Here is a 57,671-nt window from a genome sequence, read left to right on the forward strand (position 1 = left end):
GCGCCTTCCTTGTGCATGTCGATGAAGATCTCGCCCAGTTCGCCATCCTCGAACTCGCCAGTGTGCAGATAGACCTTGTGGCCGCCCACGGTGGATTTCTGGATATAGCCCTTGCGTCGGTCGGGCAGCTTGCGGCGCTCGGCGGCTCGCTCGACATATTTCTCCACCACACGTTCGACGACGCGCTCCTCGGCGATCACCGAGCGGCGCACGGAGTCGCCCGTTTCGTATTCGATGGTGTTCAGAAGATCGTAGAGCGCATCACCCTCACGGCGGATGGAAAGGCCTGTCAGACCGCGACGGGCGCTGGAGGCGATCAGGGCGCCCAGCTCCTCAATCGAGCTCGATCCTGGAAGCGCCAGCTCAAGGCTCGCCGTGCCTTCCAGCACATCCTCGCACGCTTCCGCCATGGCGAGACGCGCTTCGGGCGCCGGGTCGGCGAAGACCGCCCGCAGCTCGGGGCTCAGGATTTCACAATCATCCAGGCGTCCAGCGCCGTGCACATAGCGTTCGGCCGCAACGACTTCGAGCGGGTCCACACCCAGCTTTTCCAGAAGACGCGGGCCGGCTTCGTCAAAATGCTCGGGACTCAACCCGCACCGTCGCGCAACTTCCGGGCCCAGGCTCCAGCGGTTGATCGCAAAGCGCAACGGCACGCCGTCGCTCAGGGCGGCGTCAATGCGCGCAAACCCGGCCTGATCCACGCCGGCGTTTTCAAGTTGGGTGATCCAGTTGGCGCTGTGACCAGCTAGGGCGCCTGCGCCAAGCGCGTGCCTGCGGGCGCCAATCTGCTCGTCTTGCGTCAGCGCGCTCAGAGCGGCGTTCACGCAAGCGGCGAACTGCCGGCCGCCCGGCGCGTCCAGCGCGGCAGGCGGATGAACGCCAACCGATTCCGCGCCGATCAGTCCTGCCGCCAGCGCGTCCGGGCGTTCGAGGCTGACGGGCGCCGGACATTCGCTGCGCACAATGCGCAGGATGTGCTGGGCGCGGTCTCGCGCCGCTTCGCTGTCAAAGGGCAGGGCGAGAGCGGTCAGGGTCGCTCCCAGTCCCGCAAGCAAGAGCGACCCTGATTGATACGCGGCGGTCTGGCCCCACAGGCGCGCGGCGTAGGCCAGTCCGTCTTCATCCAGCGTCTGCTCGCGAACAAACCGCGCCAGGTTCAGAATGATGGCGGCGGGGGTGAGCGCTTGCGGTTCGGTGAAATGCAGGACCGGGCGGCCATGGGTCCAAACCGCTTCGGACAGGCGGTTCATGACGGCGCGGGCGCTCTCGCCATCGGCCAGGCGCGCATCCGCTTCGACAGCTTCAAAGAAGGCGGGATCAAGCTGAACATCGGGCAGCTCCGGCGCCTGGGGCGTGGCGAACAGCCCCTGTTCCGGCGTGATCAGACCCTGACGGGCGCGAGCGATCGCGCGCTCGATCATGGGATCCGGCGCGCCGTCGCGTCGGGCCGCGCGCACGGCGCGGGCCAGCGCGCGGTTGCGGCGGGGGTCGAAGCACTCATCATCCGCGCCGTCACAATTGACGCAGGCCAAGGCCACAGCTTCCAGCCGTTCGGCGAGAACGCGTGCGCCCACATTGGCGGCGGCCTGACCCATCTCCGCGGCGTTGAGCGTATGGAGGGCGTCAGTCAGCCCCTCTGCGCCGATGACAGGACGGGTTTTCTGGGGGGACAGGGGGGCGCCGCGCCACAGGGCCGCAACGGGAGCCGCTTCGCGATGAAGCAGGCTCGCCAGCATCTCGTCCCGCTCGACCTCGCTGTCTTGTGACAGAAGCTCGGCCAGCTCGCCCAGTACATGCCCGGCGTGGAGCTGATCACCCGGCTGGGCGTCGCTGAGCGCCACCAGCGCCGCAATGTTTCGCGCGTCCCAGCCTTCGGGGGCCAGAAGTTCAACCTCAGATTCCTCACCCACGGTATCGGGATCCGGGCTGTCCGCCTGGCGGCTGAGGAAGGCGAAATCATCCAGCGGTGAAACGCCCTTGCGGGACAGGCGACGATTTTGGCTCATGACGGCTCCTACCGATCGGGCGCGCGAATCACCCGTATGGTACCGGAGCCTCTGGTCCGGAGTCGAAGACTGAACAGGACGGTCTTAACCTGAACGTGGAAAACTGGCTGGCTAGAGCGGCCAAAGGGCCACGCTGCGTGATTGAAAGCAGGGTTTTGGCGCCCAAATGAGGGTGCATGACTGGACCCGGAGCATACGCAGGGGCATATAGCGGTCACGAGTTTTAGTTCGAAGGAGCACGCCATGCTTGGCCTGCTGTCAAAAGCTTTCACCTGGTGGAATGGCGCCTCAGCCGGCGCGGCCTGGACGATCTGGCGCTCGGGAGAGCTCGTCGGCGAGGACGAGTTCGGCAACAAATACTATCAGGAACGCAAGGGCGGCACGGGCGCGGACGGCAAGGTCCGTCGTTGGGTCGTCTATAATGGCTATGCCGATGGCTCCCGCGTGCCCTCAGACTGGCACGGCTGGATGCATCACACCTTCGATGAAGCGCCCGTCAACACGCCGCTGCCGCGCAAGGACTGGGAGCAGGAGCACCAGCCCAATCTGACAGGCACGCTTCACGCCTATCGCCCGACCGGCTCGCTGACGGCTGGGTCCGCCCGGCAGCGCCAGGCGACCGCATCCGATTACGAAGCCTGGACCCCGGGGGATTAAGCCCATGCGTGGCGGCGCCATCCTTGAAACCGTTCTGGGTCTGATCGTGCTCATCGCTGCGGGGGCGTTCTTCATCTACGCCCAGGGGCAGGTGGACGACGGCTCGGGTGCGGACGGTTACAAGCTGACGGCGCGCTTTTCCTCGGTCGGGGATCTGACGCGCGGAGCAGATGTGCGGGTGGCGGGTGTGCCTGTCGGCACCGTGACGGCGGTTCGACTCGACCAGGAGACCTATTTCGCCGAGGCCGAGCTCGAGCTGAGCGGCCATATCGAAATTCCCACGGATTCCACCGCGAAAATCGCGACGGCCGGTCTTCTGGGCGGTTCCTTCGTCGAGATCGAGCCGGGCGGCGACATGGATGTTCTGGCCGCGGGTGGTGAGATTTCCTACACGCAGGGCGCAGTGGACATGTTTGACCTCATTGGTCAGGCGGTGATGAACCGCGGATCTTCGCAGAGCGAAGGGTCTGGCTCCTGAGACAGCCTTGGTCTCGCCTCAAACGTCTGACACAGTGATGACCATGATCCGCACCCTGTTTCTTACCGCCGCCACAGCCTTTTCCGTCGCCTCACTGGCGTCTGCTTCGCTCTTCGCACAGAGCGCCGAGGCGCCTGAGCAAGCCCCGTCCGGACTGCAAGCCCTTGAAGATCCCGAGGCGCCGGAGCTGACCTCCGAACCGGGATCGGTCGTGGTTCTGCGCGGTCTGGACAAGGTGACGGCCCGCACGCGCGATTTTGAGGCCCCGATCGGTGAGGAAGTGCGCTTTGGCGCGTTGTCGATCACCGTGCCCTATTGCCGCAAACGTCCCCCGGAAGAGCCGCCGGAGGTCTATGCCTTTCTCGAGATCGAGGATCGGCGGACGGACGGCTTTGGCGTCCAGGCGGAAGGCGAGCTGATGTTTTCGGGCTGGATGTTTGCATCCAACCCGGCGCTCAACGCGCTGGAGCATCCCGTCTATGACGTCTGGGTGATCGACTGCAGAAGCTGATCGCCGTTGACGCCTTCGGGCAGGGCGAAGAAATCTGACGGCTGTTCAATCGCCGCATCCAGCAGGTCTCGATAGCTTGCCTGAGAGATCGTCTCGGCGCCAAATCGCTTGAGGTGGTCCGTATTGAATTGCGTGTCGAGCAGCTGGTAACCGCCTGTGCGGAGCCGCGCCACCAACGCCACCAGCGCCGCCTTGGAGGCGTCCGTCTCCCGCGAGAACATGCTTTCCCCGAAGAAAGCCGCGCCCAGCGAGACTCCATAGAGCCCGCCCGCAAGTTTGCCGTCCTTCCACGCCTCGATGGAATGGGCATGGCCCTCGGCATGCATGTCCAGATAGAGCATCAGGATCTGGTCATTGATCCAGCTGTCCTCGCGACCGGGAGCGGGCGCGGCGCAGCTGCGCACGACGGTCTCAAAGCAGCGGTTCACCGTGAAGGTGAAGGCATCCTGGCGAACGGTCTTCTTCAGGGATTTGGGGATGTGAAACCGGTCGAGCGGGATCACGCCGCGCTCATCGGGTTCCAGAAGATAGACGCGCGTGTCGCTGCGCGACTCCGCCATCGGGAATACGCCGCGTGCATAGCAAGCCAGCAATTCCTCAACGCCGAAGCCGCGCATGACAAATCTCCGCGGTCTATGAGCCCTGGCGCTCGGCCAGCCAGCTTTCCAGCCAGCGGATATGGTAGTCCCCGCTGAGGAATGCAGGTTCTTCCAGAAGCGCCAGATGCAGCGGAATGGTGGTCTCAACCCCGCTCACCACCATTTCCGACAGGGCGCGCTTGAGGCGCAGCAGGGCCTCCTCACGATTGCGCCCGTGCACGATCAGCTTGCCGATCATGGAGTCGTAATAGGGCGGAATGCGGTAGCCGGTATAAAGCGCGCTATCGAGACGCACGCCTAGACCGCCCGGTGCATGGAATTCGGTGACCGTGCCCGGGGAGGGCGTGAAGGCTTCCGGGTTTTCCGCATTGATGCGGCACTCGATGGACCAGCCCTCGAACTTGATGTCGTCCTGGGTGAAATCGAGCTTGTGGCCCGCTGCGACGCGAATCTGCTCGCGCACCAGGTCGATACGGGTGATGGCTTCGGTGACCGGGTGCTCCACCTGAAGACGGGTGTTCATTTCGATGAAATAGAACTCGCCGTTTTCATACAGGAACTCGACCGTGCCGGCGCCGCGATAGCCGATGGCCTTCACCGCGTCAGTGACGACCTTGCCGATCTTGGCGCGGGCTTTGGCGTCCAGCGCCACTGACGGCGCTTCCTCGAGGACCTTCTGGTGGCGGCGCTGCAACGAGCAGTCGCGCTCACCCAGATGCACCACATTGCCGTGCTGGTCAGCGAGGACCTGGATCTCGATATGACGCGGCTTGCCGAGATATTTCTCGATATAGACCGCGCCATCGCCGAACGCCGCCTGGGCTTCGGACGAGGCCGTCTGCAGCGCGCTTTCGAGCTTGTCTTCGCTTTCCGCGACCTTCATGCCGCGACCGCCGCCGCCGGATGCGGCCTTGATCAGCACCGGGAAGCCGATGGCCTTGGCGACCTTGCGAGCCTCGTCCATGTCGGTGATGGCGCCGTCAGAGCCGGGGACGACCGGAATACCGGCGTCCATGGCGGCCTGCTTGGCGGTGATCTTGTCGCCCATCAGGCGGATCGTCTCCGCGGTGGGGCCGATGAAGGTCAGGCCGTGCGCTTCCACGATCTCGGCGAAGCGGGCGTTCTCGGACAGAAACCCATAGCCGGGGTGGATCGCCTGGGCGCCGGTGATCTCGGCCGCGGCCATGATGGCGGGCACGTTGAGATAGGAGCGGCCGGCGGGCGGCGGACCAATGCAGACGCTTTCATCGGCCAGCTTCACATGCATGGCGTTGGCGTCGGCTTCGGAGTGCACCGCGACCGTCTTGATGCCCATTTCCTTGCAGGCCCGGTGGACCCGCAAGGCGATCTCGCCGCGATTGGCGATAAGGACTTTATCAAACATGAGCGGCCGCCTAGCTGATGATGAACAGGGCTTCGCCGTATTCCACCGGCTGCGCGTCATCGACCAACAGCTCGGTCAGAGTGCCCGATTTCGGGGCGGTGATGGGGTTGAAGGTCTTCATGGCCTCAACCAGCAAGATGGTCTCGCCTTCCTTCACGCTGTCGCCAGCCTTCTTGAACTGGTCCGCTTCCGGAGAGGGACGCAGATAGACGGTGCCGACCATCGGAGAGGTGACGGCGCCGGGATGGCTCTTGGCGTCGGCGGCGCCGGTCGCGGCCGGGGTTTCCGGAGCGGTGGCCGGCGCAGGAGCGGGTGCGGCGGCGGGCGCTGGCATCGGCGCATGCATGGGCTGGGCGGAATAAACAGCGGGCGCAGCGGTGATTTCGCGCGCGACTCGGATGCGCAGTTCGCCCTTTTCGACCTCAATCTCGGTCAGCTCGGTGTCATTGAGAATATCGGCCAGCTCGCGGACGAGTTTGGAATCGACCTGCGGGTTCGACGTGGTGGACGCCATAGGTTCACTACCCTTTCTAGTCATTATTTTGCACGCGCCTGCGCCAGTTGCACAGCGGCTCTAACCCCCAGCTCATAGCCGCGCGCGCCTAAACCGCTGATGGTGCCAGCGGCGGCAAGTGACACATAAGAGACCGCACGAAAGGCCTCTCGCGCAACAGGCTGCGACAGATGCACCTCTATCGCTGGCACGTCTACCCCTTTGATTGCGTCGAGCAGAGCAATCGATGTGTGCGTGTAGGCGGCGGGGTTGATCACGATGGCGGAGCCGTCGGCGCCCGCCCTGTGGATCAGCTCCACCAGCGCGCCTTCATGATTGGTCTGTTCAAAGACGATGGATGCGCCAAGACTTTCAGCGGTTTGCTGACACAGCGCCTCGATATCCTGAAGTGTCGTCGAACCATAGATCTCCGGCTCACGAGTCCCAAGAAGGTTGAGATTGGGACCGTTCAGCACAAAAACGGGTTTCAGGGTCGACACGTTTGCTCACTCCGACGAGGCTGAAGGGCGCCTGCGCGCCTTGACTGCCAGCCCCGGTTCTACGACCTGATGGGGGTGTGAACAAGCAAACCCGTGCGTGGGACGCAGGTTATGAGCCAGATCGATGTCGAGTTGAACGGGGAAACCCGCCAGATCCCTTCCAGCCTGACCCTCAAAGGGCTGCTGGAGCATCTGGAGCTGGATCCGCGCAAGGTGGCCGTGGAACGCAATCTCGAGATCGCCCCACGCGACGGCTATGATTCGATTCGCATCGAAGCGGGCGACCGGCTCGAAATCGTGCATTTTGTCGGAGGAGGGTGAGCCATGACCGCTCAGACCCAGCAAGACTCCCCGCTTGTCATTGCGGGACGGACGTTCAAGTCGCGCCTGATCATCGGCACGGGCAAGTATGAGACCTATGAGCAGAACGCGCGGGCGCTCGAGGCCTCGGGCGCGGAGATGATCACGGTTGCGGTGCGCCGGGTGAACCTGTCCGATCCCAGCCAGCCGCGTCTCGTCGATTTCATTGATCCCAGGCAATACACCTTCCTGCCCAACACGGCGGGCTGCTTCACCGGCGAGGACGCGGTGCGCACCCTGCGTCTGGCGCGCGAAGCGGGCGGCTGGGATCTGGTGAAGCTCGAAGTGCTGTCCGATCCCAAGCACCTCTATCCGGACATGGCGGAAACCCTTCGGGCCTGCGAAATGCTGGTCAAGGAAGGCTTTGAGGTCATGGTCTATTGCTCGGACGATCCGGTCTACGCCAAGCGCCTGGAAGAGGCGGGCGCCTGCGCGATCATGCCGCTCGGCGCGCCGATCGGCTCGGGGCTCGGGATCCAGAACCCGGTCAATATCCGTCTCATCATTGAAGAGGCGAAGGTGCCGGTGATCGTGGATGCGGGCGTCGGCACGGCGTCGGACGCCGCGGTGGGCATGGAGCTCGGCTGTGACGGAATCCTGATGAACACCGCCATTGCCGAGGCCAAGGACCCGATCCGCATGGCCAGCGCCATGAAGCACGCGGTCATTGCAGGTCGGGAAGCGTATCTGGCGGGTCGGATGCCGAAAAAGCGCTATGCCGATCCGTCGAGCCCGCTGGCGGGACTGATCTGATCCGCTTGCGTGCGTTCTCTCAATGTTCCATGGTGTAGCCTGTCAGGGAGGACGCCATGGAACAACGTATTTCTATGATTACGCTCGGGGTTTCAGACCTCGCACGCGCTCGGGCCTTCTATGAGGGGATGGGATGGTCAGCGCTGCCGTCGCAGAGCGAGCAGATCGTCTTCTTTGATCTGAACGGGGTGATTGTCGGGTTGTTCGGCGGCGCTGCGCTGGATGCGGATATGGGCCGTCAGAACCCACCGAACGGGCGTGTGGCGCTGGCCTATAATGTCCGCAGCCGCGAGGAGGTGCAGCCGATTCTCGATCAGGCTGCGCAGCTCGGCGGCGCCATCCTCAAGCCCGGTGAGGACGTCTTCTGGGGCGGGCATTCAGGCTATTTCGCAGACCCGGACGGACATGCCTGGGAAGTGGCGCACAATCCCTTCTGGCAGATTCTGGACGACGGGCGGATCAAGCCTGAACCGCCCGCTTGCTGATCTAGGACGCGCTGGACCGGCGCAGCGCTTCCGCGCCCACCGGCAGGTCATCCACGACTTCGCCACAGACCGGGCGGGACACGCGTTCGCCGCGCATCAGCAGGCTGTGCTCATACTCGCGCATCGCTGTGCCGCCCATGCAGGGCAGCACATGGGTGATCTCGATCATGTCCCGCTCGGCCATGCCACGCATGACCGCGGCGGCGAGGGCGTCGCTGACGAGCGCATTGACCTGCCAGGCGCGCTCTGCGCCAGACCAGGCGCCATAAGCTCGACCCGACGGGCCGACCATCAGCGCATTATCAGTTTCGCGCATGCGGATCGGGACGAGGGGGAACCATTCCGGTCCATTATAGGGCGGGTAGGTGGTGTCCCAGCGGGCGCCGACGCTGAACCAGGGGCTGTCATAGAAGAAGGGCAGGATGTTCAGCACGCCATAGACGCGGCCATCGGCCCAGCCTGCTTCTTCCACGCCGGGCCAATAGGCCTCGCGGCGGGCGGCGACGGGTTCATCCATGATGATCCGTCCGGTCAGGCGGTCGGTGATCCAGACCCGGCCCAGAAGGGCGGCGTCCATATGAGAGCCGAAGTCGGGGCCGTGCACGGCGTCAAAGTCCAGAGATATGACGTATCGCGCCTGATCGCGATCCGGCGCGGCAAGACCCGCCTGTTCGAGTGCGGTCTCAAAACGCGGTCGAAGGATGGTGCGGTTGGGTTCTGGCAGGAACCAGGAGAATTGCGAGGTTCCGGTGACAGGACCAAGCGCCATCTGATGGTAGAAGGGGCTTGCGGCGTCCACCCTGACGCTCTGGGTCGTCAACGGCTGGGGCGCCTGACGGGCGGCTATGGCGTCCTTGCTGGCGCAGGCGGTCACGGACAGCGCTGCACAGGCAGCGAGCAGAAGTCTGAAATGCGTCATCATCCCCTCCAGATTGCGGGGATGATTAATCCTGAGCGGGAAACAAGCTGTAAACGGCGCCGGGATAAATCCCGGCGCCGCAGTCATTTTGTGATTAACGCGTCAGGGCCTCGGAGACCGCGCGATCGAGGCTGTCGATATCGGCGCCCGGGATGACCGTATCGCCCACAATGAAGAACGGCGTGCCGGTAATGCCGATGGACTGGGCCAGCTGGCGAACATCGGCGAGCTGACGAGTGATCTCTTCGGACTCCATTTCCGCCCGCATGGCGGCCACATCAACCCCGGCCGTGACGGCGAAAGCGTCGATGCGTTCGTCGGGCAGGGGGCCGCTCGCATTCATGACGGCGTTATGGAACGCCTCATAGCTCTCAGGCGCCACGCGCCAGACTGCGAGCGATGCGCGCGCGGCGTTGGTCGATTGTTCGCCGCGGATCGGAAATTCCTTGAAGATGAAGCGCACCTGATCGCCATGCTCTTCCAGGACGGACTGGATCCACTCGTTGGAGACGGTGCAGTACGGGCAGCGATAGTCAAAGAATTCGACGACGGTGATCACTGGATTCTCAGCGCCGACCTGCGGATCACGCGAATCCCCGAAAAGCTGGTCTTCGCTGGAGGTCACAGCGCCCATCAGGGCGTCCTGCTCCCGCTGTCGCGCGCGGCGCTGAAGCTCGATCAGCGCTTCCTCGATGATCTCGGGATTCTGCAGGATGTAATCGCGAACGATCTGTTCGATCTCGGCGCGGTCGGCCGGTTCTTGCGCCGGGGCGCAGGCGGTCATGCCCAGAGAGACGGCGAGGGCGAGCAGCAAGGTGCGCATGAAAGCTCCAGTCAGGATTCAGGTCTTACATGACCGTGCGTTTAGCGCGTTTGATGCAACAGGCACAATCACAAGCGTGTTTAGGGCTGCAACAGCATCTGCCGGCTCTGAGGCTGGAAGTTGGGCCGGCGTTCACGCTCCCGCCGGTTCCATTCGCGCATTTCACGGGTGTCCGGCCGGGTCACGGCGAGGATCTCGGTCGCCCGGACCCAGGCTTCCGTACCGCGTTCCAGCTCCTCCTGGGCGCGCGTTGCGAAAATATGCGCCTGCATTTCGTCGCCTACTGCATAGGCGCGCTCCGCCGTCGCCAGTTCGGCCTCTGCGGTTTCGCCCAGTTGCTGGTGCGCCAGGGAACGCTGGAACCAGGCGTAGGCATTCTGCGGTTCGCTCACCAGCGCCACCCGGAGCTGGCTGAGGGCCTCGCGGGCATTCGCCTCATCATTGGTCGCGATGAGCGCGGAGGCGTAGCCGATGCGCAGAAGCGGGGCGTCCGGCAGGAGTTCCACGGACCGGCGATAGGGTTCGATCGAGCGTTCGATGAAACCGCTTTCATAGAGCATCTGGCCTTTGAGTTCGAAGAAGAACGGGTTCTCCGGCTCGATTTCCAGCAGCTCGTTGACGGCCGTCTCAGCGCTCTCGGTCAGACCTTGCTTGTAATAGGCCACGGCCCGGGCATAACGCGCCGGAATGGAGGTGTCGGTTTCGGGATATCGCGAGAACGTTTGCGCGGGCGGCGCCATGAAGCCGATGATCTTGGCTTGCAGGCGTTGGAGCTCTGCAATCTCCGCCTCTGTATCGGGCACATCCGCATAGGGGGAGGCTTCCACATTCCGGCGGAGGGCGGCGACTCGGTCGGCGGACAGGGGGTGAGACCGGAAGTACTCCCAGCGGCGCTGGAAGGAGATGCGCTCCTGATAGGCGAGGCGCTCGAAAGTGGCGACCAGGCCTCGGCCGGACTGATGGGTCTCGGTCAGAAAGCGGACGGCCGCCTGATCGGCAGAGGCTTCCTGGGCGCGCGTATAGGTCAGCATGTTGAGCTGACCGAATTGCGGTGCGGAAGCCATGATCGCGGCCCCGGCGTCCGGGGCGCCAGCGAGCGCGGCGATCAGACCCACGCCCAGCGAGGCCGCCATGGTGGCGAGGCCCGCGCGACTGGCTTCGCCGCGACGGATGATATGGGCGCCTTCGATATGCCCGATTTCGTGAGCAATAACACCTTTGATTTCGTTAGGGTTTTCGGCTCGAATAATGGTGCCGGTATTGAGGAATATATTCTGGCCGCCCGTCACGAAGGCATTAAAGTCCATGTCGCCGACGAGATAGAAATCGACAGCGTTCACATCCAGCCCCGCCGCTTCCAGAAGCGGATCTGAATATTGCCGCATGGCAAGCTCGGTTTCTGTATCGCGGATCAGTCCCTGAGCATGGGCGCTGGAGAGGCTGGCGAGCGCCAGGCCTGCGGCGGCGGCCAGTCGGGTCATGCTGTGACGCACGGATGTAAGCATTCAGAACGCCTTCCTCAGTGTCAGCCGCCCAGCCGAAGCGAAAGTCTATCTACTTGGCGGACGATACGCCAGAGAACGTGAGAACGGCGCCGGATTTGTGACATCCGGCGCCGTTCGCTCGCCTAGCTCAGACCAAGGAATTTGGAGGATTTCTGCCACCAACCGCGTTTGGCGGGGCGCGCCTCTTCGCTGTCGCCGGTTTCCTGACGGGTCTCGGAGGCAGCGTCTTCCGGATTGTCACTCTCGGCGCTTTTAGCCTCTGCCGCAGGCTCGGCGTTGGTCTCTGACGCCTGGATCTCGGCCTTGGCCTCTTCAACACTCAGTTCGGCCGGTGCGCTGGCCTGTTCCATGGCTTCGCGCGCCGCCTTGTCGGTGTTTTCCGGCTCGGCCTTCTTGCGGCGCGCACGACGCTTGGGCTTCGCAGAGTCACCTGCATCAGCGGATGCCGTTTCGTCGTCAGCCGCATTGGTTTCAGACGCGGCGTCAGCAGCGGGCTCGGCCTTCTTGCGGCGGGTGCGCCGTTTGGGCTTGGCGGGCGCCTCATCCTCTGCATCGCCCGATTGAGCGTCTGCAGTCGGTTTCGCGGTACCCGCGTCCTCAGCCTCGGCTGCAGACTCAGTCTCAGCCGGTTTCTTGCGGCGGGTGCGACGCTTGGGCTTCGCCGGCGCCTCATCCTGATCCGCGGGGCTGTCGTCAGAAGCCTGGGCGTCCTCAGACGTGTCGGTTGCGGCGGTTTCAGACGACTCGCTGTCATCTGCGGCGGATTCGCTGCGCTCCGAGGGTTTGCGACGGCGACGGCTGGGGCGTTTGCGGCGCGGTGCGGCCTCTTCGCCGTCTTCGCCTTCGCTGGCGCCAAAGGGTTCAGACTCGGAAGGTTCGATCACCTGCAGGCCCGCCACCTCATCATCCGAAGCGGTGTCGGTGGTCTCGGCGCGGTTTTCATCGTCCGCATTATCGAGCGCGGCCTGGGCGTCGTCCTGACCGCCAGCTTCATCATTCCGCTTGCGGCGGTTGCGTCCGCCCCGACGACCACGGCGACGGCGCTTCTTGGAGCCGTCTTCATTGGTCTCATCCGATGCGGAGCGGGCAGGGCGAGTGTCGCGTTCGGCGCTGTCTTCTGCCTCGTCAGCCTCGTCCTCATCGATATCCAGGTCCGGCTCCACGGCGTCTGCGCTGGTCAGCGGGGTGTCGGCGCGGGCGGCTTCGGCGACTGCGCGGGCGGCTTCGCGACGGCTTTCCAGGCGTTCGAGCTGACAATCGGGACGGATCAGGCTGTCATCGGCGGACACCGTGACGCTCATGTCGTAGCGCGCCTCGATGGCGGTGAGGTGATCGCGTTTCTCGTTGAGAATATACAGCGCGACCTCAGGCGAGCAGCGCAGACGCGCCTTGGCCGTCCGGCCCCGCACACCTTCCTCTTCCAGCGTGCGCAGGGCGACCAGTGCGCTCGATTCGATCGAGCGGATATGGCCCGAGCCCTGGCAGTGCGGACATACATCGGTGGAGCCTTCCACCAGCGAGGTCCGGCGGCGCTGACGGCTCATCTCCATCAGTCCGAACTGGGAGATACGGCCCACCTGCAGGCGGGCGCGGTCGCGCTTGAGGGAGTCCTTCATCTTCTTCTCGACAGCGCGAACATTCTTGTTCTCGTCCATGTCGATGAAGTCGATGACCAGCAGCCCGGCGAGGTCGCGCAGACGCATCTGGCGGGCGGCCTCCTCAGCCGCTTCCATATTGGTCTTGAGCGCGGTCTGCTCGATATTGCGTTCCTTGGTCGCCTTGCCCGAGTTCACGTCGATGGAGACGAGCGCTTCTGTCGGGTTGATGACGATATAGCCGCCCGATTTCAGCTGTGCGACAGGCGAATGGATTGCTTCAAGCTGGCTTTCCACCTGATGACGCAGGAACAGCGGAGTGGCGTCGCGATAGTTCTGGACCTTCTTGGCGTGGCTGGGCATCAGCATGCGCATGAAGGCCTTGGCCTCCTTGTACGCCTCTTCGCCGTCCACCAGAACCTCGTCGATTTCCTTGTCATAGAGATCGCGGATCACGCGTTTGACGAGATTGCCTTCCTCATAGATCAGCTTGGGCGCGCTGGATTCCAGCGTCGTCGTGCGGATCGTCTCCCAGAGGCGGATCAGATAGTCGTAATCGCGCTTGATCTCGACCTTGGTGCGCGCTGCGCCCGCAGTGCGGATGATCAGACCCATGCCCTGGGGCACGGACAGCTCGGAGACAGCTGACTTCAGGCGCTTGCGGTCCGACGCATTGGTGATCTTGCGAGAAATGCCGCCGCCGCGGGCGGTGTTGGGCATCAGCACGCAATACCGACCGGCCAGCGACAGATAGGTGGTCAGCGCTGCGCCCTTGTTGCCGCGCTCTTCCTTGGCGACCTGAACGAGCAGCACCTGACGGCGCTTGATGACTTCCTGGATCTTGTACTTGCGCAGGAAGGAGCGGCGACGGCGCGCCGCTTCATCGATCAGATCATCCTCGTCGGGCGCCGGAGCGTCCTCGTTCTCCTCGTCCGAACCGGCGTCTTCTCCGAGGTCTGCGGCGACCTCGGCCTCGGCCTCGCGCAGGGCGGCGCGATCCTCGTGCGGGATCTGGTAATAATCGGGGTGGATCTCGTTGAAGGCGAGGAAGCCGTGCTTGTTGCCCCCGTATTCAACAAAGGCCGCCTGCAGCGACGGCTCTACGCGAGTGACCTTGGCAAGATAGATGTTGCCCCGGATCGGCTTCTTGGAAGCCGATTCGAAATCGAATTCCTCAACCCGATTGTTGTCGACAATCACCACCCGGGTCTCTTCCGGGTGGGCGGCGTCGATCAGCATTTTGCGTGACATTAAAAAACGCTCCATACCGCATGCCGATCGCCGCGCTCGACTGGGAGGCGGCGTCAGACATGCAGCGATTGTGGATGGAACGCGCTCGGCGGCGATCTGTTCTTAGTAAAGATGATCTCGCGGCGGGAGCGCGCATCATGGGTCTGTCCTTAACCGGGCAAGGGCGGTTCTGATTCGAACAGTCACCCGTGCGCCAGTTATTCTGGCTTGTGGCGCCGGCGGCGGGCCTTGGCCCTCCCGCGTCGTCCAGAAATCTGTCTGATCTGAAGATTTGCGCCTGTGCGCCCATCTTCAAGGGTATTCGATGCAGGCGGCGCGCGGACGCGTCCGTTCCTGACCTTCGAACATAATCACATTGCACGAGAATGTCGCCAATGAAAAGCAAGCTTCGCCGTGTTAGAGTCTCGTAAAGGACTCGCTAACCGAATCTCAAGGCGTGTCGTTTTACCTTGTCGTCGAATGGAGTTTTGCGCGCCTTGAAATGACGCAAAACCCGCTTGGGACCTCGGGATGGTGGTGGTCATGATGCGATTGATGGCGAGTCTTGTCGCGTGCGCCCTGACGGTGATTTCAGGGTCAGCGTTCGCGTCCGACATCACGAAAGTGCGGTTCGGCGCCTACGAAACGCACACGCGCATCGTCATCGAAAGCGAAACCCCGCTTGATTCTCGCGCTTTCACGTTGGCTGAGCCTGTTTCGCGACTGGTTGTCTCCTTTGACCAGGCCGGATGGGACGTGCCCGAACTGCCCAATCGTCAGGGCGAGGGCGACGGCCTGGTGGGGCGTTTCCAGTTTGATGGACAGGCGGGTGCGCCGCGTCTGGTCTTCGCGCTGACAGCGCCGTCCACGATTGATCACCATTTCTCGCTGGATCCCGATGGCGGCGGCTACCGCACCGTCGTGGACCTGATTCCGGTTGGCTCCAGCACCTTTCAGCAGGTGTCCGGATTTCCGGCCGAAACGACGAACATGGCCCAGTTCCTTGTCGAGAACGCCGTGGTCTCCGCCGCGCCGCCGGCGTGTGAAGCCGTACGCGTGGTTATTGATCCGGGGCATGGCGGCCGCGATCCGGGCGCCCTGGCCCGATTTGGCGGTGGGGATGAGGCGGATGTGAATCTGGCTGCCGGGCTCGAACTGCGTGACCTTCTCAATGCGACGGGCCGGTATGAGGTCATCATGACCCGGGATCGCGATGTGTTCGTGGACCTGTATGATCGGGTCGAGATTGCGCGTGAGGCGGAAGCTGATCTCTTCATCTCCCTGCATGCGGATTCGGCGGGCAGCTCGTCCACCCCGGAGGGCGCCACCGTGTATTCGATGAATCACCGGGCCGTGGACCGGGCGCGTTCGCGCGCCATCAGCCAGGGTGACTGGGTGGACTCCAACCGTCCCGAAGAAGTCTCGCGCATCCTTGTCGAGATGTCGCTGACCAACAAGGAAAGCCAGTCCGAGCGTTTCGCGGATGCGCTGCGCAGCGAGGTGGGCCGGGTCAATCCGTTGTTCCGCAACACGCCGATGCGGGCGAATTTCGCTGTGCTGATCGATGCGGAAGTCCCGGCGGTGCTCTTTGAGATGGGCTTCCTGACCAATCGCAATGATGCGCGCCGCCTGAACAGCGCGACGGACCGGCGCCGGTTGATGCAGTCTGCCGCTGCAGCCATTGACGCTCATTTTGCGCATTGTCAGGGCGGCGAGGGCGAGCGCTATATCGCCCAGAACGCCGCCTCTGCCTCCAGCACCCGCTGATCTGGCCTCATATCTGCATCTGTCATTGGGTTGACGGCCAACCCACGCCATAATAGCGCCATCTGCGGGCGTAATAAGGTGTGGGCGGGCAGGCCTTGCGCGCCGTCTATGAGGGCAAGATGAAGCTGTTGAGTTGGAGTAACGCCTTGCGGGTCCTGATCTGGGGCGCTGGCGCGGCGGTCGTACTGGGCGTGATCGGCGTGATCGCCGGCGCTGTGTATGTGGTCCGGGTGACGGACGACCTGCCCGACTACCAGCAGCTGGCTGAATACGAACCGCCCATCATGAGCCGTGTTCATGCCGGCGACGGACGTCTGATCCAGGAATACGCGATCGAGCATCGGGTCTTCGTGCCAATCGAGAATATCCCGCCTCTGGTGATCGACGCCTATCTGTCCGCCGAGGACAAGAATTTCTACAACCACGGCGGCGTGGACTATCTGGGCATGGTGCGCGGGGGCATCCGCTCGATCATCGCACGCATGCGCAATCCCAATGCGGCGCTGCAGTCCGGTTCGACCATCACCCAGCAGGTCGCCAAGAACTTCCTGTTCAGTTCCGACCAGCGCATTGACCGCAAGATTCGCGAGATCGTCATCGCCCGTCGCATGGAGCGGGCCTTCACCAAGGATCAGATTCTCGAGCTCTATCTGAACGAGATCTATCTGGGCAATCGCGCCTACGGCATCGCGGCGGCGGCGCTGAACTATTTCGACAAGTCGCTCGATGAGCTTGAGCTGCATGAAGCGGCCTATCTTGCGGCCTTGCCCAAAGGCCCGAGCAATTATCATCCGACCCGGAACACGGAAGAGGCCATAGGTCGTCGCAACTGGGTGATCTCGCGCATGATCGCCAATGGCGTCGTCAGCCGCGAGGCGGGCGAGGCGGCCATGGAAATGCCGCTGGAAACCGCCGAGCGCCTGGACGGCGACGAATATCTGGCGGCGGAATACTTCGTCGAGCAGGTGCGCCGTGAAGTGTTCAATCGGTATGGTCAGGACCAGCTGTATGAAGGCGGCCTGTCGATCCGCACCACGCTTGATACCCGCATGCAGCTCGCCGCTCGTCAGGCCCTGCGCAACGGGCTTGAGGCCTATGACCGCCGTCACGGCTATCGTGGTCCGGTGGCCACGCTTGAAAGTTTTGATGCCTGGCCTGACCAGCTGTCCGAGATTGAACCGCCTGCCGATATGGATGATGGCTGGCGGCTCGCGGTGGTGCTGGAGCTGACCGACACGGACGCGCTGATCGGATTCGCCGACCGCAGCCGGGGCCGGATCCCGCTCTATGCCCTGGCCTGGGCGCGGGAACCGCGCCGCGACGAGAATGGTTTTCCCCGCACAGGCGGCGCCATTCGCCAGCCTTCGGACGTGTTCGAGCTGGGCGATGTGGTGATCGTTGAGGATCTGGCGGCCGAAGACGCGCCGGACGAGACGGTCGAGGAGGATCATTACGGCTTGCGCCAGATTCCGGCCGTGAATGGCGGCATTGTCGCCATCGACCCGTTCACGGGCCGGGTGCTGGCCATGGTGGGCGGCTATTCCTTCCAGCACAGCCAGTTCAATCGCGCTGTTCAGGCGCGCCGTCAGCCCGGCTCCTCCTTCAAGCCGTTCGTCTATGCCGCCGCGCTGGAAAACGGCTATACGCCGGTCTCCATCATTCTGGACGCGCCTTTTGTGGCGTCGGGCGATGCGGAAATGCGGTTCTATCGCCCGCAGAACTATTCCGAGGTCTTCTACGGCCCCTCGACCCTGCGTCGCGGGCTCGAGCTGTCTCGTAATGTGATGACCGTGCGTCTTGCGCAGGATATGGGGATGGCCCCCATCGTCGACATGGGTGAGCGGACGGGCATTTATGACGAGCTTCAGCCCACCCTCGCCATGTCGCTGGGCGCAGGGGAAACCACGCTGATGCGTCTGATCGGTGCCTATGGCGCGCTGGTCAATGGCGGACGATTGATCGAGCCGGCCCTGATCGACCGGGTTCAGGACCGGTCGGGCGACACCATCTATATTCATGATGAGCGAGAGTGCGTCGGCTGTGATGTGCCGGGCGGGTATGATCCCTCCTTGCAAGAGCCGCGTCTGCCCGAACTGGGCGAACAGGTGGTTGACCCTGTCACCGCCTATCAGATCGTGCACATGCTGGAAGGCGCCGTTGAGCGCGGCACCGCGACGGCGCTACGCTCGCTCGGCCGTCCGCTGGGCGGCAAGACCGGCACCACCAATGATTTCCATGACGCCTGGTTTGTCGGGTTCAGCCCCGACCTTGTCGTCGGCGTCTATGTCGGCTTCGACAATCCGCGCCCGCTGGGCTCGGGCGAGGCGGGCGGCCGTGTGGCGGCGCCTGTGGCGGCGGAGTTCCTGGGCGCCGCGCTGGAGACCTATTCGGTGGCGCCTTTCCGCGTTCCTGACGGGGTGAGCCTGGCGCCGATCGATCGTGAAACCGGAGAACCCGGCGTGATCGGGCGGCCCGGCGTCATTCTGGAAGCCTTCAAGCCGGGCACTGAGCCGCAACGCGGCCAGACGGCGGCGGAAGAAACTCTGAGTTTTGGCGCGAACGCCCTTGGGGTGGACTTCTCGGATGGAAACCCGTCCGACACACCCGATGATGAAGAGGATGAGGACGCACTGGGCGGCCTTTACTAGCAGTATGTCCTCTGGTTCCTGATCGAAACAGGCGCAGTCTCTTGTCCAGGGGCTGCGCCTCGTTTATCGACCCCCTCCGACCCTTTTATCCAGACTCTCAGGAGATCCGCCATGCGCGCCGAGATCGCTGAACTCAAAGACGCCATCGAACAGTCCACCGCCTTGCTACGGAGGCGTCTTTGACTGGCCTACGGCTGAGAAAAGACTGGATGAACTGAACGCCAGGGCGGAAGACCCCACACTCTGGGACCGCCCGACTGAAGCACAGGCGCTGATGCGCGAACGCAATCGCCTCGATCAGTCGATGACCGAGGTTCAGGAGATCGACGCCGATCTCACCGACACGCTCGAGCTTGCCGAGATGGCCGAGATGGAGGGCGATGACGACCTTTATCAGGACGCGACCGAAGCGCTGAAAGCGCTCCGCGCGCGGGCGGGCAAGGCCGAACTGCAAGCTCTGTTGTCGGGTGAAGCGGACGGCAATGACAGCTATCTCGAGATTCACCCCGGCGCCGGCGGCACCGAGGCGCAGGACTGGGCCTCCATGCTGGCGCGCATGTACACCCGATGGGCGGAGAAGTCCGGTTTCAAGGTCGAGGTGATCGAGGCGCAGGCGGGCGAGGAGGCCGGCCTGAAATCCATCACCATCCTGGTGAAAGGCGAGAAGGCGTATGGCTGGCTGAAGACCGAGGCCGGGGTGCACCGTCTGGTACGCATCTCGCCTTATGACAGCTCGGGCCGCCGCCATACCAGCTTTGCGTCTGTCTGGACCTATCCGCTGGTGGACGACACCATCGAGATCGAGATCGAGGACAAGGATGTGCGTGTGGACACCTACCGGGCTTCGGGCGCGGGCGGGCAGCACATTAACAAGACGGACTCCGCCGTGCGCCTGACCCACGAACCCACAGGCATTGTGGTCGCGTGTCAGACCGATCGCTCCCAGCACAAGAACCGGGCGAACGCCTGGACCATGTTGCGCGCGCGCCTGTATGAGCTCGAATTGCAGAAACGCGAGGAAGCCGCCCAGGCGGATGCGGAGTCCAAGACCGATATCGGATGGGGCCATCAGATCCGCTCCTACGTCCTGCAGCCCTATCAGATGGTCAAGGATCTGCGCACGCAGGTGGAGACCTCGGACACCCAAGGGGTGCTCGACGGGGATCTGGACGACTTCATGGCCGCTGCGTTGGCGCAGCGCGTCGGAAAGACCGAAGAGGACTAGCCCTCAGGCATGCCTGAACGCAAAAGGGCCGGTGCTCAGCACCGGCCCTTTTCTCATCAGAAGCCTCTGCAGTCTCAGGACTTCGACGTGAACGGATCGTTGGCCACGGCCTTGTCGGCGCTGGCTGCCGTCGCGGGAGGCGGAGTGGTGGAGGACGCCGTGGAGCTGCTGCTCGAGCTGGCGGGTTGCGCAGCCGGCTTGGCGCTGGCAGGCGGCGCCTTCACATCAGACAGCGGGTCGGAGGAGCGTTTGCACAGGCCGTCGAAATACGCGCCGCTCTCGATTGCCAGGGTGGCGTGAATGACGTCGCCTTCCACGCGGGCGGTGGAAGAGAGCTGCACCTGACGGGCGCGAACGGATCCGTTCACGCGGCCACGGATGACCACATTCTCGGCGATCACTTCGCCCTTGATCGAGGCTTCCTCGCCAATGGTGAGGTCGGTGGCGCGCACATCGCCTTCAACGGTGCCGTCCAGCTGCACTTCGCCATCAGAGACGATGGAGCCGGTGATCTTCAGATCAGCGCTCAGGATGGAGGGGGCTTTGGCTTTCATGGCGGACCTCTTGGTCGGAGCAGGAGCGGCGGCGGCTGCTGAGTTGTCGCTCGGGGGCGTATCTTTTTTAGTGAACATAGCGTCCGGCTCTTATGTAGTCTTCGGGGTCAATGTGTTCGCCGCGGAACCAGATTTCATAGTGGAGGTGCGTCCCAGTTGAACGACCGGTCGACCCCATCCCCCCCAGTCTTTGTCCCAGCTCCACATCATCGCCGCGGCGCACGTCGATGGAGTGAAGGTGGCCATATCGCGTGCGGAACCCGTATCCGTGATCCACTTCGACGGTCCGACCATACCCGGCCCGCCAGCCCGCGTAAACGACCCGACCCGGCGCAGGCGCCACAATCGGTGCGTTTCGGAACGCCGCGAAGTCCTTGCCCGCATGCATGGCCAGACGACGCGTGAACGGGTCAATTCGCGCGCCATAACGCGATGTCTCACGAAACGGGCCATCAATTGGCAAGCCGAGCGGCGTCGCGTTCAGCAAAGCTTCGACCTGCTCGCTTTCCACAAGCCGGTTGGCGATGCGGGCGACGCGGGCATTGAACGGGTCCTCGAGATTGAGAGCGTCGCTGAACAATGGCGCCTGATCGAGACTGATCAGCGGGCCGCCCGTGCCGCCATCCTCGTTTTCCAACGGACCTTCCTGCATGGCTTCGTCCACGCGCATGCCGGTAAGGCGCAGGACAGCGCGCAGATTTTCGAGACGGCGTTCGGCAGCGTTCTCGGCCTCGGCCAGAGCGGATTCCTGATCTGCGAGCAGAGCGGCGACGCGTTCTTCCGCGAGGCCGTCAAAAGCTTCTTCACCAACCGGGTCAAGCAGCGCCTGACGCGGATCGGGATCCGCTGGCGAGGCGGCCATCAGGATACGGCCTTCATCAAGGCTGGGGCTCTCGCGCTCCTCGCCCACGGACAGATCGTCCGCAAAATCGAGCAGACGGCGCAGCGTGTCATGGCGCATCTGGAACTCGCCCGCCGTGCGGTCAAAGGCGTCGGTGCGCGATTCCATGTAGGCGATGGCGGCGGCTTCAGCCGCACGCGCCTCATCAACCTCGTTTCGGTATTCCGCTTCGATCTGGGCGAATTGCTGTTTGGCGCGCTGGTCGGCGCGACCGTCCAGCAGCATGCCGACCGTAGTCAGAGACAGCCAGACAGCCAGCAGGCATACGCCGCCGATCGCCGAGAGCTGCATCTCGGTAGTGATAGCGAAGTATCTCACCTGACCTTCGGTCCGGTGATAGATCTGCCGATCCGGGAAGCGCTGTTTGATCTGCTCCCAAGGTCCGGCCAGTAGTCGTTTCACCATCCGACTGCGTCGCCTCGCTATCCTCGCCCCTCGATGCGCTATCTCGCATGATAACGCATCGTTTATCAACTGATCCGTTGCAAGCCGCGTACCGGCTCCCATGGATTGTTATGAAATATGTCTCGTGCGTCGGCGCGTCTTGCAAGCGCTGGTTTCAGGACAGGGCTTCCGCCAAGGGCTCATAGAAGCATCCGGGCAGGCCTGCGGCGGAGCGCGCCGGTGCATTGAAGGGGCGCTTCAACGGTCCACGGAAGTATGTCGAGACAAGGCGATGAAAGCAGTGTTCGGCGCTATCCGTCTCATCGCGGCACACATGTTCGAACCATCGCGAGCCTGCGGCGACATGTCCGACTTCCTCCTCATAGATGATCCGGAGGATGGCCACGCTCGCCTCATCCCCGACCGAGTCGAGTTTCTCGATCATCATCGGAGTGACGTCGAGACCGCGCGCTTCGAGCACCATGGGCGCGACTGCAAGTCGGGCGGCCAGATCGCCTGAAGTGTTGCTGGCGGCCTCCCACAGTCCGTCATGGGCGGGCAGATCGCCGTAATCACCGCCCATCTCCTGCAATCGCCTGCGCACCAGCGTGAAGTGTCTCGCCTCGTCATCCCCAACGCTGATCCAGTCCGAGACAAAACCGTGACGTTGCGCGTCGGCAATGCGGGCGTCTCCGGCGAACCGGGCGACCATGTCGAAATGCAGATCGATAGCGTTGAACTCGATATGGGCGACGGCGTGCATCAGCGCGAAGCGACCGGCGGGATTGCCCAATCTGCGTCGGGGAACCTGAGCCGGCGGCTTGAGTTCAGGACGAGGGGGGCGGCCTGGCGCATCCGGCGCGCAGGACGCCGCTCCCGACCGTGGAGCGTCAAGCTGTCCTGAGCTCCAGGCGTGCGCAGTTTCGTGCGCCAGGCGCACCTTTTCGGACGGGTCGGCGGTCGCGACTACGCGGGCCGCCATCTCCATCACGTAGGTCGGGGCCTCACGGGTCATCAGGAGGCCTTCACGGCCTCGAGCACGGAGTCCACATGGCCCTTGACCTTCACCTTGCGCCAGACCTGCCGGATCACGCCGTCGGGGCCGATCAGATAGGTGCAGCGTTCAATACCCATATAGGTGCGGCCATACATGTTTTTCTCGACCCAGGCGCCATAGGCTTCGACCGTATCGCCCGCCTCGTCAGACGCCAGGACCACTTTCAGCTCATGCTTGTCGCGAAACTTGTCATGTTTGGCTACGCTGTCCTTGGACACGCCGATAACCACAGCGCCAGCGGCCTCAAAATCGTCAATCGCCTCGGAGAAACCGATCGCCTCTGTCGTGCAGCCCGGGGTGTCGTCCTTGGGATAGAAATACAGGACGACCGATTTGCCTTGCAGCTCCCGTAATGAGATCTGGCGACCGCCATCTGCAGGAAGCGTGAAGTCAGGGGCCTTGTCGCCGGGCTTGAGCTCGCTCATGAGTGTCATCCTTGATGATTTCCGAACCATTGGTGCGGAAGATTGTCATTTCGTACCGCCGCGTCCAGTCGCGACCCGACTTTGAGTTCATATGCGCCGTATCGCCCGCCTGTCACTTCTCTACCTGCTTGAAGCGATTGCAGCGCTTCTGGCTCTGGCTGTGGTGGCTTTCGGGGCGGCGCTCTGGCGGCTGGCGGAAGGGCCCGTGAATGCGGAAATGATCCGTCCGGCCGTCACCGAGATCCTGCTCGAGGCGGTGAAGGGCGACGCCGCCGCCATCGGCGATCTCGAGCTCAGCTTCGATCCCGCCTACGCCGCGCTTGTGGTCACAGCGCGCGATGTGAGCATTTCCCGCGCTGACGGGGATACCATCATCGCCTCGGAGCGGATTGAAGCCGGCGTCGCCCTTGACCTGCTGCTGGCCGGACGTGTCGCGCCGGTCAGTCTGGAAGCGCGGGGAGGCACCCTCTGGCTCTACCGCGATGAGCTCGGGCGTCTTACCGGCGGTCTGGGCGCCCTGGAGGACCGGTTCGGAGCCGCTCAGGAGTCCGAGGACGCCGCGCCTGACTTCAACATGGATCGGGCAAGTCGGGTCTTCGCCCGGCTTTTGCGCGTGGATGTCTCCAATGTCAGCTTGCAGGTGAGAGACGAGTATCACGACTGGACCGGGCTTTTCACCGGAATGGGCGGTGCGCTCGAGCTCAGTGACGGGGCGCTCTCCCTGCGCGCGGAAGGCGCGCTTGTGACCTCCGCGGGGCTCGCCCCCATCACGCTGGACGTCCAGTCAGGCCGGTCGCTGGAAAGCGTCTTTGTCGACGCAGCGCTCACGGACCTCGTTCCGGCCGCCGCTGCGCCGCTTCAGGGCCCCTTTACCGGGCTCTCGGCGCTGGACGCGCCTTTTGACATGCATCTGGTCTTTGACGCCTCACGTGAGGCCGGACTGCGCCAGGCGAGTCTCCAGATGGAGGCGGATACCGGCGTGATCCGGTCGGCAGGCCGTCAGACCGATATCCGGGCGGCGCGCATCGACGCTTCGCTTGATGTGGAGGCGGGCCGTCTGGACCTGCATGAGCTGAGCGTGGATTCAGATCTGCTGACCCTGTCTCTGAACGGGGCCCTGCATGACTTCACCGCCTATGACGACGCCATACCGGCGCGGGCCCTTTATGAACTGAACGCCGGGCAGGGGCGTCTTGATTTGAGCGGTGTCTTTCCCGAACCCCTGCAATGGCGGTCGGTTGCGCTTGCCGGCGGGCTGGACATTGATCAACGACAGATCCGTTTTGATGAGCTGAACGCTGTCCTGCCGGCCGCCGCCGCAGAGTTCTCAGGCTCCCTCGCCCTGGAGGATACGTCTGCGGGCCTGCTTCCGACACTCAAGCTCAATGGACCGGTGCAAGGCACGCTGACCAAACGCGATGTGCTCAATCATTGGCCCGTCGATTTCGCGCTGGGCGCCCGGGACTGGGTGCGCGACAGCATCCTGGACGGACGCGTGACCGGCGCGACGCTGGATATCAATCTCAGAGCGGAGGCGCTGGCCGCGAAAACCATCGCGGATGAGGATCTGACGCTCAGCTTCAGTTTCACAGATGCCGACGTCCGCTATATGAGCACCATGACCCCATTGCTGGGGTTGTCCGGCGATGCGGTTCTGCGCGGCAATTCACTGTCGCTGGAGGGCTACGGCGGCGCCATCGGCGCAATTGAAGCGACGCGTATCTATGTCGACATACCGCGTCTGAATCCCAAGGGCGCGATCGCCCGCTTCGGCGGCGCCGGTCGGGGCGATGTGGCCGACGTGCTCATGCTGGTCAGCGAGCCGCCCCTTAATCTCGCCAGCGAATACGGCTTCGATCCACAAGCGTTCGGCGGGCAGGGGGAGCTGAGCTTCGAGATCCGCCGCCCCATGCTGCGGACCGTGCCTGCGGAGGATCTGGGCTTTGAGTTCTCCGGTCGCTTCGAGGATGTCTCCGGTCCTGCCGGACCGCCCGGAGTGGACTTGTCAAACGGCGTCGTCTCCATTTCCGTGACGCCCGAGGGACTGAACGCCGAAGGCGACGCCCGCATCGCTTCAGCCGATGCCCATATCGTCTGGACGGAAACCTTCGGATTGGGCGAAGCGGCCAAGCCCACCCAGGTGCGTGTAACCTCGACAATGACGGCGCGGGAGCTCGATCAGATCGGCCTGCCCTTGCGGCGCTTCATGGACGGGGCGGTCGGCGTGGAAGCCGTGCTGAACGGCCGGGGCATGGACTTCTCCGATGTAAGTCTTGATCTCGATCTTCAGAACGCTGCGATCGCGCTCCCCGCCAATCTCTGGGACAAGGCGGCCGGTGAGCCGGCCACGGCCTCACTGGCCGCCAACATTTCCAGCGAGGGCGCAATCCAGCTCGACCGGCTGCAGCTCAACGCAGAGGGCGTGGGGCTCGACACCAGCGCCGAGATGGCGGTGGATGGGCGCTTGCTGGCGGCTGAGGCCTCTCGCGTCTTCATCGATGGGCGCATGGACCTCAGCGCCGAGATTTCCCGGCCTGACGGCCCCGAAGGCGTGCTGGACATCGCTGTGCGCGGCGCCTTTCTGGATGCGCGGGACCTGTTCGGCATGGCGGCGCCCTCAGGCGGCGGGGACCTGGCCGCCGCGGTCAACTTCGAAGGCGTTCTGGACCGCGTCCTGGTGCGCGACCAGTCATTCAGCAATGTCGGCCTGACCCTGAACGCGCGCCCGGAAGGCGTTGCGCGTTTCGTGCTGGAGGCGGATGCTGACGGCGGACCGGTCATTGTCCGATTTGAGCCGGAAGAAGAGACGAGCGTGCGTCGCCTGAGCGCGCTGGGTCCGGATGCCGGGCTTCTTCTGAGCGCCTTCGCAGGTTTCGACAATATCTCGGGCGGCGCCCTGAGGCTGAATGGCGCCGCTCCCCCGCTCGGGCAGCCGGGAGGCGTCAGCGGTGAGATCGAGGTGGATGGTTTCACCCTCAACCGCATGCCGCTTCTGGCCCGCATTCTTGCAGCTGGCTCGCTCGAAGGCCTGGGAGGGCTTCTCAGCGGCCAGGGCATCGGCTTTGAACGACTGGAAAGCCAGTTTGTCTGGCAGGACGGCATTCTCGAAATGCGTGAGGCGCGCGTTGCAGGCCCATCGCTTGGCGCGACCTGGAACGGGCTAGTCGATTTCAGTGACGAGCGTCTGACGGTCAACGGGACGCTGCTGCCGTCCTATGGCGTCAATTCCATTCTGGGCTCGGTGCCGGTTCTGGGGGAGCTGTTCACATCGCGTCAGGGCGAGGGGGTCATTGGCGTCACTTTCTCGGTGAGCGGCCCCTTCAGTGAGACCCGCGTGACCGCGAACCCGCTGTCTGCGCTGGCGCCGGGCGTGTTTCGCAGGATTTTTGAGGGCACTTCGGCCGAACGCGAACTGGACGCGCTGGAAGCGGAACGCCGTGCTGAACAGGCGCAAGCCGCTCAATCGCGCCAGGCGGACGGTGCGACGACACCGGAGCCTGACACCCCACCCGAAGCCGAACCGGAACCACAGGAGGATGCTCCATGATCGCGATCGGACTCATGAGCGGCACCTCTCTGGATGGCGTGGATGCAGCCTTGCTCGAGACGGACGGAGAAACGATCGCCCGCTTCGGTCCCGGGTGCGAAACGCCGTTCGAGCCAGATGAACGCGCGGTTCTGAAAGCGGCTGTGGACGCAGCTCTGGTCTGGCGGTTCGACGGTGATGAGCCTGCGATCTTCCGCGAGGCCGAGCGCGTTCTGACCGCCACTCACGCACGGGCGGTGGAGCGCGTCGCCGTGATGGCGGGCATCGCCGTCGCCGATATTGAACTCGTGGGTTTTCACGGTCAGACCGTGGTGCACCACCCTCCCAAGGACGGGCGCGACGGTCAGACCCGCCAGCTGGGGGATGGACAGGCCCTGGCGGACCGGCTGGGCGTCCCGGTCGCCTATGATTTCCGCACCGCGGACATGGCGGCGGGCGGTCAGGGCGCGCCGCTGGCGCCGATCTATCACCAGGTGCTGGCGCGCTGGGCCGGGCTGGAACAGCCTCTGGGCGTTCTGAATATTGGCGGCGTGGCCAATCTGACGCTGCTCCGGTCGGATGGCGCGCTCGACGCTTTTGACACCGGCCCCGGCAATGGCCTGATCGACGCCTGGGTGGAGGACCGCACTGGCGCTCCCATGGACCGCGACGGCGCGTTGGCGTCCCAAGGGCGGGTATTGGAGGCGGGGCTGGCGGAATTGCTGGCGCATCCGCATTTTGCGCTCGAGGGCCCCAAATCACTTGATCGCTGGGATTTCTCCCTCGACGCGGCGCGCAATCTCGGCGTGGAGGATGGAGCGGCGACGCTGTCACAATTCACCGCAGAGTCCATCGCGCTGGGGCTCAAGGCCTGCAGTGAACGGCCCCGCCGCCTGATCGTCTGCGGCGGCGGCCGCAAGAATGCCGACCTCCTGCGCCGGATCAGCGCGGCGACAGGCATTTCGGTGTGCAGCGCCGAAGCGGTGGGCTGGCGTGGGGATCTGATCGAGGCGGAAGCCTTCGCCGTTCTCGCCGCACGCACGCAGCGCGGCCTGCCGCTAAGTTTTCCGGGAACGACGGGTGTCGATCAGCCGCAAACGGGTGGCCGGATCGCTCATCCTTCATAGAAAAAGCCCCGGCCAGCTGACCGGGGCTTTTCATATCGTTCAGAGGCGGTTCTAGCGTTTGCCGGTGCTCGCCATTTCAGAGCGTTCGACTTCCACTTCAGGCAAGCGTTTGTCGAGATAGCCTTTAACCGACGCTTCGAGCGGATCCAGGTGGTCGGTGAACAAATGACCGGCGCCCTTGATGATGTCGTGGGTGATCACGATGCCCTTCTGGGTGCGCACCTTGCTCATGGCGCGCTCCATTTCATCGTGCGGCACGATGGCGTCCGATTCCCCGTGCGCGATCAGGCCAGAGGCCGGGCAGGGCGCGAGGAAGCTGAAATCATACATGTTGGTGGGCGGAGACACCGAGATGAAGCCTGCGATCTCGGGGCGGCGCATCAAGAGCTGCATGGCGATCCAGGCGCCGAAGGAATGCCCGGCCACCCAGCAATAGGAGGCGTTCGGGTTGTGCGCCTGCGCCCAGTCGAGCGCGGTCGCCGCATCAGAGAGCTCGCCCAGACCCTGATCATACGTGCCCTGGCTGCGTCCCACGCCGCGGAAGTTGAACCGCAGCACGGAAAAGCCGCGCGCCTTGAACTCGTCGTACATCATGGTCGTGACCGGCGTGTCCATGTGACCGCCGCCGCGCGGGTGCGCATGCAGGATCAGCGCAACGGGCGCGCCAGGGGTCTTGGACGGGCTGTATTTGCCTTCAAGGCGGCCGGCAGGGCCGGGAATGATAACGTCGGGCATGGAAGGATTACGGGTCCTGCTGCAATTTCCCTAGCTCTGCACTCAGGAATTGATTTCCAGGTGGTGCAAGGGGTATGGGAAAACCAAGTCCTAATACTTGACTCTCGCGCTTGGGATATTAGCTCCCTGTAGCGCGACAGATGTGAGACAAACGGGTCGGCCTCATAGCACAGCCGGGCCGCATAATGCGAGCGCGCCGCGCTTATTTGTTCGGGTTAGCCAAGGATAATGTCATGAAGCTGAGCACCAAGGGGCGTTACGCAGTGATGGCCATGGTCGATCTCGCCCAGGCCAGCCTCGAGAAGCCCGTACCGCTGGGCGATATCGCCTCGCGTCAGGAAATCTCTCTCTCCTATCTCGAACAATTGTTCGCAAAGCTGCGCCGTGCAGGCGTCGTCAAATCCGTGCGCGGTCCGGGCGGCGGGTACAAGCTGGCGCGTCCTCTGGGGGAAACCCGCATCGCGGACATCATGCTGGCGGTTGAAGAGCCGGTCGACGTAACGCGTTGCCAGGGCAAGGCGACAGGATGCCTGGAAAGCGGGCGCCGCTGCATCACCCATGATCTGTGGGATGAGTTGAGCCGCCATATCCATCTCTTCCTCAATGACGTGACGCTGGAAGACGTGCTGGAGCGCCGCGTCATGGGCATGTCCATGCGACGTCGGGCGCCGGATGCAGCGCTGGAGGCGGCGGCGGAGTGACGGTCTATCTCGACCATAATGCGACCGCTCCGGTCCGGCCTGAAGCCCGCGACGCCGTGATGGCGGCGCTGGAAGCTGTGGGCAATCCGTCCTCGGTCCATGGGCCGGGGCGGTCGGCGCGCGCCCGGATCGAGACGGCGCGCGGCGTGATCGCGAAAAAGATCTGCGCACGGGCGGAAGACCTCGTCTTCACCTCGGGCGGCACGGAAGCGAACAATCTGGGTCTCAGGGCCGGGATCGCGGCGGGCGCGACCCGTGTGATCGTTTCGGCGATTGAGCACGACGCCGTCGGCGCTGCCGCACAGGCGCTGGGCGTTCCTTGCGAAATCTGGCCGGTTCTGAAGACGGGGCAGGCAGACATAGACTGGCTCAAGGATCGCCTTCAACGCACTGAAACCGAAGGCGAAACCCCGATCCTGTTCGCGCTGATGGCGGCCAATAACGAAACCGGCGTGATCCAGCCCTATGCCGAGGCCGGGCGCATGATCCGCGAAGCGGGTCATCTCTATCACATCGACGCGGTTCAGATGCTGGGCAAGGCCGGGTTTGATTTCGCCGGATCGTTCGCTCATTTCGCCGCTTTCTCCTCCCATAAGCTCGGCGGACCCCAAGGCGTGGGCGCTCTGGCGGTGGCGTGTGAAGCGGGTGTGGCGCCGCAACTGATCGGCGGCGGACAGGAAAAGAACCGCCGTGCGGGCACCGAGAATGTCGCCGGTATCGCCGGATTTGGCGCCGCGGCAGCTGTTGCTGGCGGCGCGGAAGAGTTGAGCCAAATCAGGGCTTTGCGAGACGAATTGCAAGCACGACTGAAAGCGGGCGCACCCGAAATTACAATCTGGGGCGAAGACACGGAGCGGTTGGACAACACCTTGTGTCTGTCTGCGCCGGGCTGGCCGAGCGAGATTCAGGTGATCGCGCTTGATCTCAATGGTTTTGCCGTCAGCGCCGGATCGGCCTGCTCCTCAGGCAAAGTGCGCAAATCCAAGGTGCTCGAAGCCATGGGCGCGTCTGCCGCCGATGCGGAAAGCGCGCTGCGCATTTCGCTGGGCTGGACGACGACCCGGGACGATATCGAGGCGTTCGCGAACGCCTGGCTGAATGAATATGCCCGCTTGCGCCCCCGCGCGGCGGTTTGAGACTGAAGAAGGAAGCGGCTTATGCCTGCGGTCAAGGAAACCATTGAAGACGTACGTCAGCTTGAGTCTGACAAGTACAAATACGGCTTCACCACCGAGATCGAGCAAGAGCGCGCGCCCAAGGGTCTGAGCGAAGACACCGTGCGCTTCATCTCGGCGAAGAAGGGCGAGCCGGAATGGCTGCTCGAATGGCGTCTGGAAGCGTTCAAGCGCTGGACCCAGATGAAGGAGCCCGACTGGGCCAAGGTCGGCTATCCGCCCATCGACTATCAGGACGCGTATTATTACGCCGCCCCGAAAGATGCTGCGAAATACAAGAGCTTGGATGAAGTTCCTCAGGAGCTGCTCGACACCTACAAGAAGCTCGGCATCCCGCTGAAAGAGGCCGAGGTTCTCCTGGGTGTTGAAGGCGCCGAGGCGAGCGCGGCTGAAGCGCGTAATGAGGGCTCCCAGCGCAAGGTGGCGGTGGACGCAGTCTTTGACTCCGTGTCGGTGGCGACGACCTTCAAGGAGGAGCTCAAGAAGGCCGGCGTGATCTTCATGCCGATCTCAGAAGCGGTTCACGAGCATCCCGAGCTGATCAAGAAATATCTCGGCTCGGTCGTGCCGATGACGGACAACTTCTTCGCCACGCTCAACAGCGCGGTCTTCTCGGACGGCTCGTTCGTCTATGTGCCCAAGGGCGTGCGCTGCCCGATGGAACTATCGACCTATTTCCGGATCAACGCCGAGGGCACGGGCCAGTTCGAACGCACGCTGATCGTCGCGGATGAGGGCGCCTATGTGTCCTATCTCGAGGGCTGCACCGCACCCATGCGCGACGAGAACCAGCTGCACGCCGCCGTGGTGGAGCTGGTGGCGCTTGACGACGCCGAGATCAAATACTCCACCGTTCAGAACTGGTGGCCGGGCGACGCGGACGGCAAGGGCGGGGTCTATAACTTCGTCACCAAGCGCGCCGATTGCCGGGGCCGGAATTCCAAGGTGAGCTGGACCCAGGTCGAGACCGGGTCCGCAATCACCTGGAAATACCCGTCCTGCGTGCTCAAGGGCGATAACAGCCAGGGCGAGTTCTATTCGATCGCTGTGACCAACGGCCGGCAGCAGGCCGACACCGGCACCAAGATGATCCATCTGGGCCGCAATACGAAGTCGCGGATCATTTCCAAGGGCATCTCGGCGGGCAAGTCCGACCAGACCTATCGCGGGCTGGTCTCCGTGCATGGCAAGGCCGAGGGCGCACGCAACTTCACCCAGTGCGACAGCCTGCTGATCGGTGATACCTGCGGCGCGCACACCGTGCCCTACATCGAGTGCAAGACGCCCAGGGCGACGCTGGAGCATGAGGCGACCACCTCCAAGCTCTCCGAAGAACAGCTCTTCTACGCCCGCCAGCGCGGCCTCGATGAGGAAAGCGCCGTGGCGCTGCTGGTGAATGGCTTCTGCCGCGAAGTGCTGCAGGAACTGCCCATGGAATTCGCCGTGGAAGCCCAGGCGCTCCTGAAAGTCTCGCTCGAGGGGAGCGTGGGGTGATGAACGTGTATTGGTCTGCCCTCGGTGTTGTCAGCCTGACGCTTCTGGGTGCGTGCTCCCAGCCGTCATCGTCATCGGAAGCTGACGCGCCTGCACACTCTGCCCGTCTCGCCATGTGTGGCGACGGACTGGCGGAAGGCTGCGTGGAAGCCGTGAGCGATACGAAGGGTCTGATATATTCCGCGACCGACGGCGGGTATGAATTCCGCCTTTTGGCGCTGGAAGACGGCGCGGAGCTGCAGCGGTTCGGTGAAGAGCATGGCAACGCCGTGTCCGGACCGTCGCTTGAAGATCTCGATCAGGATGGCGATCTCGAACTGATCATTCCGGACTTCACCGGCAATGTGAACACGGTCTATCGCATCTGGCAGCAGGTCAGCGACGCGCGCTTCGAGCCTGCAGGCGAGGTGAGCGGGTTTGACCTGACGCCGGATGTTCAGACCGGCCTTATCGGCATCTCCTCGCGCGGCTCTGCGGTTCAGTACAGCTACACAACCCATGTGCTCACCGAGGACGGGCTGGTGCTCGTCTATCAACTTGATGCCGATTACGCCGACGCCGCCTGCGTGCTGACGCAAGGTCCGGCCTTTGAAGCCTCAAGCCATGACGCCGACCTGTTGCTGAACGGCTGCGAGGCGGAGCTTTAGGATGAAGACGGGGCGCGCGCCTTCGGGCGCTGCGCCTGAAACGATAAAGGGTTCGAGCCGGCCTCCCTCTCATGCGCCGGCGCGACGATAAGGAAGACGACCATGTTGGTGATTGAGAACCTGCAAGCGCGCGTTGATGCGGAAGACGGCGACGGCCGCCAGATCCTCAAGGGCGTGAGCCTGAAAGTCCCCGCGGGCGAGGTGCACGCGATCATGGGGCCCAATGGCTGCGGCAAGTCCACGCTGTCCTATGTGCTCTCGGGTCGGGACGGTTACGAGATCACCGGCGGCTCGATGAGCTTTGACGGTCAGGACCTCGCCGAGATGGAGCCCGAAGAGCGCGCCGCGGCGGGCGTTTTCCTGTCCTTCCAGTATCCGGTTGAAATTCCCGGCGTTCCGACCCTGACCTTCATCAAGGAAGCGCTGAACGCCCAGAAGCGCCTGCGCGGCGAGGACGAAGTCCCGGCGCCCGCCTTCATGAAGCTGGCGCGCGAAGCTGCGGCTCAGCTCGGCATCAGCAATGACATGCTCAAGCGCCCGGTGAATGTTGGGTTCTCCGGCGGTGAGAAGAAGCGCATGGAGATTTTCCAGGCGCTGATGCTGCAGCCCAAATTCCTGATCCTCGATGAGACCGATTCCGGGCTCGACATCGACGCTCTGAAGGTTGTCGCAGAAGGCGTGAACGCCCTGCGCAATGAAGAGCGCGGCATGCTGGTGATCACCCATTATCAGCGGCTGCTCGATTACCTCAAGCCGGACGTGGTTCATGTCATGGCGGCGGGCCGCATTCAGGAAACCGGCGGGCCCGAGCTGGCGCACAAGCTCGAAAAAGAGGGCTATGACAAATACGCAGGCGAGGCGGCGTAATGACGGTTGCGCTCAAACTTACGGACATGGAAACGGCGCTGATCGATCAGCTGCCGCAGGACGCGCCCCTGCGCGCCGTCCTCTCCGAACACGGCTTGCCGCATCGCCGGGTGGAAGAATGGAAATGGACCGATCTGCGCACGGTGGTGGGCAAGCTGCCCGCCGAGCCGGGCGTCCTGACCTTCACAATCTCACGTGAGCCTGACGCCTGGGCTGAACAGGACGAGGAGCCGAGCCTTCTCATGCCGCGCCTCGCTTCTGCACTTGGCGAGGATATTCAGGTCTACACGCTGGAAGACGGTGAACGTCTTGAGCTTGGCATTGAAGCCAGTTCGGGCGTCTCCAACCAGCAGGTTCTGGTGCTAGTGCCTGAAGGCGTGAAGGCCGAGCTCGTTGAAAGCTATGCGGTGGAACCGGACGGCTTCGCCAATCTGACGCTGGTTATCGTCGTGATGCCGGGCGCCGAGCTGGATCGTGTGATAGAGCAGCATGCGTCCCCGGATGCGGCGCTGGTCGTGACGAGCCTGATTGATCTGGCGCCGGGCGCCAAGCTCAACCAGACGACGCTCGGTTTCGGCGCAAAACTCGCCCGGCTTGAAACCCATGTCAGCCATGCCGGCGAGGGCGCCGAGCTGCAGCTTGATGGCGCCTATGTGCTCGATGAGGGCCTGCATCTCGATCAGACCTCGCTTGTGCGCCATGAGGGCCCGAACGGGGTGACCAAGGAGCTGTTCAAGGGCGCGGCGGCCAGGGGCGCAAAAGGCGTCTTCCAGGGCAAGATCCATGTGGAGCAGGCGGCGCAGAAGACCGATGCCCAGATGCAGCATCGCGGCCTTTTGCTGGATGACAAGGCCGAGATCGACGCCAAGCCCGAGCTTGAGATTTACGCCGATGATGTGGTCTGCGCTCATGGCAACGCCTTTGGCGCTCTGGATGAGGACGCCCTGTTCTACATGCGTCAGCGCGGCTTGCCCGAGAGCAAGGCGCGGGCTCTTCTGACACAGAGCTTCCTGGCGGAACCGATCGAGCGCATTCGCGATGAGGATGACCGTGAGCGCCTGCTGGCGCGTCTTATGGTCGGGCTGGAGGCGTTGTGATGACCGCAGAGCTGAAACCTGTGGCCGGGCTGGACGTAATGGCGGTGCGCCGTCAGTTTCCGATCCTGACGCGTGAAGTGAATGGCAAGCCGCTCGTCTATCTCGACAGCGCGGCCTCGGCCCAGAAGCCGGAAGCCGTGATTGAAGGGGTGGGGAATGTCTGGCGTCACTCTTACGCCAACGTGCACCGGGGTCTGCATACCCTCGCCAATGAGGCCACTGAGGCGTTCGAGGCGAGCCGGGGCAAGCTGGCGCGCTTTCTGGGCGCCGCATCGCCGGACCAGATCGTGTTCACACGCGGCGCCACCGAGGCCATCAACCTTGTGGCCGACAGCTTTGGCGCGACGCTCAAAGAGGGCGACGAGATCATCGTCAGCCAGATGGAGCATCACTCCAACATCGTCCCCTGGCATTTCCTGCGTGAACGCAAGGGCGTGGTGCTCAAATGGGCGCCGGTGACCGATGACGGCGCGCTCGACATGGCGGCGTTCGAGAGCCTGCTGACCGAGCGCACGAAGATGGTCGCCATCACCCACATGTCCAACGTCATGGGCACGGTGTCTCCGATCGAAGCCATAGTGGAGAAGGCGCACGCGGTTGGCGCGGCGGTGCTGGTGGATGGCTCCCAGGGCGCGGTACACATGCCGGTCGATGTGCAGGCGCTTGGCTGTGACTTCTACGTGGTCACGGGGCACAAGCTGTATGGGCCCAACGGCGTCGGGGCGCTCTATGCGTCGGGTGACTGGTTGGATCGCTTGCGGCCCTATCAGGGCGGCGGCGAGATGATTGCGGAAGTGCGCGAGGACGGCGTGGTCTATGCCGACGTACCGCACAAGTTCGAGGCCGGAACACCCGTGATCGCCGAGGTGATCGGTCTGGGCGCCGCGCTTGACTGGCTCACGAGCCTCGACCGCATCGCACTGATGGAGCATGAGCGTCAGCTGATGGACCGGTTCGAGGCCGGTCTGGCGGACTTTGAGGGCGTAACGCTTCTTGGTCGGACCCAGGACAAGGGCGCCATCACCTCCTTCAGTCTGGAGGGCGCGCATCCGCATGATCTGGCGCAACTCATGGACAAGTATGGCGTCGCTGTGCGGGCCGGGCATCATTGCGCCCATCCTCTGATGCAGCGCTTCGGCGTGGTTGGAACGGTGCGCGCCAGCTTCGCCGCCTACAATAACGAGGCGGATGTGGACGCGGCGCTTGAAGCATTGCGAAAAGCCAAGAGCTTTCTCATCTAGAGGGCATGATGAGCATGGATACTGAACACAAGGCCGATGCACGTGACGTGCTGGATCTGGGCGCCGCCCCGTCCATGACCGAAGACAAGCCGGCTGAAGCGGGTGCGACCGTCTCGGTCCCCGAGGTTGAGGCAGACGCCAAGCAGGAGCTCGACATTCCGCAGGAAGAGATCGAGCGGATCACCCGCGATGTGATTGAAGCGCTCAAGACGGTGTTTGATCCGGAAATTCCGGTCGACATTTATGAGCTCGGCCTGATCTATCAGGTTGATCTTGAGCCGGATCATGTCCTGAAGGTCGAGATGACCCTGACGGCCCCGGGCTGTCCGGTGGCGGGCGAGATGCCCGGCTGGGTCCGGGACGCTTGTGAGACCGTCAAGGGCGTGGACCGCGCCGATGTCACGCTGACCTTTGACCCGCCCTGGTCGCCGGACCGCATGTCCGACGAAGCCAAGCTGACGCTGAACATGTTCTGAGGAGCCGATTATGGCCCGACAACAACCCAAGGCCGTCACCCTGACCGAAGCCGCCGCCACGCGCGTCAAGAAGCTCATGGCGGACCGGGATCTCGGCTATCTGCGCGTGGGCGTCAAGAATGGCGGCTGTGCGGGCATGGAATACGTCATGGACTATGTCGCCGAGCCCGATCCACTCGATGAGCGGGTCGAGGATCAGGGCGTCGAGATCGTGGTGGACGCCAAGTCCTTGCTGTTCCTGCTGGGCGCCCAGATCGATTATGAGGTTACTCCGCTGCACGCCAAGTTCGTCTTCCGCAATCCCAATGAGACGGATGCCTGCGGCTGCGGCGAGAGTGTGACCCTCGTGCCTGCGCAGGTCGCGGACTAGCCTTCAGCCTGCCACCAAAGCTTGCCTTTCTGCGGGACGCACGGCCTCATGCCGGTTCTGACGGAGGACTGGTGCTGTGAAACTCTTTGTGTCGCCGACCTCGCCCTATGCACGCAAATGCCGGGCGCTGATCATCGAGAAAAGCCTGGAGCACAAGATCGAAGTGATCGAGTGCGACCCACGCAGCGATCCGGCGGAGCTGCTGGACGCCAATCCGCTGGGCAAGGTTCCCGCCCTGACCCGCGAAGGCGCGCCGGCCTTGATGGATTCCCCTCTGATCTGCGAGTTCATCGACAGTCTGGATGACGAGAACTGGATTCCCAAGCGGGGCGCCAGCCGCATTCTGGTGCTGCGCCAGCAGGCTCTGGCCGACGGTCTGATCGATCTGACCATTGGCCGCCGCATCGAAATGCAACGGGAGGCGGACAAGCAATGGGATTACTGGTCCGAGCGGTGGGAGCGGGGCATTCGCCGCACGCTCGACGCGCTATACGCCGACCGCGGCCAGTATGAGCGGTCTGTGGATCTAGGGGCGCTCAGCGTTGCAGTTGCGCTGTTCTATCTGGACCTGCGCTACCCTGAGCTCGACTGGCGCGGCGACTATCCTGAACTGGGCGAATTCGCCGAGCGTTGGGATCAGCGCGCCAGCTTCGAACAGACGCGCCCGCCAGCGGCCTGACCAATCCGGGAAACAAGAAAGCCCTCATCCATGGATGAGGGCTTTCTTATAGCGCTGTGAGTTGCGTCAGGCAGCAGCCGTGCCGCGGCCTCCGTTCATCTCGGCCCCATCGACCGTGACGCGGTTCCGGCCTTTCTGCTTGGACTTGTACAGATTGGCGTCGCAGCGCTCGATCAGACATTCCACGACCTCGGACGGTCGGAATTGCGACACGCCCATCGACACGGTGATATTGCCAAGGTCTTCATTGGTCGACTTGCGCAACAGGCGTTTGCTTTCGACCACCTGTCGGATCTTTTCAGCGATTTCGGTTGCATCCTGCAAGGAGGTGTTGGGCATGACTATGCCGAATTCCTCGCCGCCATAGCGCGCCACGACATGATGGTCCGACGCGTAGCGCGCCAGACAGGCGGAGACAAAGCGGATGATCTGGTCTCCGGTCTGATGTCCCCAAGTGTCGTTGAAGCGCTTGAAGTGGTCGATATCGCAGAGCACGAGCGAGAAGGGCGCGCCGGTCAGATCCGCCTCTCGGCGTGACTTGCGCATGGATTCGTCAAAGCGTTTGCGATTGGCGACTCCGGTCAGGGCGTCGGTCATCGCTTCTTCGCGCACTTTTTCAAGATTGCTGCGAAGCTGGTTCACTTCCTGGCTGGTTTCCTGCAGGCGGCGTTCCAGATCACGCGAACGGCGCTGCATCCGCGCCGTGGCGGCGACGAGGCCTTCCACCATCTGCTTGATTGCGCTGGCGTCCGTCACCTTGTCGAGACGGCCTGAAGCGCCAGCCAGCTCCGCGCCATAGGCGGCGGTGTCGCGCTCGGCGGCCTGAAGGGTCTGCACCACAGAGCCCAGTTCGCGACTCATCGCGCCGCCGGCGTCCAGGACGGCGCTCTGGATCCGCTTGAAACTGAAATGGGTGTCGTAAAGGTCTTCCAGAAGCTCGGGAGACATCGGTTCATCCCGATCCAGATGTCCCTGAATGACCGAACACAACTCCGGTATCGTATCAGACACATATGCGGTGAAAATCGCATAGTTGTGAGGCGTGGGCACAAGCCCGAGACTTGCCATCAAATCAAGCGCTTTGCGCCCGATCTCGATACCCTCAGCTGCGTGTAGACGACCGTTCAAAACGAACCCCTGACCTTGGACCGCTATTCTGCGGTTCTTGGCGGGAACTATCGCATCTGAATCAAAAGATCGGGTAAACGCGACGTCGATTTTGCCTAGGGAAGCGCGGGACGGAGCAAAAATTCCGGCACATGATCGCCAAACCCGACCGGGCTGAGATCGCGCTCATGGCGGTCCCGACGATCCTGACGCGAGGAGCGTTCATTGCGGGACGACCGTTCCTTGCGTTCGGGTTTGTCCTGGGCCGGGGCCGGAGCCGGGGCGCGCTCGGAGACGGCTTCGGCTTTTGCGGCTTCAGCGGCGGGCGCCTCGGCTTCAGGTTTGGCGCGGGAGCGCGAACGGCGACGGGATTTGGGTTTCTCGTCGACGGCTTCCGCCTTGGGCGCTTCTGCAACCGGTGCCTCGGGAGCTTCGCCGGACAGCTTCAGCTCCGCCGGTTCCTTGCCGATCAGCTTGACGACCTTGGCGAGCGCCTTGTTGTCCTCTGAGGACACGAGCGTGACGGCTTCACCCTTCTGTCCCGCGCGGCCGGTCCGGCCGATGCGGTGCACATAGTCGTCAGCATTGCGCGGAATATCGACATTGAACACATGGCTCACCGCCGGAATATCGAGACCGCGGGCGGCCACGTCAGATGCGACCAGAAGACGCAGTTCTCCGGATTTGAATTCGGCCAGGGTTTTCGTGCGCTGGCTCTGGTCAAGATCGCCATGGATCGGAGCGGCGGAAAAGCCGTGGCGTTGCAGCGAGCGTGCGACAATATCCACGTCGCGCTTGCGATTGCAGAAGATGATGCCGTTCTTCACGCCGTCCCGGTTGATCGCGGCGCGCAGGGCTTCGCGCTTGGTGCGAGCCTGATTGTCGGACACGCGCAGGATGAACTGGGTGATCGTATCAGCCGTCTGAGCCGGGCGCGTCACTTCAACCCGCTCGGGATCACGCAGGAAGGTGTCCACCAGATGCTTGATCTCTCCCGGCATGGTGGCGGAGAAGAACAGGGTCTGACGGCGTGGCGGCAGCAATTTCAGGATCCGCTCGATATCGGGGATGAAGCCCATGTCGAGCATGCGGTCGGCTTCGTCGATCACGAGGATCTCGACGCCGGTCAGCAGGAGGCCGCCGCGTTCAAAGTGGTCCAGAAGCCGGCCTGGCGTCGCGATGAGGATGTCCGCGCCCTGATCCAGAATCTTCTTCTGCGGTTCAAACGACACGCCGCCAATCAGCAGCGCCATGTTGAGCTTGTGGTTCTTGGCGTAGAGCTTGACGTTGTCCGCCACTTGCGCCGCCAGTTCCCGGGTCGGCGCCAGCACCAGAGAGCGCGGCATGCGGGCGCGGGCGCGACCGCGCGAGAGGCGCTCGATCATGGGCAGGGTGAAGGATGCGGTCTTGCCGGTGCCGGTCTGGGCGATGCCCAGAACATCCCGCCCGGTGAGCGCAACCGGAATGGCGCCCTCCTGGATCGGAGTGGGTTTTTCGTAGCCGGCGTCAGCAATAGCTGACAGGAGTGCGGGGCTCAGCCCGAGGTCTTCAAACGTCATGCGCCTCTGAAGTCGCTTATTCGGTCAGGAGCGGGGTCGATCCTGGCTAACCGGCGCCAGCTCATCCGGCGCATTTGCGTGGCGCGAACATAAAAGGCCGGCGCGCGCTGTCAACGCGGCCGGCCCTTTTCTGTGACTTAAACGCCAGTGTGTGACGTTTAAGGGACGCGGTCAGTGCTCGTAGGCGTACTGATGCTCGTCCACGATCTCCGCATAGCGGTCCCGTAGACGGGTCTGACGGGTTTCGAGGCTCTGGATCTCGCCATTGATGATGACGCTGGTGGGAGCGCTCATCACTTCCAGCGGGTCACCGTCCCAGACCACAACATCAGCCGCATAGCCGGACGCCAGGGCGCCAAAGCGGTCGCCGACGCCATAGATCTCGGCCGGCGTCAGCGTGATCGCCCGGAAGGCGTCCGCCCAGTCGGCCCCGTGCGCGACGGCGATGCCGGCATGCTGGGCCAGAAGCCGCGGGTTGAAGTAGAGGTCGGAGCCCAGCGTGGTGTATGCGAGCTGGACGCCCGCCTCGTGCAGGATCGACGCGCCTTCATTGGTGGAGGCGAGGGTGTCAAAGCTGTCGGGCAGGTTCCGCATGGGATCATAGATCACCGGAATGCTGGCGTCCGCGAGTTCATCCGCCACGAGATGCGCTTCAGCCCCGCCGGCGATGATCACTCGGATCGCGGGATACTGATCGGCGAAGGCGATAGCGCGACGGATATCCGCCGCCCGGTCCATCAGCATGATCAGCGGGATTTCGCCTCGCACCGCACTGACAAGCGCTGCGGCGTCATACCGGTCTATCGCGTCGCCTTCATGATGGGACATGAAGCGCCCCGGATAGAAGCGGGCGTCCTCGATGGCGGCGCGCAGGAAGGCCCAGGCCGCCGTCCGTGATCCGCCCGCTGTGCGTCCGCCGGACTGGGACATGTCCACCAGCATGAACTGGCGTGTTGCAAACAGGCTGTCTTCCGACCCCGTCGCATCCGCCAGCGCGCCGCGTCCGGCCAGAATGGCCGAGCCGGTCGTGGGATGAACGGCAAACCGGGTGACGCCTTCAAGGCGCGCCGAGTCGATATGGGTGCCGGACGGGTTGAAACCGTCCGCCACATCGATCGCAGCGGTGAAGCTGCTGTCATCGGCGGCGTCGTCATGGGTGGAAGGCTCGGCGCCCACCTCGATCAGACCGAGCTGGGTCTGGGGATGGAACAGGCCCGGCGTAATCCAGCCGCCTTGGGCGTCGATGACTTCGATCGAGTCATCCTGCACCTCACCGGAATCGCCCACAGAGACGATGACGCCGTCGCGGATCACCACGGCGCCGTTCTCAATCACGCCGGCGCTGGTGTTGGTGATCACGCGGCCATTGTTGATGACGAGCGTCTGCGCGCTGGCGGGGGCGATGACGGCCGCTGCCAGCAGAAGCGATGTCAGGAGCTTTTTCATCAGTAGTCTCCTTCACCGGGTTGGCCGAGCATGAAGTCGCGCACGGTGCGACGCTCGGGATCGGCGCGGTCGAACATCAGCGCGCCGTCGATATAGACGTTGTCCGCCAGCGCATAACTGGAGAACGGGTGACCGGACCACAGGACGAGGTCGGCGCGCTTGCCTTCCTCGATGGAGCCCGTCTGGTCGAAGATTCCCAGAGCGCGGGCCGGGTTCGATGTGAACCAGCTCACGGCCTCGGCATCGGAGATCTCGATGCCCATCCGGCGCCCATCAGACAGGGCTTTGGCGACTTCGTGATTGAGGCGCTGGATGCCGAGATCGGAGTCCGAATGGATCATGGCGCAGGCCCCGCCCGCATGGGTGAGCGGCAGGTTCTCACGGATGGAGTCATAGGCCTCCATCTTGAAGCCGCCCCAGTCCGCCCAGACGGCGGCGCACGTGTTGTGCTCGGCCAGGAGGTCAGGAATCTTGTAGGCCTCCACAGCGTGATGGAAGGTGGTGACCTGGTAGTCGAACTCCTCGGCGAGATCGAGGATCATCGCCATTTCATCGGCGCGATAGCAGTGCATCTGGACCAGGATTTCCCCTTCGAGCACGCCCATCAGCGTGTCGAGCTCGAAATTGCGGGTCGGCGGATCGACATCCTCGCCCGCCTCGGCGGCCTCCCAGTATTCGTGCCAGCTCTGACGGTAATCGCTCGCCTGCTGCCAGGCTTGCCGGTAACCGGCGAGATTGCCCATGCGGGTGGCGGGACCGCCGCGGTTGCCGTAAACGCGCTTGGGGTTTTCGCCACAGGCCATCTTCAGCGTATAGGGCGCGTCCGGAAACTTCATGCCCTGCATGGTCCGCGAGGGCACATTGCGCAGCGTGACGCCGCGTCCGCCAAACAGGTTCGCGGACCCGGGCAGGATATGCAGCGTGGTCACGCCGGAGGCCAGCGCGGTATCAAAGCCGGGATCCTGGGGCCAGACGCTATGCTCGGCCCAGACTTCGGCGGTGACGGGCGCCACAGCTTCATTGCCATCAGAGTGCGCGTTCACGCTGGGGGAGGGATACACCCCGAGGTGTGAGTGAATGTCCACGACGCCGGGCGTGATGAACCGGCCCCGAGCGTCGATAACGCTGGCGCCCTCTGGCGCGGACAGGCCTGAACCGATCGCTGCGATGCGCCCGTTCTCGATCAGGATATCCGTGTTCTCGAGCTGACCGCCCACGCCGTCGAAGACCGTGGCGCCCGTCAGGAGCGTCACGCCGGACGGGACCGGTTCATAGGTGCTCGGAAACGGATTGGGATCATAGCGGACGACATCGACATCGCCGTTCTGATCCGATCCGGAGCTGGTGTCGTTTGAGCACGCGGCGAGGCCGACAACGGACAAGGCCGCTATCGACGCGCCGAGCGCCTTCAGTGTTCTGTGCACGGAACTCTCCCCTTATTATCGCGCCGGTCGTGAGGCGCGGATCGCGAAGCCGCAGACTGGCTTAATTTGAAGGGGTGAGGGAAGGTGTTACTTGATAACCCCGAAAGGCGGTTCGACCCGGCTCCCCCTCAATGGCGCCATTTCCGCCTCGTCTTCGCCCCTTTGCAGTGAGACACCCCACAGACTTCATCACAGGGGACGACCTATGAAATCTGCATCTATTGGCCTGTGCGCGCTGTTTCTCGGCCTGACCGCAAGCGCGTCAGGTTGGGCGCAGCAGGCGCCGTCGGAAATCAGAATCAGTCGCCAACCCCATCTCGAGTTTATCGGCGATCGACAGGTCAGTTTCATTGCCCGGGATCTGGAAACTGGCGAAACACATGTACTGGAGGGCAGTGAGCCGGATCATCGTCGTGGTCCGTGGTCGACCTTCAAGATTCCCAATCTGGTCATTGCGCTTGAAACCGGGGCGGCGGAGAGCCTCGACACTGAGCTGCCCTGGGACTCGGCCCAGCGTCCGCCCGCCAGCTATTGGCCAGAGGACTGGCGGCAGGACCAGACCCTGAGAAGCGCCTTTGTCCGGTCGGCCGCCTGGGCGTTCCAGGATCTGGCGCTCGAGATCGGGACGGACATCTATCAGGACATCCTGCCGGCCTGGTCGTATGGGGATGCAGAAGTCGCAGACGGCTCGGACCGGTTCTGGCTCGACCATACGCTGGAAATCTCTCCCAGAGAGCAGATCAATTTTCTCGAGCATCTTCTGAAGCGAGAGCTTGGCGTCAGTGAAGCGAGCCTCGCAGCGCTTGATGAGGTGTCTCTCGCAGGCCAGCGCCCTGATGGCGAGCTTCATGGCAAGACGGGCGCAGGCCCGGTTGTGCTGACCGACCAGGATGGCCGCTATGAGGGCTGGTATGTCGGCTATCTGGTTCGGGAGGAGCGAGCCCCGATCGTTTTCGCTCTCCATGCCGAAGCATCCAGCTTTGATGATGTCAGGCTCTTTCGCCGACAAATGGCGGAGCGATTGCTGACCGACGCCACCTCGTACGCACATCCGTAAAAAATGCGGGCCCTCCCTGGGAGGGCCCGCAGATTTACACCGAGGGGAATCACTCTTCGGCGTCGGAGGTCTCGTGATAGGCGGCGGACCAGATATGGGCGTCGAGCGTGCACTGAAGTTCGGGATAGCGCTGCCCGACCTGATAGGGGCCTTGATAAACCGGACATTCGCAGCTGGTCAGCCCATTCTCATCCGCCCGGCATGGAGCAGTCATGCAGCCGGCATAGGAGGCCGACTCAAGCTGGGTGCAATCGGTCGTTCCGAGCTCATGCACGTCCCGATAGGCGAATGAGAATGTCGAGATCAGGACTGCATCGCCCAATTCCGGGTACAGTGTCTGGGGCACGCCCTCCGCGGGATTGCCCAGAAAGCCGCATACAGGCGCCTGCTCGCACTCGGCCCGGGCAGCTATGACTCCGTCCGGCTCCCGGCAGTCATGGTGTAGCGAGTACAGATTGAGACAGCGTTCGCCGGTCTCGCCGCAACGTGCGATCGTCAGCTCGCGAACCGTTTCATTGAGGATCGAGCCGACTTCAACATAGTTCCAGGTTTGCTCGCCTTGATAGCGGCCATCCGGCAGGGCGTAACAGGTACACGCCGCAGTATTAGAAATATTGGGATTGCAGGGCAGTGGCGGGGATGTGGTCCCGACCTTTGTGGGCTGTTCGCCAGAGGGCCCCGAATAATAGCACAGCGCATACCCATTGCCGCGGCACGCCAGAAAATCGGTTCTCGTCTGGTACTCGTCCGCTCGGGGCGGCTCGTCATCCTGTGCAAGCGCCTGCGATCCACCGAGAAGCAGGGTGAATGCCATGAAGATCAAGAAGAGACGTGCCGTCATGGGGCCTCCGATGCGCCAGACCCTGATCACACGCGCAGAGGGCGCGCGCCTGTCAGGAGAATGACGTTAATCGAAAAACAACCCATAGGCGAGTCCCGGGTCGAGATTCTTCCCGCTAGCGATGAAGGCTGTCGATCAATGGGCCGGTATGGAGCCTAGACGTCCACGTCTTCCACGAAGGGAGCATTGTCCTGAATGAACTGGAAGCGCAGTTCAGGTTTCTTGCCCATCAGGGTTTCCACCAGCGCATCGGCGCTTTCGCGCATTTCAGGCGTCACGACGACCCGCGCCAGCGACCGGCTTTCCGGCAGCATCGTGGTGGATTTGAGCTGGGGCGGGGTCATTTCACCCAGACCTTTGAAGCGGCCGACTTCAACCTTGCCCTTCTTGAAGGCCGTCTCCAGAAGGCGGTCCTTCTCGACATCATCCTGGGCATAGAGCGTCTTGCCGCCCTGGGTCAGGCGGTAGAGCGGCGGCTGGGCCATGAAGAGCCTGCCAGATTCAATCAGGCCAGGCAGGAATTTGTAGAAGAAGGTCGCCAGGAGCGCAGCAATGTGAGCGCCGTCCACATCGGCGTCACACATGATGATGACGCGCTCATAGCGAAGGTCCTCAAGGTCGAATTTCTTGCCCGGCTGCACGCCGAGCGCCAGCAGGAGGTCGGAGATTTCCTGATTGGCGGCGATCTTGTCCGCGGTGGCCGACGCAACGTTCAGGATCTTGCCGCGCAGGGGCAGGATGGCCTGGGTCTTCCGGTCGCGCGCCTGTTTGGCGGAGCCGCCTGCAGAATCACCCTCGACCAGGAACAGCTCGGCGCCTTCGGCGGAATTCTGGGAACAATCCGCCAGCTTGCCCGGCAGGCGCAGCTTGCGGGTGGCGGACTGGCGCTTGACCTCTTTCTCGCGCTTGCGCTTGAGCCGGTCCTCAGCCCGATCAACCGCCCATTCCACGAGACGCGCGGCGTCCTTGGGACGGCCCGCCAGCCAGTGATCGAACTGGTCGCGAATGGCCTGTTCGACCAGACGGCCCGCCTCGGCGGTGGACAGCCTGTCCTTGGTCTGTCCCTGGAATTCGGGATCCTTGATGAAGACCGATATCAGAACGCCGGCGCCGCCCATCACATCATCAGCCGTGATCTGGGCGGCTTTCTTCACATTGGCGAGCTCGCCATAGGCGCGAAGGCCCTTGGACAGGGCGGATCGCAGGCCTTGTTCGTGCGTGCCCCCCATCGGGGTGGGGACGGTGTTGCAGAAGCTCTGGCAGAAGCTGTCATCGGGACCGAAACCGTTCTCGGAAAACGCGACCGCCCATTCCACGGCGCCCATCCGTCCGTCACGCTCGACGCGGCCCGCGAACTGGTCGGTGACCAGAGCTGCGCCCGGTGTGAGCTCGACGAGCCGGTCAGCGAGACCGCCCGGGAAGGCGAGGGTGGTTTCAGCCGGAATGTCCGTTCCTTCAACGAGGCTTTCGGGGCATTTCCAGCGGATCTGCACGCCACGGCGCAAGAACGCCTTGGCGCGCGCCATGTTGAAGATGCGCGGCGCCTTAAGAACGGCGCGCGGGCCGAAGATTTCCGGATCAGGCTTGAATCGAACAGTGGTGCCGCGCCGGTTCGGCGCGCCGCCGACCTTTTCGACCGGGCCCTGGGGAATCCCGCGCACATAGACCTGACGCCAGAGTGTCTTGTCGCGCGCCACCTCGACCTCGACCAACTCGGACAGGGCGTTCACCACGGACACGCCCACCCCGTGAAGGCCGCCGGCGGTCTGGTAGGCCTTGTCTGAGAATTTGCCACCTGCGTGAAGCGTGGTCAGCACGACTTCGAGCGCGGATTTGTCGGGAAACTTGGGATGCGGATCGACGGGGATGCCCCGACCGTTATCGCTTACGGAGACGAAGCCATCCTCATCCATTGTGACTTCGATGCGGTCGGCATGGCCGGCCACGGCTTCATCCATCGAGTTGTCGAGGATTTCTGCAAACAGGTGATGCAGCGCCCGCTCATCGGTGCCTCCGATATACATACCCGGACGCTTGCGGACCGGCTCCAGGCCCTCGAGCACCTCGATCGAGGAGGCGTCATACCCCTTGTTCTCCGCAGAGGCGGCCGGGATGGGAGCGGCGGGTTTCGGTGCGGCGGGCGGAGGCGCGGGCGGCGTTTGCCGGGGCGGTTCCGCTGTCGATTGAGCAGCAGGCGCGGGATCAGGCGTCGTCACACGCGGCGCGGACGGGGAGGCCGGCCCTTTGGGCGCGGACGGAGCGGAAAACAGATCGTCTTGCGAATCATCAGCCATCACAGCGTAACTTGCCTCACGCCCGGCCCGGCGTGTAGTGGGCGAAGCAGCCTGCACCGCAATGCCATGTGGAAAGCTTGACGCGATGAAGCCTCTGACGGATCTGCAAGCCCTGCTCGAGGGGCTCGAGCCGGTGCTCGACCCTCATCCCTACGCCTATGCCAGGCTGGATATGCTGACAGAAACGCTGTGCGAGATCGCTTTCGCGACATTCCGGGAGGAGGAGGGCGTCTCGATCATCGCTCTGCTTGATGATCTGGAGACATTGGGGCTTGAACCGATCCATATCTGTCGTCGGATCACACTCAGCGTGCATTCCGCATTGGAGGCAGTGGGTTTGACGGCGAGCATCGCTCAGGCCCTGTCAGAGCGCGGGATCAGCGCCAATGTCGTGGCGGCGCTTCACCATGACCATGTCTTTGTGACCGAGGACCGAGCGCGGGATTCGCTTGAGGTGTTGCAGGCGCTTTCCCGTGCGGCGCGATCCTAGTCGCTAGAAGAACGGGATCAGTCCGCGGTTGAGGCGACGCTCGCAGCGGCGGATCTGGGAATCGTATCGCTCTGCATCTGTCTGCACGGTTCGGGCGGCGCGCAGCAGCCAGTCCTTGTTGCGATAGGTGCGCCGGTTAAAGCCCCCATGACCTTCGTGATAGGCCAGATAGAGCGAATAGGGATCATCCAGGGCTATGCCCGAGAGGCGCTGGGATTTGCTCGCATACCAGCCGATAAAGTCCACGGCGTCGCCAAAGTCGTCGCGGTCCGCCCCCCGCCGTCCCGTGTCCTCGCGATACCAGTCCCAGGTGCTGTTGAGCGCCTGCGCATAGCCATAGGCGGAAGAGGGACGGGCGCCGGGAATGACGCCCAGCAGGCGTCGCCGCGCCGGTCGCGCATGACGATTGAAGCTGGATTCCTTTTTCAGGAAGGCGAGCTGGGTGCCCGGCGAAATGCCCCAGCGCCGCTCAGTCCGCTGCAGATCCCGCCACCAGCTGCGATTGTCCTGCAAGATGAGGCAGGCGTCATGAACCTGATCAGGCGGGCCGGACGCGCAGCCTGACAGAAGAACAAGACCAACAAGGCCAAGAATGACGGACCGGATCACCATGTCCGCACTCTGCTCTCACACGGTTAACCGGCAGTGAAACCCTGACGGGCGCCATATGAAAAACGCACGCCTGTGCTAGCGTGCGCGTTTCGTGTGCGAGGGGAAGCGTGGGGTCGGCGCGCCTGCGTCATACGCGCCGACCCATGTCTCCGCCGTCAATGCATGGGGTCAGGACAGGAAGACGAATTATCCTTACCAGACTCCCCTGATGCGTGCAATGCATCTATGTGAAGTTGTTCTAGAATGTCAGTCGGATGACCAGACGGGCGACATGTCGGACGAAGTCGTCACGGACATCCGCATCATACGCGAACGTGAAGGTGGAGTAGTTCGAGCCTGCGCTCAGGCCAAACCCCAGCAGGGCGCCGGAATTGGCCAGTTGTTCAGAGCGCAGGGTGAACGGATTGCCATCCTGGCCAAACTGGGCCGTGGTTTCGCCGCCGGAGCTGGAGAACTCGCCGCGGTAACCCACGCGCAGCGAGGGCGCCCACCAGGATTCATCCGTGCCGAACCGGCGAGCCAGCGTCAGCGTGCCCGAACCGAGCAGGGTGGAGGACTCGCGGTCGTCCACGATCAGCGCCAGATCCGAGATGGCGTCCGCATTCGTTCCGGATGTGGTTTCCGAATACCCGCTCTCAAACAGGGTCACATAGGTCAGGTCAGCTTCAGGACGCAGCACCCATTTGCCAAAGGCGATGTCACGGCCCGCCTGGAAGCTGGCGGTCGCATGCCAGCCGCTCCAATCCGCACTGGTCAGGGCGGTGAAGTCGCCAATTCGGATTTCACGGTCGGTTTCGAAATAGTCGTAGCCGAGGCCGACATTGCCCGAGATGTCGAAGCCGCCGAGATTCAGGGCGGCGTAACCGCCAATCTGACCAGTCATGGACACCATGGGCTGGTCAAAACCATTGGTCTCCTCGATCTCGCTGGCGGCGCCCACGAGCTGGAGGCCGACGGCGTAGAAGGGGCCGACGGGACGGTCGAGTCCAACCGCCAGACCGACGCCCTGACCGCGATAGCCCGGGCCGAAGGCGGTGCTGGACCGGTCGGCGTAATAGCCGAACTCCTGGATCCAGACGCCAGCCAGATCATCGGGAGCCAGACGGGCATTGCGCAGACGGCCCTGAAGGGCGCCTGCGGCGGCGTCGTTGGACGCCAGGGCGAACTGGATCGCGCTGGCGGCGTATTCCGGCAGCAGCTGGTCATAGGCGCCGTAGAATTCCTCGGCGGTGCGCAGTCCGGCGAAGGCGGCGCCCAGGGATTCAATGGTCTCGAACGCGGCCAGCGCTTCGTCATAGGCCGCAGCCTGATTGACGTGCATGCCCAGCTCGTCCGCCGTCTTCAGCTCGAGCGTGAGAAGGATCTTGTTTTCGTCCTCGCTCGAGCGCGCCAGCGTGGCGTTATACAGATAGGGCGACTCGGTGGTGGTCAGGGTGCCCGCTTCATCTGCAATGCTCAGCGTGCCGGCCGTAATGATCTCGAAGGTTCCGCCAGCGCCGATCACATCGCCCAGACCGACCGAAAGCGAGGATCCTTCCTCGAAGGTCACGTCGCCGGACGCGTTCAGGAAGGCGTTTGTGCGATCCTGGGCGTCAATGACGACTTCCAGCACCCCGCCATTGCGGAAAATCGCGTCCCGAAGGGCCAGTGCGTCCGTTCCCGTCAAACCGATCTCGCCATTGGTCACATCCAGCACGAGCTCGCCGTCCGCATCGCTGACGGCGCCGTTCAGCGAGCCGTTATTGATGACAAGAACGTCAGCGCCCAGGCCGAACGAGATGTCGCCAGTGATGGAGCCCGCGTTGATCTCGACGCGATCATCCCCGTCGCCAAGCAGGATGTCGCCGGTGATGGAGGGTGTTGAGATCGGTTCGCCCTCATCGTCATAGGCCTGCTCCTGAATGATCGCGAGGCCGCCGTCATTGTTGCGGGCGTCGATCGCCAGGATCTCCATGTCATCGCGCGAAAAGCCGTCTTCCAGACCGCCGGCGACGGCGCTGATGATCCCGGAGTTGCGGATTTCATCGAGTGAATCGTCGTTGGAGCGGATCGCAATCGCGCTTTGGCCGCCGCCGGTGATGGTGGCGTTGATATTGCCGGCCTCGTTGAGGATGCGGCGAATCTGTGAGTTCTCGTCCAGATCAAGCGCGATGGCGCGTCCTGCGCCATAGGCGTCGTCTGCGAATCCGTCCTCTTCATGGCCGAGCACGGCGGCGGCGCGCAAAACACCGGAGTTCAGGATCGTGTCGGCCTGAGCGCCCGCGCCGAAATGCATGGCGCGCGCAGTGCCGTCATAGGCGGTGGCGGTGACCGTGCGGGTGTTCATGACCCCGCCGGCGCCCAGTATCACCGAGCGCAGCACGCCATTGTCGTCACGGCCGACGACCAGGAACGCCGTGGCGTCCTTGCCGTCAAACACAGCGTTGTTGGCGATGGTGCCCTCGTTGACCACCGCATAACCCAGCTGATCGCCCTCATCATCGTCATCGGTGCGATTGGTGGTGTAATCATCGGGCAGGGAGACCTCGCCGATCACCTGATCGCCCGTGCCGTCCTCGTCAGGGCGCAGTTCCAGCGCAGCGCCGCCGCCCGTATAGGCCTGGATGGTGCCGCTGGTGGAGATGAAGACGCCGTCGGCGACAGACCCCGCCACCAGAAAGGCCGAACCCGAATCAAGATTGTCCGCCACATCGCCGCGCGCAGCCGCTTCCTCTTCATTCTCGAAGAGAACCATGAGATTTTCACGATAGCGGGTTGTGGTGCGATAGCCGTGCGCGGAAACCGTCCCGTTGGCGCGAACGCCGCCGCCAACATCGCCCTCCACCACAACGGCATTGCCGCCCGGGGAGACCGTGTTCACGGAAATGATTTCCACATTGCCGGACACATCATCCTCGAGGGAGATGCCGCGGCTGTTCTCGCCGGTCACGGTGACCGATCCATCCGAGAAGAAATCGCCGTCGATCGCGGTCACGGCGCGCACGCCGAAACTGTTCTGGCCTTGGACGACGATGGCGCCGGTGCTGGTGATGGCGACATCGCCCGTCACCGCATCCTGGCCGGCCACCGGATTGTAATCGCCGTCCACGGCGCCGATCAGCAGGCCGGTCTTGTTCTGGTCCTGAGCAAAAGCGCCGTCCGCCTCGCCGTCCGGATCGTCGACCTCGCCGTCATTGTCGGCATCCACGAGATCGTCCGTGCCCAGGTCCGCCGGATCGTCGCTGTCGTCCAGCACGATGCGGCCGCCATGAGAGATATCGCCTTCGACGCCGGGATCGACCTGAATGCCCACCGCGCCATCCACGCTGACAGGATCGCCGTCGCCATCGCGGTCATTGATGCGGATGACCGACCCGTTCTGAGTGGTCAGATCGTTGTTCGAATTGACGTGTACGGCAGGGCCGGGAACCCCGATCAGGGTGACGCGGCCGTTAGAACCGATGACGATATTGTCGGCATTGCCTGCGCCATCCGCATCGGCGGTCTCGACCGGCTCGGTGCGTTCGTCATTGATCTCCTCATCCGCCCAGGCAGGCGTGGCGATCAGTGCGGACAGGGAAACGGCGGCGAGAAGGCTGCGGCGCATGCGTCGGTCTCCGGTCGGGCGCAAGTTCACAAGAGGTGAACCATACGTGCGTAGGAGAGTCTTTCTAGCCCATGGTTTTGCGCGCGTCGACCATCGCTCGACCCTGCGCCGCAGCCAATTTCGCTTTGTGCAGAAGAGGCTGAAATGAAAACGGCCGCCCCGGAGCAATCCGGAGCGGCCGCAGACGTCCTGACAGGAAGGAGAACTACACCTTGTAGTACAGCTCGAATTCCACCGGGTGCGGGTGGTGTTCGATCCGGGACACTTCTTCCATCTTCAGATCGATATAGGCGTCGATCTGGTCATCATCCATCACGCCGCCCTTCTTGAGGAAGTCACGGTCGGCGTCGAGAGATTCGAGCGCCTGGCGCAGGGACGAGCAGACCGTCGGGATGTCCTTGAGCTCTTCAGCCGGCAGGTCATAGAGATCCTTGTCCATCGCGTCGCCTGGATGAATCTGGTTCTCGATGCCGTCCAGGCCCGCCATCAGAAGCGCGGCGAAAGTCAGGTACGGGTTGCCGGCCGGATCGGGGAAGCGCGTCTCGATACGCTTGCCCTTGGCGGATGGCACGTGCGGGATACGGATCGACGCCGAGCGGTTGCGGGCCGAATAGGCCAGCAGGACCGGGGCCTCGAAGCCCGGGACCAGGCGCTTGTAGGAGTTCGTGGACGCGTTGGCGAAGGCGTTGATCGCGCGCGCATGCTTGATGATGCCGCCGATGTAATACAGGCAGGTGTCCGACAGGCCGGCATACTTGTCGCCGGCGAACAGCGGATTGCCGTCCTTCCAGATCGACTGGTGCACGTGCATGCCCGAACCGTTGTCGGCATAGACCGGTTTCGGCATGAAGGTCGCGGTCTTGCCATAGGCGGCGGCGACGTTGTGCACGATGTATTTGTAGGTCTGCATGCGGTCGGCCATCTCGGTGAGCGTGGAGAATTTCATCCCCAGCTCGTGTTGGGACGGCGCCACTTCGTGGTGATGTTTCTCGGGCTGCAGGCCGAGCTCTTTCATCACGGACAGCATTTCAGACCGCATGTCCTGAAGCGAATCGATCGGCGGCACAGGGAAATAGCCGCCTTTCGGGCCCGGACGGTGGGCGAGGTTGCCGCCTTCCATCTTCGTGCCGGAATTATAGGGCCCTTCCTCGGAGTCGAGCGCATAGAAGGTGTTGTTCTGGGCGGTCGACCAGCGCACATCGTCAAAAATGAAGAATTCGGCTTCCGGACCGAAGAACGCCTTGTCGCCAATGCCGGAGGCGGCGAGGAAGTTCTCGGCCTTCTTGGCCGTGGTGCGCGGATCGCGGTTATAGGCTTCGCCACTGTCCGGTTCGAGAATATCGCAAACGATCGAGAGCGTGGTCTGCTGGAAGAAGGGGTCGATGGCTGCGGTCTTCACGTCCGGCATCAGAACCATGTCGGACTCGTTGATGGCCTTCCAGCCAGCGATCGAGGATCCGTCGAACATGGAGCCTTCTTCGAAGAAATCTTCGTCGACCATATCAACGTCAAAGGTGACGTGTTGCAGCTTGCCGCGCGGGTCGGTGAAACGCAGATCGACGAATTCGACGTCTTCGTCCTTGATTTGTTTGAGGATCTTGTCAGCAGACATGGCAGGGTCCTTAATTGCTGGCTGTGGGTGCTGGCGGGCGATTGAAAGAGTGTGGATCAGATGGCGTCGTCATCCGTTTCGCCGGTGCGGATGCGGATGGCGCCTTCGACCGGGAGAATGAAGATCTTGCCGTCGCCGATCCGCCCGGTCTGGGCGGCGGTCTGAATGGCTTCCACGGCGGCCTCGACGCGGTTGTCCGGGATCACTAGCTCGATTTTGATCTTGGGCAGGAAGTCGACAACGTATTCCGCGCCGCGATAGAGCTCGGTATGACCTTTCTGGCGGCCAAACCCCTTGGCTTCAGTGACAGTCAGACCTTGAAGACCGATCTCCTGCAGGGCTTCCTTCACGTCGTCCAGTTTGAACGGCTTGATGATCGCTTCGATTTTTTTCATTCGGGGCCTCCGCTCACGACTGGCACGCTAAGGATCGCTTTGGGCCTCGCAAGTGATGGTTACGTCGCACGGATGTTGAAATTTACCGATGCTGCATTTGTGAGCGCTAATGCTCGAAAGTGGGGCGATGCCTGAGGGTGATGTGAAATGTCAGACCAGCCGCACGCCATACTAACGGTTTCTGCAATGAGCGCAGCGGATAGCTTCGCCATTGAACAAGGAGTGGACGGACGCCGTCTCATGCAAAGCGCCGGGACGGGTGTGGCCCGGGCGATCATGTCCCGCTGGGCCCCTAGATCGGCGGCCGTGTTGTGCGGACCTGGCAATAATGGCGGTGACGGCTGGGTTGTCGGCGAGCAGCTGCGTCAGGCCGGTTGGGCTGTGACGATCTATTCGGCAGTGGACCGTCAGAACCTGACTGGAGACGCCGCAACGTGCGCGCAAGAGTGGACTGGTGACATTCACGCCTTGTCCGACTGCCGCCTGAAAGATCATGCGCTCATCGTGGACGCGTTGTTTGGCGCCGGGCTGAACCGGCCGCTGGAGGGGGAACCGGCCCGTCTTTCAAACGAAAGCCAGTCCTTTGACGGCGTCTGTGTTGCAGTCGATGTGCCGAGCGGATTGTCAGGCGATCTCGCGCCGCTTGACGGACCCTGCTTCCGGGCGGATCTGAGCGTCACCTTTCATCGGCTCAAGCCGGCCCATTTGCTGTCTCCCGGCCGACAGGGATGCGGAGAGGTCGTTCTGTGCGATATCGGCATTCCGGATGGCTGGAGCGAGAGGGCTCATCCCTGCGCCATGCTCAATCATCCTGATCTGTGGGAGCTTCCAGGCGCCGATATCGAGGCCGATGCGCACAAGCACTCGCGCGGAAGGTTGTGTGTGCTTGCGGGAGGATATGGCGCCACAGGGGCGTCGCGTCTGGCGGCGCGGGCCGGTCAGATTGGTGGAGCCGGGTTTGTCACGCTTCTGTCCGGACAGGGGGCGCTGAATGAAATCGCCTCCGCTTCCGACAGCCTTGTCGCGCGAGCCTATGACCATGACGCCGACTTTGGAGAGGTGCTCGCAGACCATCGCGCCAGCGCGGCAGTTCTCGGGCCCGGAGCGGGGCCGGATGAGCGTCTGAAACAACGCGTGCTGTCAGCGTGCCGCTCGCAGATTCCGCTGGTTCTGGATGCGGACGCCCTGAGCGTGTTTCGGGATGAACCTGACCGTCTGTTCGAAGCGCTTCACGACACATGCGTGCTGGCGCCTCATGGAGGAGAATTCGAGCGACTGTTTCCCGATCTCACGGAAAAGACCGGTGATGGCAACAAGATAGAGCGCACTCGTCTGGCGGCCCGCCGATGTGGCGCCGTCGTGGTCTTCAAGGGGGCAGATACCGTGATTGCCGCTCCCGGAGGTGATGTCAGGGTCAATGTCCACGCCAGCCCGCGTCTGGCGACAGCAGGTACAGGCGATGTGCTGGCGGGTCTGATCGGCGCGTTTCTGGCGCAGGGGCAAGGCGTCTATGACGCGGCGTCAGCGGCGGTTTACTGCCATGGTGACGCCGGACGTCGACTGGGCATGGGCGGGAGTGTGGAGACGGTCCTCTCCTGCTTGCCTCAAGCACTTGAGCACATCAGCGGCTTGCAAGGACGCAAGGCGGCCCTGCAGCGTTTGATGCGTGCGCCGGTGTAGCAAGCGGCTGCGCAGACGCGTATAGCTCACATGAGTTTCCACCAGACCAGTTAGATTCATCATCGCCATGTCCGACAACGAAAAGCTTTCCTCGACCGACGCCGACGCGCTGGAATTTCACCGCGCAAGCCCGCCGGGCAAGGTGGCGATGATCCCGACAAAGCCGATGGCGACCCAGCGCGATCTGGCGCTGGCCTATTCGCCCGGCGTGGCCGCACCCGTGCGCGCGATCGCCGACAATCCTGACGCGGTCTATGACTACACGTCCAAGGGCAACACTGTCGCCGTGGTGTCCAATGGCACCGCGATCCTGGGGCTGGGCAATCTGGGGGCCGCCGCCTCAAAGCCGGTGATGGAAGGCAAGGCCGTGCTGTTCAAGCGCTTTGCCGACATTGACGGTTTCGATCTTGAGATCAATTACACGGACCCCGAAAAATTCGTCGATTGCGTCGCCGGGTTCGGCGACAGCTTTGGCGGGATCAATCTCGAGGACATCAAGAGCCCGGAATGCTTCGAGATCGAGGCGCGCCTGCGCGAAAAGCTCGATATTCCTGTGTTTCATGATGACCAGCATGGCACGGCCATTATCGCTGCAGCGGGCCTGATCAACGCCTGTCATCTGACCGACCGCAAGTTTGAAGACGTCAAGCTGGTGCTGTGCGGCGCGGGCGCGGCCGGCCTCTCGGTGCTGGAGCTGGTGAAATCGCTCGGCGTCAGGCACGACAATGTCACGGTGGTGGATGTGAATGGCGTTGTGCATACCGGTCGCAACGACCTGCATGACCGTCTGGCCCAGCATGCGCGCGAGACCGATCTGCGCACGCTGAAAGAGGCCATGGTGGACGCAGACGTCTTCCTGGGCCTGTCTGCAGGCGGCATCGTCTCGCAGGACATGGTGAAATCCATGGCGGCGGACCCGATCATTTTCGCCATGGCCAATCCAACGCCCGAAATCATGCCCGACGAGGTCCGGGCGGCGCGTTCTGATGCGATCATCGCGACAGGCCGGTCGGATTTTCCCAATCAGGTCAATAATGTGCTGGGATTTCCCTATATCTTCCGCGGGGCGCTTGATGTGCGCGCGCGGACGATCAACGAGGAAATGAAGCTGGCCGCGGCTCGCGCCCTTGCCGATCTGGCGCGTCAGGACGTGCCGGACGAGGTCTCCACAGCCAACAGATCGGATGGCGGTCTGCGGTTCGGCCGGGACTACATCATCCCGTCTCCCTTCGATCCGCGCCTGATCAGTTTCGTTCCGCCCTATGTGGCGCGCGCTGCGATCGAGACGGGCGTGGCGCGCATCCCGATCGAGGATGAGGAGAAATATCGTCAGTCGCTGGCGCGTCGCCTCGATCCGACCGCTGCGCTCCAGCAGCGCGTTACACAGTCCATTTCCGGCTCCGACAAGCGCATCGTCTTCGCGGAAGGCGAGGAGCCGTCCGTCATCCGCGCCGCCTTCGCCTTCCAGTCCCAGGGTTTGGGGCAGGCTGTGCTGGTAGCGCGCGAAGAAGTGGCCAAGGCGAACATGCGCTCTCTCGGACTGCCGGATGACGTGCTGGAGATCCAGAATGCGCGTCTTTCGGACCGCAACGCCGATTACGCGGACTGGCTGTACAAGCGTCTCCAGCGTCGCGGCTATCTGCGTCGCGACGTGCAGCGTCTGGTGAACAATGACCGGAACGTGTTCTCCGCCTGCATGCTCAAGTTCGAGGACGCCGACGGCATGGTGACGGGGGTAACGCGTCACTTCACCAATACGATGAGCGATATCCGTCTGGTGCTCGACCCCGCGCCGGGCGGGCGGGTGATCGGCCTGACCGTGGCGCTGGCGCGCGGCAAGATGCTGGTGATCGCCGACACCAACGTGACGGAATTCCCCGACTCCGAAGGTCTGGCCGAGATCGCGGTGGGCGCAGCCCATGCCGCGCGCCGTCTGGGCCTCGATCCGCGCGTGGCCTTCATGAGCTATTCCACCTTCGGCAATCCGCCGGGCGAGCGGACCACGAAAGTCCAGAGCGCGGTCGCGCGTCTTGATCAGCTGGATCTTGATTTCGAGTATGAGGGCGAAATGGCGGTCGATATCGCGCTCGATCCCAATCATCGCGAACGCTATCCGTTCTCGCGCCTGTCGGACGCGGCCAATGTGCTGGTGATGCCTGCGGTGCACTCGG

At 63.3% G+C, this 57,671-nt stretch carries 49 protein-coding genes (1 of these 49 only partly in view); 25 read left to right on the forward strand and 24 right to left on the reverse strand.

Annotation, left to right across the window (positions count from 1 at the left end; translation table 11 throughout):
- Positions 1-2,009 (reverse strand): vitamin B12-dependent ribonucleotide reductase (locus B2Z70_RS15020; protein ID WP_518167581.1); only part of this gene is annotated, 2,009 nt, incomplete at its 3' end.
- A gap of 243 nt (positions 2,010-2,252) precedes the next feature.
- Between B2Z70_RS15020 and B2Z70_RS15025 the strand changes: the two genes are divergently transcribed.
- Genes B2Z70_RS15025 through B2Z70_RS15035 form a run of 3 tightly spaced genes read left to right on the forward strand, consistent with a single transcriptional unit; the run spans position 2,253 to position 3,655 of the window.
- Positions 2,253-2,666 carry an NADH:ubiquinone oxidoreductase subunit NDUFA12 gene (locus B2Z70_RS15025; RefSeq protein ID WP_009801077.1) on the forward strand — a complete coding sequence of 138 codons (414 nt, stop codon included), beginning with the start codon at positions 2,253-2,255 and terminating at the stop codon, positions 2,664-2,666.
- Between the two features lie 4 nt (positions 2,667-2,670).
- On the forward strand, positions 2,671-3,144 hold the full coding sequence (gene mlaD / locus B2Z70_RS15030) for an outer membrane lipid asymmetry maintenance protein MlaD (RefSeq protein WP_292984381.1): 474 nt from the start codon (positions 2,671-2,673) through the stop codon (positions 3,142-3,144).
- A gap of 37 nt (positions 3,145-3,181) precedes the next feature.
- Positions 3,182-3,655 (forward strand): DUF2155 domain-containing protein, encoded by a 474-nt coding sequence (locus B2Z70_RS15035; protein ID WP_009801075.1) that lies wholly within the window; start codon positions 3,182-3,184, stop codon positions 3,653-3,655.
- Here the strand turns inward: B2Z70_RS15035 and aat are convergent.
- The 4 genes from aat to aroQ are packed head-to-tail and all read right to left on the reverse strand — an operon-like array spanning position 3,622 to position 6,622.
- Positions 3,622-4,272 carry a leucyl/phenylalanyl-tRNA--protein transferase gene (aat, locus tag B2Z70_RS15040; protein ID WP_009801074.1) on the reverse strand — a complete coding sequence of 217 codons (651 nt, stop codon included), beginning with the start codon at positions 4,270-4,272 and terminating at the stop codon, positions 3,622-3,624. The two genes, B2Z70_RS15035 and aat, sit on opposite strands and share 34 nt — an antisense overlap.
- A gap of 16 nt (positions 4,273-4,288) precedes the next feature.
- Positions 4,289-5,638, reverse strand: a complete 1,350-nt coding sequence (gene accC / locus B2Z70_RS15045; protein ID WP_292984384.1) for an acetyl-CoA carboxylase biotin carboxylase subunit — start codon at positions 5,636-5,638, stop codon at positions 4,289-4,291.
- A gap of 10 nt (positions 5,639-5,648) precedes the next feature.
- Positions 5,649-6,152 carry an acetyl-CoA carboxylase biotin carboxyl carrier protein gene (accB, locus tag B2Z70_RS15050; protein WP_009801072.1) on the reverse strand — a complete coding sequence of 168 codons (504 nt, stop codon included), beginning with the start codon at positions 6,150-6,152 and terminating at the stop codon, positions 5,649-5,651.
- A gap of 23 nt (positions 6,153-6,175) precedes the next feature.
- Entirely contained in the window at positions 6,176-6,622 is a 447-nt protein-coding gene (gene aroQ / locus B2Z70_RS15055) for a type II 3-dehydroquinate dehydratase (protein ID WP_040613010.1), read from the reverse strand.
- A gap of 120 nt (positions 6,623-6,742) precedes the next feature.
- On the opposite strand from aroQ, the gene thiS reads away from it, so the two are divergent.
- From thiS to B2Z70_RS15070, 3 genes are read left to right on the forward strand one after another with little or no spacing between them, the layout of a single operon-like run.
- On the forward strand, positions 6,743-6,952 hold the full coding sequence (thiS, locus tag B2Z70_RS15060; RefSeq protein WP_009801070.1) for a sulfur carrier protein ThiS: 210 nt from the start codon (positions 6,743-6,745) through the stop codon (positions 6,950-6,952).
- Between the two features lie 3 nt (positions 6,953-6,955).
- Positions 6,956-7,744, forward strand: coding sequence for a thiazole synthase (locus tag B2Z70_RS15065; protein ID WP_009801069.1), 789 nt, complete (start codon positions 6,956-6,958; stop codon positions 7,742-7,744).
- A gap of 56 nt (positions 7,745-7,800) precedes the next feature.
- The gene (locus B2Z70_RS15070) at positions 7,801-8,229 is read left to right on the forward strand and encodes a VOC family protein (protein ID WP_292984388.1); all 429 of its coding nucleotides are present in this window, start codon (positions 7,801-7,803) and stop codon (positions 8,227-8,229) included.
- Between the two features lies 1 nt (position 8,230).
- On the opposite strand, the gene B2Z70_RS15075 is transcribed toward B2Z70_RS15070, so the two are convergent.
- The 4 genes from B2Z70_RS15075 to B2Z70_RS15090 form a co-directional block, all read right to left on the reverse strand.
- Positions 8,231-9,148 (reverse strand): hypothetical protein, encoded by a 918-nt coding sequence (locus tag B2Z70_RS15075; RefSeq protein ID WP_292984390.1) that lies wholly within the window; start codon positions 9,146-9,148, stop codon positions 8,231-8,233.
- Positions 9,149-9,242: 94 nt separating this feature from the next.
- Complete coding sequence (locus tag B2Z70_RS15080) at positions 9,243-9,971, reverse strand: DsbA family protein (protein WP_009801067.1); 729 nt, start codon at positions 9,969-9,971, stop codon at positions 9,243-9,245.
- Positions 9,972-10,051: 80 nt separating this feature from the next.
- The gene (locus B2Z70_RS15085; RefSeq protein WP_292984392.1) at positions 10,052-11,476 is read right to left on the reverse strand and encodes a M48 family metalloprotease; all 1,425 of its coding nucleotides are present in this window, start codon (positions 11,474-11,476) and stop codon (positions 10,052-10,054) included.
- A gap of 122 nt (positions 11,477-11,598) precedes the next feature.
- Positions 11,599-14,322 (reverse strand): ribonuclease E/G, encoded by a 2,724-nt coding sequence (locus B2Z70_RS15090; RefSeq protein ID WP_292984394.1) that lies wholly within the window; start codon positions 14,320-14,322, stop codon positions 11,599-11,601.
- A 534-nt stretch (positions 14,323-14,856) separates the two neighbouring features.
- Here B2Z70_RS15090 and B2Z70_RS15095 point away from each other — a divergent pair.
- From B2Z70_RS15095 to prfB, 3 genes are all read left to right on the forward strand, one after another.
- A complete protein-coding gene (locus tag B2Z70_RS15095) occupies positions 14,857-16,068 on the forward strand; it encodes an N-acetylmuramoyl-L-alanine amidase (RefSeq protein ID WP_162010960.1) in 1,212 nt (403 codons plus the stop codon).
- A 119-nt stretch (positions 16,069-16,187) separates the two neighbouring features.
- The gene (locus tag B2Z70_RS15100; protein WP_292984397.1) at positions 16,188-18,716 is read left to right on the forward strand and encodes a penicillin-binding protein 1A; all 2,529 of its coding nucleotides are present in this window, start codon (positions 16,188-16,190) and stop codon (positions 18,714-18,716) included.
- A 111-nt stretch (positions 18,717-18,827) separates the two neighbouring features.
- Positions 18,828-19,941, forward strand: a protein-coding gene (gene prfB, locus B2Z70_RS15105) for a peptide chain release factor 2 (RefSeq protein ID WP_292984399.1) whose coding sequence is annotated in 2 segments (ribosomal slippage) — positions 18,828-18,896 and positions 18,898-19,941 — 1,113 coding nt in all. Because the reading frame shifts where the segments join, the coding sequence is not laid out codon by codon here.
- Between the two features lie 74 nt (positions 19,942-20,015).
- On the opposite strand, the gene B2Z70_RS15110 is transcribed toward prfB, so the two are convergent.
- The 4 genes from B2Z70_RS15110 to bcp form a co-directional block, all read right to left on the reverse strand.
- Positions 20,016-20,495 carry a bactofilin family protein gene (locus B2Z70_RS15110; RefSeq protein ID WP_292984401.1) on the reverse strand — a complete coding sequence of 160 codons (480 nt, stop codon included), beginning with the start codon at positions 20,493-20,495 and terminating at the stop codon, positions 20,016-20,018.
- A gap of 67 nt (positions 20,496-20,562) precedes the next feature.
- Positions 20,563-21,801: a M23 family metallopeptidase gene (locus B2Z70_RS15115; RefSeq protein WP_009801059.1), complete on the reverse strand. Its 1,239-nt coding sequence runs from the start codon at positions 21,799-21,801 to the stop codon at positions 20,563-20,565.
- Between the two features lie 154 nt (positions 21,802-21,955).
- Positions 21,956-22,795, reverse strand: a complete 840-nt coding sequence (locus B2Z70_RS15120; protein ID WP_292984403.1) for a ferritin-like domain-containing protein — start codon at positions 22,793-22,795, stop codon at positions 21,956-21,958.
- Positions 22,795-23,262 (reverse strand): thioredoxin-dependent thiol peroxidase, encoded by a 468-nt coding sequence (bcp, locus tag B2Z70_RS15125; protein ID WP_009801057.1) that lies wholly within the window; start codon positions 23,260-23,262, stop codon positions 22,795-22,797. The genes B2Z70_RS15120 and bcp overlap by 1 nt, the downstream gene beginning before the upstream one ends.
- A gap of 91 nt (positions 23,263-23,353) precedes the next feature.
- Between bcp and B2Z70_RS15130 the strand changes: the two genes are divergently transcribed.
- Positions 23,354-26,809 carry a YhdP family protein gene (locus B2Z70_RS15130; protein WP_292984406.1) on the forward strand — a complete coding sequence of 1,152 codons (3,456 nt, stop codon included), beginning with the start codon at positions 23,354-23,356 and terminating at the stop codon, positions 26,807-26,809.
- Complete coding sequence (locus B2Z70_RS15135) at positions 26,806-27,915, forward strand: anhydro-N-acetylmuramic acid kinase (RefSeq protein WP_292984408.1); 1,110 nt, start codon at positions 26,806-26,808, stop codon at positions 27,913-27,915. Before B2Z70_RS15130 ends, B2Z70_RS15135 begins: the two co-directional genes overlap by 4 nt.
- Before the next feature lie 51 nt (positions 27,916-27,966).
- Here B2Z70_RS15135 and B2Z70_RS15140 read toward each other — a convergent pair whose 3' ends face one another.
- On the reverse strand, positions 27,967-28,650 hold the full coding sequence (locus B2Z70_RS15140) for an alpha/beta hydrolase (protein WP_009801054.1): 684 nt from the start codon (positions 28,648-28,650) through the stop codon (positions 27,967-27,969).
- Positions 28,651-28,883: 233 nt separating this feature from the next.
- On the opposite strand from B2Z70_RS15140, the gene B2Z70_RS15145 reads away from it, so the two are divergent.
- From B2Z70_RS15145 to B2Z70_RS15190, 10 genes are all read left to right on the forward strand, one after another.
- Complete coding sequence (locus B2Z70_RS15145) at positions 28,884-29,351, forward strand: Rrf2 family transcriptional regulator (RefSeq protein ID WP_009801053.1); 468 nt, start codon at positions 28,884-28,886, stop codon at positions 29,349-29,351.
- Positions 29,348-30,487 (forward strand): cysteine desulfurase family protein, encoded by a 1,140-nt coding sequence (locus B2Z70_RS15150; protein ID WP_292984411.1) that lies wholly within the window; start codon positions 29,348-29,350, stop codon positions 30,485-30,487. Before B2Z70_RS15145 ends, B2Z70_RS15150 begins: the two co-directional genes overlap by 4 nt.
- 21 nt (positions 30,488-30,508) lie before the next feature.
- Complete coding sequence (gene sufB / locus B2Z70_RS15155; protein ID WP_292984412.1) at positions 30,509-32,020, forward strand: Fe-S cluster assembly protein SufB; 1,512 nt, start codon at positions 30,509-30,511, stop codon at positions 32,018-32,020.
- A gap of 152 nt (positions 32,021-32,172) precedes the next feature.
- Positions 32,173-32,667 (forward strand): hypothetical protein, encoded by a 495-nt coding sequence (locus B2Z70_RS15160; protein WP_292984413.1) that lies wholly within the window; start codon positions 32,173-32,175, stop codon positions 32,665-32,667.
- A 102-nt stretch (positions 32,668-32,769) separates the two neighbouring features.
- Positions 32,770-33,534: a Fe-S cluster assembly ATPase SufC gene (sufC, locus tag B2Z70_RS15165; protein WP_009801049.1), complete on the forward strand. Its 765-nt coding sequence runs from the start codon at positions 32,770-32,772 to the stop codon at positions 33,532-33,534.
- The gene (gene sufD / locus B2Z70_RS15170; protein ID WP_292984416.1) at positions 33,534-34,631 is read left to right on the forward strand and encodes a Fe-S cluster assembly protein SufD; all 1,098 of its coding nucleotides are present in this window, start codon (positions 33,534-33,536) and stop codon (positions 34,629-34,631) included. The genes sufC and sufD overlap by 1 nt, the downstream gene beginning before the upstream one ends.
- The gene (locus tag B2Z70_RS15175; RefSeq protein WP_292984418.1) at positions 34,631-35,872 is read left to right on the forward strand and encodes an aminotransferase class V-fold PLP-dependent enzyme; all 1,242 of its coding nucleotides are present in this window, start codon (positions 34,631-34,633) and stop codon (positions 35,870-35,872) included. Before sufD ends, B2Z70_RS15175 begins: the two co-directional genes overlap by 1 nt.
- Before the next feature lie 74 nt (positions 35,873-35,946).
- Entirely contained in the window at positions 35,947-36,348 is a 402-nt protein-coding gene (locus B2Z70_RS15180) for an SUF system Fe-S cluster assembly protein (protein WP_040612998.1), read from the forward strand.
- A 10-nt stretch (positions 36,349-36,358) separates the two neighbouring features.
- Positions 36,359-36,718 (forward strand): HesB/IscA family protein, encoded by a 360-nt coding sequence (locus tag B2Z70_RS15185; RefSeq protein ID WP_292984422.1) that lies wholly within the window; start codon positions 36,359-36,361, stop codon positions 36,716-36,718.
- Between the two features lie 76 nt (positions 36,719-36,794).
- Positions 36,795-37,397 carry a glutathione S-transferase gene (locus B2Z70_RS15190; protein WP_292984424.1) on the forward strand — a complete coding sequence of 201 codons (603 nt, stop codon included), beginning with the start codon at positions 36,795-36,797 and terminating at the stop codon, positions 37,395-37,397.
- A gap of 66 nt (positions 37,398-37,463) precedes the next feature.
- Here the strand turns inward: B2Z70_RS15190 and B2Z70_RS15195 are convergent, their stop codons facing one another.
- The 4 genes from B2Z70_RS15195 to B2Z70_RS15210 form a co-directional block, all read right to left on the reverse strand.
- Entirely contained in the window at positions 37,464-38,345 is an 882-nt protein-coding gene (locus B2Z70_RS15195) for a GGDEF domain-containing protein (protein WP_292984426.1), read from the reverse strand.
- Between the two features lie 275 nt (positions 38,346-38,620).
- The gene (locus B2Z70_RS15200) at positions 38,621-40,063 is read right to left on the reverse strand and encodes a DEAD/DEAH box helicase (protein WP_292984428.1); all 1,443 of its coding nucleotides are present in this window, start codon (positions 40,061-40,063) and stop codon (positions 38,621-38,623) included.
- A 171-nt stretch (positions 40,064-40,234) separates the two neighbouring features.
- Positions 40,235-41,509 carry an amidohydrolase family protein gene (locus B2Z70_RS15205; protein ID WP_292984430.1) on the reverse strand — a complete coding sequence of 425 codons (1,275 nt, stop codon included), beginning with the start codon at positions 41,507-41,509 and terminating at the stop codon, positions 40,235-40,237.
- A complete protein-coding gene (locus tag B2Z70_RS15210) occupies positions 41,509-42,933 on the reverse strand; it encodes an amidohydrolase (protein ID WP_040612416.1) in 1,425 nt (474 codons plus the stop codon). Before B2Z70_RS15210 ends, B2Z70_RS15205 begins: the two co-directional genes overlap by 1 nt.
- 205 nt (positions 42,934-43,138) lie before the next feature.
- Here B2Z70_RS15210 and B2Z70_RS15215 point away from each other — a divergent pair, with 205 nt between their 5' ends.
- Complete coding sequence (locus tag B2Z70_RS15215; RefSeq protein ID WP_292984433.1) at positions 43,139-43,990, forward strand: penicillin-binding transpeptidase domain-containing protein; 852 nt, start codon at positions 43,139-43,141, stop codon at positions 43,988-43,990.
- 49 nt (positions 43,991-44,039) lie between these two features.
- Here the strand turns inward: B2Z70_RS15215 and B2Z70_RS15220 are convergent, their stop codons facing one another.
- Both B2Z70_RS15220 and parE read right to left on the reverse strand, forming a co-directional pair.
- Complete coding sequence (locus B2Z70_RS15220) at positions 44,040-44,831, reverse strand: hypothetical protein (protein WP_009801037.1); 792 nt, start codon at positions 44,829-44,831, stop codon at positions 44,040-44,042.
- Positions 44,832-44,986: 155 nt separating this feature from the next.
- Complete coding sequence (parE, locus tag B2Z70_RS15225) at positions 44,987-47,125, reverse strand: DNA topoisomerase IV subunit B (RefSeq protein ID WP_292984436.1); 2,139 nt, start codon at positions 47,123-47,125, stop codon at positions 44,987-44,989.
- An 85-nt stretch (positions 47,126-47,210) separates the two neighbouring features.
- Between parE and B2Z70_RS15230 the strand changes: the two genes are divergently transcribed.
- Complete coding sequence (locus B2Z70_RS15230; protein ID WP_292984438.1) at positions 47,211-47,615, forward strand: ACT domain-containing protein; 405 nt, start codon at positions 47,211-47,213, stop codon at positions 47,613-47,615.
- A gap of 3 nt (positions 47,616-47,618) precedes the next feature.
- Here B2Z70_RS15230 and B2Z70_RS15235 read toward each other — a convergent pair whose 3' ends face one another.
- The 4 genes from B2Z70_RS15235 to B2Z70_RS15250 form a co-directional block, all read right to left on the reverse strand.
- Positions 47,619-48,227: a transglycosylase SLT domain-containing protein gene (locus tag B2Z70_RS15235; protein WP_009801034.1), complete on the reverse strand. Its 609-nt coding sequence runs from the start codon at positions 48,225-48,227 to the stop codon at positions 47,619-47,621.
- A 238-nt stretch (positions 48,228-48,465) separates the two neighbouring features.
- Positions 48,466-51,813 carry an autotransporter outer membrane beta-barrel domain-containing protein gene (locus B2Z70_RS15240; RefSeq protein WP_292984441.1) on the reverse strand — a complete coding sequence of 1,116 codons (3,348 nt, stop codon included), beginning with the start codon at positions 51,811-51,813 and terminating at the stop codon, positions 48,466-48,468.
- A 205-nt stretch (positions 51,814-52,018) separates the two neighbouring features.
- Positions 52,019-53,425: a type I glutamate--ammonia ligase gene (gene glnA, locus B2Z70_RS15245; protein ID WP_009801032.1), complete on the reverse strand. Its 1,407-nt coding sequence runs from the start codon at positions 53,423-53,425 to the stop codon at positions 52,019-52,021.
- Between the two features lie 56 nt (positions 53,426-53,481).
- Entirely contained in the window at positions 53,482-53,820 is a 339-nt protein-coding gene (locus B2Z70_RS15250; protein ID WP_009801031.1) for a P-II family nitrogen regulator, read from the reverse strand.
- Positions 53,821-53,967: 147 nt separating this feature from the next.
- Between B2Z70_RS15250 and B2Z70_RS15255 the strand changes: the two genes are divergently transcribed.
- On the forward strand, positions 53,968-55,500 hold the full coding sequence (locus B2Z70_RS15255; protein ID WP_292984444.1) for an NAD(P)H-hydrate dehydratase: 1,533 nt from the start codon (positions 53,968-53,970) through the stop codon (positions 55,498-55,500).
- Positions 55,501-55,567: 67 nt separating this feature from the next.
- A protein-coding gene (locus tag B2Z70_RS15260) for an NADP-dependent malic enzyme (protein ID WP_292984446.1) crosses the window boundary here: on the forward strand, positions 55,568-57,671 show its 5' portion. Its footprint extends 167 nt past the window's final position; the window shows 2,104 of its 2,271 coding nt (coding positions 1-2,104); it begins with the start codon at positions 55,568-55,570; the stop codon falls past the right edge of the window.

This window comes from Oceanicaulis sp. UBA6590 (assembly GCF_002433705.1).
Taxonomy (GTDB): Bacteria; Pseudomonadota; Alphaproteobacteria; order Caulobacterales; family Maricaulaceae; genus Oceanicaulis.

Bases quoted from the DNA above. Each gene is read 5' to 3' on its own strand.
- B2Z70_RS15025 (WP_009801077.1), top strand. From the start codon at position 2,253: ATGCTTGGCCTGCTGTCAAAAGCTTTCACCTGGTGGAATGGCGCCTCA.
- mlaD (WP_292984381.1), top strand. From the start codon at position 2,671: ATGCGTGGCGGCGCCATCCTTGAAACCGTTCTGGGTCTGATCGTGCTC.
- B2Z70_RS15035 (WP_009801075.1), top strand. From the start codon at position 3,182: ATGACCATGATCCGCACCCTGTTTCTTACCGCCGCCACAGCCTTTTCC.
- aat (WP_009801074.1), bottom strand. From the start codon at position 4,272: ATGCGCGGCTTCGGCGTTGAGGAATTGCTGGCTTGCTATGCACGCGGC.
- accC (WP_292984384.1), bottom strand. From the start codon at position 5,638: ATGTTTGATAAAGTCCTTATCGCCAATCGCGGCGAGATCGCCTTGCGG.
- accB (WP_009801072.1), bottom strand. From the start codon at position 6,152: ATGGCGTCCACCACGTCGAACCCGCAGGTCGATTCCAAACTCGTCCGC.
- thiS (WP_009801070.1), top strand. From the start codon at position 6,743: ATGAGCCAGATCGATGTCGAGTTGAACGGGGAAACCCGCCAGATCCCT.
- B2Z70_RS15065 (WP_009801069.1), top strand. From the start codon at position 6,956: ATGACCGCTCAGACCCAGCAAGACTCCCCGCTTGTCATTGCGGGACGG.
- B2Z70_RS15070 (WP_292984388.1), top strand. From the start codon at position 7,801: ATGGAACAACGTATTTCTATGATTACGCTCGGGGTTTCAGACCTCGCA.
- B2Z70_RS15075 (WP_292984390.1), bottom strand. From the start codon at position 9,148: ATGACGCATTTCAGACTTCTGCTCGCTGCCTGTGCAGCGCTGTCCGTG.
- B2Z70_RS15080 (WP_009801067.1), bottom strand. From the start codon at position 9,971: ATGCGCACCTTGCTGCTCGCCCTCGCCGTCTCTCTGGGCATGACCGCC.
- B2Z70_RS15085 (WP_292984392.1), bottom strand. From the start codon at position 11,476: ATGCTTACATCCGTGCGTCACAGCATGACCCGACTGGCCGCCGCCGCA.
- B2Z70_RS15090 (WP_292984394.1), bottom strand. From the start codon at position 14,322: ATGTCACGCAAAATGCTGATCGACGCCGCCCACCCGGAAGAGACCCGG.
- B2Z70_RS15095 (WP_162010960.1), top strand. From the start codon at position 14,857: ATGGCGAGTCTTGTCGCGTGCGCCCTGACGGTGATTTCAGGGTCAGCG.
- B2Z70_RS15100 (WP_292984397.1), top strand. From the start codon at position 16,188: ATGAAGCTGTTGAGTTGGAGTAACGCCTTGCGGGTCCTGATCTGGGGC.
- B2Z70_RS15110 (WP_292984401.1), bottom strand. From the start codon at position 20,495: ATGAAAGCCAAAGCCCCCTCCATCCTGAGCGCTGATCTGAAGATCACC.
- B2Z70_RS15115 (WP_009801059.1), bottom strand. From the start codon at position 21,801: ATGGTGAAACGACTACTGGCCGGACCTTGGGAGCAGATCAAACAGCGC.
- B2Z70_RS15120 (WP_292984403.1), bottom strand. From the start codon at position 22,795: ATGACCCGTGAGGCCCCGACCTACGTGATGGAGATGGCGGCCCGCGTA.
- bcp (WP_009801057.1), bottom strand. From the start codon at position 23,262: ATGAGCGAGCTCAAGCCCGGCGACAAGGCCCCTGACTTCACGCTTCCT.
- B2Z70_RS15130 (WP_292984406.1), top strand. From the start codon at position 23,354: ATGCGCCGTATCGCCCGCCTGTCACTTCTCTACCTGCTTGAAGCGATT.
- B2Z70_RS15135 (WP_292984408.1), top strand. From the start codon at position 26,806: ATGATCGCGATCGGACTCATGAGCGGCACCTCTCTGGATGGCGTGGAT.
- B2Z70_RS15140 (WP_009801054.1), bottom strand. From the start codon at position 28,650: ATGCCCGACGTTATCATTCCCGGCCCTGCCGGCCGCCTTGAAGGCAAA.
- B2Z70_RS15145 (WP_009801053.1), top strand. From the start codon at position 28,884: ATGAAGCTGAGCACCAAGGGGCGTTACGCAGTGATGGCCATGGTCGAT.
- sufB (WP_292984412.1), top strand. From the start codon at position 30,509: ATGCCTGCGGTCAAGGAAACCATTGAAGACGTACGTCAGCTTGAGTCT.
- sufC (WP_009801049.1), top strand. From the start codon at position 32,770: ATGTTGGTGATTGAGAACCTGCAAGCGCGCGTTGATGCGGAAGACGGC.
- sufD (WP_292984416.1), top strand. From the start codon at position 33,534: ATGACGGTTGCGCTCAAACTTACGGACATGGAAACGGCGCTGATCGAT.
- B2Z70_RS15175 (WP_292984418.1), top strand. From the start codon at position 34,631: ATGACCGCAGAGCTGAAACCTGTGGCCGGGCTGGACGTAATGGCGGTG.
- B2Z70_RS15180 (WP_040612998.1), top strand. From the start codon at position 35,947: ATGACCGAAGACAAGCCGGCTGAAGCGGGTGCGACCGTCTCGGTCCCC.
- B2Z70_RS15185 (WP_292984422.1), top strand. From the start codon at position 36,359: ATGGCCCGACAACAACCCAAGGCCGTCACCCTGACCGAAGCCGCCGCC.
- B2Z70_RS15195 (WP_292984426.1), bottom strand. From the start codon at position 38,345: ATGTCTCCCGAGCTTCTGGAAGACCTTTACGACACCCATTTCAGTTTC.
- B2Z70_RS15200 (WP_292984428.1), bottom strand. From the start codon at position 40,063: ATGACGTTTGAAGACCTCGGGCTGAGCCCCGCACTCCTGTCAGCTATT.
- B2Z70_RS15205 (WP_292984430.1), bottom strand. From the start codon at position 41,509: ATGAAAAAGCTCCTGACATCGCTTCTGCTGGCAGCGGCCGTCATCGCC.
- B2Z70_RS15215 (WP_292984433.1), top strand. From the start codon at position 43,139: ATGAAATCTGCATCTATTGGCCTGTGCGCGCTGTTTCTCGGCCTGACC.
- B2Z70_RS15220 (WP_009801037.1), bottom strand. From the start codon at position 44,831: ATGACGGCACGTCTCTTCTTGATCTTCATGGCATTCACCCTGCTTCTC.
- parE (WP_292984436.1), bottom strand. From the start codon at position 47,125: ATGGCTGATGATTCGCAAGACGATCTGTTTTCCGCTCCGTCCGCGCCC.
- B2Z70_RS15230 (WP_292984438.1), top strand. From the start codon at position 47,211: ATGAAGCCTCTGACGGATCTGCAAGCCCTGCTCGAGGGGCTCGAGCCG.
- B2Z70_RS15235 (WP_009801034.1), bottom strand. From the start codon at position 48,227: ATGGTGATCCGGTCCGTCATTCTTGGCCTTGTTGGTCTTGTTCTTCTG.
- B2Z70_RS15240 (WP_292984441.1), bottom strand. From the start codon at position 51,813: ATGCGCCGCAGCCTTCTCGCCGCCGTTTCCCTGTCCGCACTGATCGCC.
- glnA (WP_009801032.1), bottom strand. From the start codon at position 53,425: ATGTCTGCTGACAAGATCCTCAAACAAATCAAGGACGAAGACGTCGAA.
- B2Z70_RS15250 (WP_009801031.1), bottom strand. From the start codon at position 53,820: ATGAAAAAAATCGAAGCGATCATCAAGCCGTTCAAACTGGACGACGTG.
- B2Z70_RS15255 (WP_292984444.1), top strand. From the start codon at position 53,968: ATGTCAGACCAGCCGCACGCCATACTAACGGTTTCTGCAATGAGCGCA.